At 63.9% G+C, this 55,022-nt stretch carries 54 protein-coding genes (2 of these 54 running past the window's edge); 29 read left to right on the top strand and 25 right to left on the bottom strand.

What is annotated here, in order from left to right; translation table 11 throughout:
• Positions 1 to 73 carry the 5' portion of an OmpA family protein gene (locus tag ACQ4WQ_RS24200; RefSeq protein WP_326455911.1) on the bottom strand. It extends 827 nt beyond the left edge of the window, so the window shows 73 of its 900 coding nt (coding positions 1–73); the start codon lies at positions 71 to 73; its stop codon lies beyond the left edge, outside the window.
• A 25-nt stretch (positions 74 to 98) separates the two neighbouring features.
• Complete coding sequence (locus ACQ4WQ_RS24195; RefSeq protein WP_070224911.1) at positions 99 to 503, bottom strand: DUF4398 domain-containing protein; 405 nt, start codon at positions 501 to 503, stop codon at positions 99 to 101.
• A 261-nt stretch (positions 504 to 764) separates the two neighbouring features.
• On the opposite strand from ACQ4WQ_RS24195, the gene ACQ4WQ_RS24190 reads away from it, so the two are divergent.
• Together ACQ4WQ_RS24190 and ACQ4WQ_RS24185 are read left to right on the top strand one after the other, a co-directional pair.
• Entirely contained in the window at positions 765 to 2,801 is a 2,037-nt protein-coding gene (locus ACQ4WQ_RS24190) for an AsmA family protein (protein ID WP_436500587.1), read from the top strand.
• A 192-nt stretch (positions 2,802 to 2,993) separates the two neighbouring features.
• Positions 2,994 to 3,212, top strand: coding sequence for a YMGG-like glycine zipper-containing protein (locus ACQ4WQ_RS24185; RefSeq protein ID WP_010396384.1), 219 nt, complete (start codon positions 2,994 to 2,996; stop codon positions 3,210 to 3,212).
• A 96-nt stretch (positions 3,213 to 3,308) separates the two neighbouring features.
• Here ACQ4WQ_RS24185 and ACQ4WQ_RS24180 read toward each other — a convergent pair whose 3' ends face one another.
• A complete protein-coding gene (locus ACQ4WQ_RS24180; RefSeq protein ID WP_436500585.1) occupies positions 3,309 to 4,085 on the bottom strand; it encodes a Crp/Fnr family transcriptional regulator in 777 nt (258 codons plus the stop codon).
• Positions 4,086 to 4,269: 184 nt separating this feature from the next.
• On the opposite strand from ACQ4WQ_RS24180, the gene ACQ4WQ_RS24175 reads away from it, so the two are divergent.
• From ACQ4WQ_RS24175 to ACQ4WQ_RS24160, 4 genes are all read left to right on the top strand, one after another.
• Positions 4,270 to 4,932, top strand: a complete 663-nt coding sequence (locus ACQ4WQ_RS24175; protein WP_436500583.1) for an outer membrane lipoprotein — start codon at positions 4,270 to 4,272, stop codon at positions 4,930 to 4,932.
• 163 nt (positions 4,933 to 5,095) lie between these two features.
• On the top strand, positions 5,096 to 5,371 hold the full coding sequence (locus ACQ4WQ_RS24170; RefSeq protein ID WP_436500581.1) for a hypothetical protein: 276 nt from the start codon (positions 5,096 to 5,098) through the stop codon (positions 5,369 to 5,371).
• Positions 5,372 to 5,558: 187 nt separating this feature from the next.
• Positions 5,559 to 5,705 carry a lmo0937 family membrane protein gene (locus ACQ4WQ_RS24165; RefSeq protein ID WP_121670992.1) on the top strand — a complete coding sequence of 49 codons (147 nt, stop codon included), beginning with the start codon at positions 5,559 to 5,561 and terminating at the stop codon, positions 5,703 to 5,705.
• Between the two features lie 210 nt (positions 5,706 to 5,915).
• Positions 5,916 to 6,551 carry a YiaD family glycine zipper/OmpA-like lipoprotein gene (locus ACQ4WQ_RS24160; protein ID WP_326455941.1) on the top strand — a complete coding sequence of 212 codons (636 nt, stop codon included), beginning with the start codon at positions 5,916 to 5,918 and terminating at the stop codon, positions 6,549 to 6,551.
• A gap of 70 nt (positions 6,552 to 6,621) precedes the next feature.
• Here ACQ4WQ_RS24160 and ACQ4WQ_RS24155 read toward each other — a convergent pair whose 3' ends face one another.
• Complete coding sequence (locus tag ACQ4WQ_RS24155; protein WP_436500578.1) at positions 6,622 to 9,468, bottom strand: M16 family metallopeptidase; 2,847 nt, start codon at positions 9,466 to 9,468, stop codon at positions 6,622 to 6,624.
• 297 nt (positions 9,469 to 9,765) lie between these two features.
• Between ACQ4WQ_RS24155 and ACQ4WQ_RS24150 the strand changes: the two genes are divergently transcribed.
• From ACQ4WQ_RS24150 to ACQ4WQ_RS24140, 3 genes are all read left to right on the top strand, one after another.
• On the top strand, positions 9,766 to 10,047 hold the full coding sequence (locus ACQ4WQ_RS24150) for a hypothetical protein (protein WP_326455917.1): 282 nt from the start codon (positions 9,766 to 9,768) through the stop codon (positions 10,045 to 10,047).
• A 69-nt stretch (positions 10,048 to 10,116) separates the two neighbouring features.
• Complete coding sequence (locus ACQ4WQ_RS24145) at positions 10,117 to 11,664, top strand: TerC family protein (protein ID WP_436500576.1); 1,548 nt, start codon at positions 10,117 to 10,119, stop codon at positions 11,662 to 11,664.
• 67 nt (positions 11,665 to 11,731) lie between these two features.
• Complete coding sequence (locus ACQ4WQ_RS24140; RefSeq protein WP_326455919.1) at positions 11,732 to 12,310, top strand: DUF3617 domain-containing protein; 579 nt, start codon at positions 11,732 to 11,734, stop codon at positions 12,308 to 12,310.
• On the opposite strand, the gene ACQ4WQ_RS24135 is transcribed toward ACQ4WQ_RS24140, so the two are convergent.
• Positions 12,298 to 13,407 (bottom strand): porin, encoded by a 1,110-nt coding sequence (locus ACQ4WQ_RS24135; protein WP_436500574.1) that lies wholly within the window; start codon positions 13,405 to 13,407, stop codon positions 12,298 to 12,300. The two genes, ACQ4WQ_RS24140 and ACQ4WQ_RS24135, sit on opposite strands and share 13 nt — an antisense overlap.
• Positions 13,408 to 13,727: 320 nt before the next feature.
• Between ACQ4WQ_RS24135 and ACQ4WQ_RS24130 the strand changes: the two genes are divergently transcribed.
• The 4 genes from ACQ4WQ_RS24130 to ACQ4WQ_RS24115 all read left to right on the top strand — a co-directional run bounded on the left by ACQ4WQ_RS24130 (position 13,728) and on the right by ACQ4WQ_RS24115 (position 17,852).
• On the top strand, positions 13,728 to 15,839 hold the full coding sequence (locus tag ACQ4WQ_RS24130; protein WP_436500572.1) for a site-specific recombinase: 2,112 nt from the start codon (positions 13,728 to 13,730) through the stop codon (positions 15,837 to 15,839).
• Between the two features lie 11 nt (positions 15,840 to 15,850).
• Complete coding sequence (gene cls / locus ACQ4WQ_RS24125) at positions 15,851 to 17,227, top strand: cardiolipin synthase (RefSeq protein WP_436500570.1); 1,377 nt, start codon at positions 15,851 to 15,853, stop codon at positions 17,225 to 17,227.
• A 96-nt stretch (positions 17,228 to 17,323) separates the two neighbouring features.
• Positions 17,324 to 17,569, top strand: a complete 246-nt coding sequence (locus tag ACQ4WQ_RS24120; RefSeq protein ID WP_326455923.1) for a type II toxin-antitoxin system ParD family antitoxin — start codon at positions 17,324 to 17,326, stop codon at positions 17,567 to 17,569.
• Positions 17,562 to 17,852: a type II toxin-antitoxin system RelE/ParE family toxin gene (locus tag ACQ4WQ_RS24115; protein WP_092800765.1), complete on the top strand. Its 291-nt coding sequence runs from the start codon at positions 17,562 to 17,564 to the stop codon at positions 17,850 to 17,852. Before ACQ4WQ_RS24120 ends, ACQ4WQ_RS24115 begins: the two co-directional genes overlap by 8 nt.
• 30 nt (positions 17,853 to 17,882) lie before the next feature.
• On the opposite strand, the gene ACQ4WQ_RS24110 is transcribed toward ACQ4WQ_RS24115, so the two are convergent.
• From ACQ4WQ_RS24110 to ACQ4WQ_RS24100, 3 genes are read right to left on the bottom strand one after another with little or no spacing between them, the layout of a single operon-like run.
• A complete protein-coding gene (locus ACQ4WQ_RS24110; RefSeq protein ID WP_436500567.1) occupies positions 17,883 to 18,701 on the bottom strand; it encodes a metallophosphoesterase family protein in 819 nt (272 codons plus the stop codon).
• 9 nt (positions 18,702 to 18,710) lie between these two features.
• Positions 18,711 to 19,619, bottom strand: a complete 909-nt coding sequence (locus tag ACQ4WQ_RS24105; RefSeq protein ID WP_436500765.1) for a diacylglycerol/lipid kinase family protein — start codon at positions 19,617 to 19,619, stop codon at positions 18,711 to 18,713.
• A gap of 11 nt (positions 19,620 to 19,630) precedes the next feature.
• Entirely contained in the window at positions 19,631 to 20,365 is a 735-nt protein-coding gene (locus ACQ4WQ_RS24100; RefSeq protein ID WP_436500565.1) for a phosphatase PAP2 family protein, read from the bottom strand.
• A gap of 165 nt (positions 20,366 to 20,530) precedes the next feature.
• Here ACQ4WQ_RS24100 and ACQ4WQ_RS24095 point away from each other — a divergent pair, with 165 nt between their 5' ends.
• Positions 20,531 to 20,755 (top strand): hypothetical protein, encoded by a 225-nt coding sequence (locus ACQ4WQ_RS24095; RefSeq protein WP_010396348.1) that lies wholly within the window; start codon positions 20,531 to 20,533, stop codon positions 20,753 to 20,755.
• A 93-nt stretch (positions 20,756 to 20,848) separates the two neighbouring features.
• Here the strand turns inward: ACQ4WQ_RS24095 and ACQ4WQ_RS24090 are convergent, their stop codons facing one another.
• From ACQ4WQ_RS24090 to ACQ4WQ_RS24080, 3 genes are all read right to left on the bottom strand, one after another.
• Positions 20,849 to 21,961, bottom strand: coding sequence for an AI-2E family transporter (locus ACQ4WQ_RS24090; RefSeq protein ID WP_436500563.1), 1,113 nt, complete (start codon positions 21,959 to 21,961; stop codon positions 20,849 to 20,851).
• A 216-nt stretch (positions 21,962 to 22,177) separates the two neighbouring features.
• Positions 22,178 to 23,362, bottom strand: a complete 1,185-nt coding sequence (locus ACQ4WQ_RS24085) for a DUF1501 domain-containing protein (protein WP_436500561.1) — start codon at positions 23,360 to 23,362, stop codon at positions 22,178 to 22,180.
• Between the two features lie 16 nt (positions 23,363 to 23,378).
• The gene (locus ACQ4WQ_RS24080) at positions 23,379 to 24,926 is read right to left on the bottom strand and encodes a DUF1800 domain-containing protein (RefSeq protein WP_436500559.1); all 1,548 of its coding nucleotides are present in this window, start codon (positions 24,924 to 24,926) and stop codon (positions 23,379 to 23,381) included.
• Between the two features lie 250 nt (positions 24,927 to 25,176).
• Here ACQ4WQ_RS24080 and ACQ4WQ_RS24075 point away from each other — a divergent pair, with 250 nt between their 5' ends.
• The gene (locus ACQ4WQ_RS24075; RefSeq protein WP_436500557.1) at positions 25,177 to 25,554 is read left to right on the top strand and encodes a c-type cytochrome; all 378 of its coding nucleotides are present in this window, start codon (positions 25,177 to 25,179) and stop codon (positions 25,552 to 25,554) included.
• A 44-nt stretch (positions 25,555 to 25,598) separates the two neighbouring features.
• Here the strand turns inward: ACQ4WQ_RS24075 and ACQ4WQ_RS24070 are convergent, their stop codons facing one another.
• Positions 25,599 to 26,513 (bottom strand): LysR family transcriptional regulator, encoded by a 915-nt coding sequence (locus ACQ4WQ_RS24070; RefSeq protein WP_436500555.1) that lies wholly within the window; start codon positions 26,511 to 26,513, stop codon positions 25,599 to 25,601.
• Between the two features lie 226 nt (positions 26,514 to 26,739).
• On the opposite strand from ACQ4WQ_RS24070, the gene ACQ4WQ_RS24065 reads away from it, so the two are divergent.
• A complete protein-coding gene (locus ACQ4WQ_RS24065; RefSeq protein ID WP_436500553.1) occupies positions 26,740 to 27,753 on the top strand; it encodes a zinc-binding alcohol dehydrogenase family protein in 1,014 nt (337 codons plus the stop codon).
• 2 nt (positions 27,754 to 27,755) lie between these two features.
• On the opposite strand, the gene ACQ4WQ_RS24060 is transcribed toward ACQ4WQ_RS24065, so the two are convergent.
• Both ACQ4WQ_RS24060 and ACQ4WQ_RS24055 read right to left on the bottom strand, forming a co-directional pair.
• Entirely contained in the window at positions 27,756 to 29,024 is a 1,269-nt protein-coding gene (locus ACQ4WQ_RS24060; protein ID WP_436500551.1) for a glycerate kinase type-2 family protein, read from the bottom strand.
• Between the two features lie 25 nt (positions 29,025 to 29,049).
• Entirely contained in the window at positions 29,050 to 29,937 is an 888-nt protein-coding gene (locus ACQ4WQ_RS24055; RefSeq protein ID WP_436500763.1) for an MFS transporter, read from the bottom strand.
• 151 nt (positions 29,938 to 30,088) lie between these two features.
• Between ACQ4WQ_RS24055 and ACQ4WQ_RS24050 the strand changes: the two genes are divergently transcribed.
• Positions 30,089 to 31,267 (top strand): sugar diacid recognition domain-containing protein, encoded by a 1,179-nt coding sequence (locus ACQ4WQ_RS24050; protein WP_436500549.1) that lies wholly within the window; start codon positions 30,089 to 30,091, stop codon positions 31,265 to 31,267.
• A 45-nt stretch (positions 31,268 to 31,312) separates the two neighbouring features.
• The gene (locus ACQ4WQ_RS24045) at positions 31,313 to 31,666 is read left to right on the top strand and encodes a YnfA family protein (protein ID WP_326455935.1); all 354 of its coding nucleotides are present in this window, start codon (positions 31,313 to 31,315) and stop codon (positions 31,664 to 31,666) included.
• On the opposite strand, the gene ACQ4WQ_RS24040 is transcribed toward ACQ4WQ_RS24045, so the two are convergent.
• Entirely contained in the window at positions 31,667 to 32,068 is a 402-nt protein-coding gene (locus ACQ4WQ_RS24040) for a TerB family tellurite resistance protein (protein ID WP_121668895.1), read from the bottom strand.
• Positions 32,069 to 32,136: 68 nt separating this feature from the next.
• Complete coding sequence (locus tag ACQ4WQ_RS24035; protein ID WP_328571087.1) at positions 32,137 to 33,099, bottom strand: TerC family protein; 963 nt, start codon at positions 33,097 to 33,099, stop codon at positions 32,137 to 32,139.
• 159 nt (positions 33,100 to 33,258) lie between these two features.
• Between ACQ4WQ_RS24035 and nhaR the strand changes: the two genes are divergently transcribed.
• Together nhaR and ACQ4WQ_RS24025 are read left to right on the top strand one after the other, a co-directional pair.
• A complete protein-coding gene (nhaR, locus tag ACQ4WQ_RS24030; protein ID WP_326455937.1) occupies positions 33,259 to 34,158 on the top strand; it encodes a transcriptional activator NhaR in 900 nt (299 codons plus the stop codon).
• Positions 34,159 to 34,342: 184 nt separating this feature from the next.
• On the top strand, positions 34,343 to 35,677 hold the full coding sequence (locus tag ACQ4WQ_RS24025) for a chloride channel protein (protein WP_436500546.1): 1,335 nt from the start codon (positions 34,343 to 34,345) through the stop codon (positions 35,675 to 35,677).
• Here the strand turns inward: ACQ4WQ_RS24025 and ACQ4WQ_RS24020 are convergent.
• From ACQ4WQ_RS24020 to ACQ4WQ_RS24010, 3 genes are all read right to left on the bottom strand, one after another.
• Positions 35,667 to 36,116 (bottom strand): MarR family winged helix-turn-helix transcriptional regulator, encoded by a 450-nt coding sequence (locus ACQ4WQ_RS24020; RefSeq protein WP_436500544.1) that lies wholly within the window; start codon positions 36,114 to 36,116, stop codon positions 35,667 to 35,669. The genes ACQ4WQ_RS24025 and ACQ4WQ_RS24020 overlap by 11 nt on opposite strands.
• Positions 36,117 to 36,239: 123 nt before the next feature.
• Complete coding sequence (locus ACQ4WQ_RS24015; protein WP_436500542.1) at positions 36,240 to 37,082, bottom strand: toxin-antitoxin system YwqK family antitoxin; 843 nt, start codon at positions 37,080 to 37,082, stop codon at positions 36,240 to 36,242.
• A gap of 8 nt (positions 37,083 to 37,090) precedes the next feature.
• Positions 37,091 to 38,218 (bottom strand): toxin-antitoxin system YwqK family antitoxin, encoded by a 1,128-nt coding sequence (locus ACQ4WQ_RS24010; RefSeq protein WP_436500540.1) that lies wholly within the window; start codon positions 38,216 to 38,218, stop codon positions 37,091 to 37,093.
• 77 nt (positions 38,219 to 38,295) lie between these two features.
• On the opposite strand from ACQ4WQ_RS24010, the gene ACQ4WQ_RS24005 reads away from it, so the two are divergent.
• Complete coding sequence (locus ACQ4WQ_RS24005; RefSeq protein WP_326458363.1) at positions 38,296 to 38,703, top strand: hypothetical protein; 408 nt, start codon at positions 38,296 to 38,298, stop codon at positions 38,701 to 38,703.
• Between the two features lie 4 nt (positions 38,704 to 38,707).
• Here the strand turns inward: ACQ4WQ_RS24005 and msbA are convergent, their stop codons facing one another.
• From msbA to ACQ4WQ_RS23990, 3 genes are all read right to left on the bottom strand, one after another.
• Positions 38,708 to 40,543, bottom strand: a complete 1,836-nt coding sequence (gene msbA / locus ACQ4WQ_RS24000; RefSeq protein ID WP_436500538.1) for a lipid A export permease/ATP-binding protein MsbA — start codon at positions 40,541 to 40,543, stop codon at positions 38,708 to 38,710.
• A gap of 108 nt (positions 40,544 to 40,651) precedes the next feature.
• Positions 40,652 to 41,035, bottom strand: a complete 384-nt coding sequence (locus ACQ4WQ_RS23995; RefSeq protein WP_326458365.1) for a hypothetical protein — start codon at positions 41,033 to 41,035, stop codon at positions 40,652 to 40,654.
• Positions 41,036 to 41,088: 53 nt separating this feature from the next.
• Positions 41,089 to 42,051 carry a Dyp-type peroxidase gene (locus tag ACQ4WQ_RS23990; protein WP_436500536.1) on the bottom strand — a complete coding sequence of 321 codons (963 nt, stop codon included), beginning with the start codon at positions 42,049 to 42,051 and terminating at the stop codon, positions 41,089 to 41,091.
• Between the two features lie 155 nt (positions 42,052 to 42,206).
• Here ACQ4WQ_RS23990 and ACQ4WQ_RS23985 point away from each other — a divergent pair, with 155 nt between their 5' ends.
• Positions 42,207 to 43,628, top strand: coding sequence for an aminotransferase-like domain-containing protein (locus ACQ4WQ_RS23985; protein WP_436500534.1), 1,422 nt, complete (start codon positions 42,207 to 42,209; stop codon positions 43,626 to 43,628).
• A gap of 5 nt (positions 43,629 to 43,633) precedes the next feature.
• Here ACQ4WQ_RS23985 and moaA read toward each other — a convergent pair whose 3' ends face one another.
• Positions 43,634 to 44,716 (bottom strand): GTP 3',8-cyclase MoaA, encoded by a 1,083-nt coding sequence (gene moaA, locus ACQ4WQ_RS23980; protein ID WP_436500532.1) that lies wholly within the window; start codon positions 44,714 to 44,716, stop codon positions 43,634 to 43,636.
• Between the two features lie 104 nt (positions 44,717 to 44,820).
• A complete protein-coding gene (locus tag ACQ4WQ_RS23975) occupies positions 44,821 to 45,105 on the bottom strand; it encodes an ArsR family transcriptional regulator (RefSeq protein ID WP_436500530.1) in 285 nt (94 codons plus the stop codon).
• Positions 45,106 to 45,271: 166 nt separating this feature from the next.
• On the opposite strand from ACQ4WQ_RS23975, the gene ACQ4WQ_RS23970 reads away from it, so the two are divergent.
• The 7 genes from ACQ4WQ_RS23970 (at position 45,272) to ACQ4WQ_RS23940 (ending at position 54,442) form a co-directional block, all read left to right on the top strand.
• The gene (locus ACQ4WQ_RS23970; protein ID WP_436500528.1) at positions 45,272 to 47,584 is read left to right on the top strand and encodes an FdhF/YdeP family oxidoreductase; all 2,313 of its coding nucleotides are present in this window, start codon (positions 45,272 to 45,274) and stop codon (positions 47,582 to 47,584) included.
• Positions 47,585 to 47,597: 13 nt separating this feature from the next.
• The gene (locus ACQ4WQ_RS23965) at positions 47,598 to 48,977 is read left to right on the top strand and encodes a cytochrome ubiquinol oxidase subunit I (RefSeq protein ID WP_326458371.1); all 1,380 of its coding nucleotides are present in this window, start codon (positions 47,598 to 47,600) and stop codon (positions 48,975 to 48,977) included.
• A gap of 30 nt (positions 48,978 to 49,007) precedes the next feature.
• Positions 49,008 to 49,988 (top strand): cytochrome d ubiquinol oxidase subunit II, encoded by a 981-nt coding sequence (locus ACQ4WQ_RS23960; protein ID WP_326458372.1) that lies wholly within the window; start codon positions 49,008 to 49,010, stop codon positions 49,986 to 49,988.
• A 12-nt stretch (positions 49,989 to 50,000) separates the two neighbouring features.
• The gene (locus ACQ4WQ_RS23955; protein WP_436500525.1) at positions 50,001 to 50,921 is read left to right on the top strand and encodes a bestrophin family protein; all 921 of its coding nucleotides are present in this window, start codon (positions 50,001 to 50,003) and stop codon (positions 50,919 to 50,921) included.
• 16 nt (positions 50,922 to 50,937) lie between these two features.
• Positions 50,938 to 51,783: a formate dehydrogenase accessory sulfurtransferase FdhD gene (gene fdhD, locus ACQ4WQ_RS23950; protein WP_436500523.1), complete on the top strand. Its 846-nt coding sequence runs from the start codon at positions 50,938 to 50,940 to the stop codon at positions 51,781 to 51,783.
• Positions 51,784 to 51,924: 141 nt separating this feature from the next.
• Entirely contained in the window at positions 51,925 to 53,418 is a 1,494-nt protein-coding gene (locus tag ACQ4WQ_RS23945) for a metal-dependent hydrolase family protein (protein ID WP_436500521.1), read from the top strand.
• Between the two features lie 46 nt (positions 53,419 to 53,464).
• A complete protein-coding gene (locus tag ACQ4WQ_RS23940) occupies positions 53,465 to 54,442 on the top strand; it encodes a ribonuclease Z (RefSeq protein ID WP_436500519.1) in 978 nt (325 codons plus the stop codon).
• On the opposite strand, the gene ACQ4WQ_RS23935 is transcribed toward ACQ4WQ_RS23940, so the two are convergent.
• A protein-coding gene (locus tag ACQ4WQ_RS23935) for a tetratricopeptide repeat protein (protein ID WP_436500517.1) crosses the window boundary here: on the bottom strand, positions 54,429 to 55,022 show its 3' portion. Its footprint extends 63 nt past the window's final position; the window shows 594 of its 657 coding nt (coding positions 64–657); its start codon lies off the right edge, out of view; the stop codon is at positions 54,429 to 54,431. The two genes, ACQ4WQ_RS23940 and ACQ4WQ_RS23935, sit on opposite strands and share 14 nt — an antisense overlap.

The following is a 55,022-nucleotide window of genomic DNA, read 5'->3' as shown; positions in this document are numbered from 1 at the left end:
CGGAGCTGCAGGCGGCAACGAGGGCGGCCATGGCCAGCAGGCCGGGAATGGTGGTGTAGGTAGCTTTTTTCATGATGGGGTCCTGTTATTGTTGTTAGTTATTGTTTTGGGGCTTGCTGATTGGCACGGTCGAGTTCTTCGCGCATGACGCGGATGTTCTCGTTGATTTCATCGGCGGCGCTGGTGGCCTTGGCCGAGTTGGCCTTGCTTTGCGCCAGCTTGGCATCGGCTTGCGCCTGGTCGGCCAGGTCGCGCGCCGTCTTGTAGTCGCGGTCTTTCAGGGCCTGGTTAGCCATGCGCATTTTTTCGCGGGCCGAACGCATTTCATCGGGTGCCAGGTCGGCGGCGCCGGCGCTGGCGGCGTTATCGACAGCGGCGCGCGACACGGCGACATCGGCCGTGGCTGGCGTTTTCAGGCTGGAGCAGCCCGTCATCAGGACAACGGCCGTGGCGCAGGCGGCCAGGGCGGCCAGTGGGGAAATCTTGAAATCTCGGTTTGTCATTTTTTTTCTCCTGGAGAATTGTTAAGCGGTAGGTATCAACGTCGGCACATCTGGAATCAGGAACTGCGTTTGATGTATGACGTTATAGGCTCCGGTTCCCCGCATATCCGTTCGGTGCCGCACATAGAGTAAGAAATCGACAATACTTGCATCGGCAACGTGCGCCAGCGCACGTGCCGGACCGCAAAAGCGAGAAACGGGCCCTGCTTTGGAGCGATTCCTGTAGCATCGTGAATACTTGTCCAGAAAGAATCGTCCACCATGCAACTGTCCCGCCGCCAGAAAATCGCCCTCGCCAGCACTGCCGTGCTCATCGCCCTGCCCGTCACGGCCGCCGTCGTCCTGCTCAATATGGACTGGAACCGCGCCAAGCCCTGGCTCAACGCGCGCGCCAGCGAAGCGCTGGGGCGGCCCTTCGCCATTGCGGGCGACCTGTCGCTGACGTGGCAGCAGCCAACGGCGGCGGGGCAACAAAGCTGGCGCGCCTACCTGCCGTGGCCGCACTTGCAGGCAAAGGACGTGCGCCTGGGCAACCCGAGCGCCATGGCCGGGACGGGTGAGCAGGCGCAGCTGGCCAGCGTCAGCCAGCTGGCATTTTCGCTCAATCCTTTGGCCCTGCTGGACAAAAAGATCGTCATCCCCGAATTGCGTTTCGACACGCCGCAGGTGAATTTGCTGCGCAACAAGGACGGCAAGAACAACTGGACCTTCGACAAGCAGGAGCAGCCGTCGCCGTGGCAGCTGGAACTGCAAAGCGTGGTCTTCAGCAAGGGCACGGTGATGCTCGACGATGACGTGACGGGCACGGCCATGCGCGCCGATGTCGACACCATCGCCGGCGATACGCGCTACGGCATCGCCTGGACGCTATCGGGCAAATACCATGGCGAAACCATCAAGGGCGGCGGCAAGGCGGGCGGCGTGCTGTCGCTGCAGCAGCAAGGCACGCCCTTCCCCATCCAGGCCGACATGCGCGCGGGCGGCAGCAGCGTGGCCATCGAAGGCACCCTGACGCGTCCGGCGGACCTGGCCGCGCTCGACGTGCGCCTGAAGCTATCGGGGCCCAGCATGGCTCGGCTGTATCCCTTGACGGGCGTGTTGCTGCCGGAAACGCCGCACTTCAGCACGGAAGGCCATTTGACGGGCACGCTGGCACCGCGCGGCGGCGAATGGGTGTATGACAAGTTCAGCGGCAAGGTGGGTTCGAGCGACATCAGCGGCAAGCTGGCCTTTTCCGCCAGCAAGCCGCGCAAGCGCCTGACGGGCGAAGTCCACTCGCGCCTGCTGCAATTTTCCGACCTGGGCCCGCTGGTGGGCGCCGATTCCAGCGCCAGCAAGAAGGAGCGTGGCGTGCCGTCGACGCAGCCGGCCGGCCGCGTGCTGCCCGTGGAAACGTTCAAGACGGAGCGCTGGACCAGCCTGGACGCCGACGTGCGCTACACGGCTGACAAGATCACGCGCGACGCCGAGCTGCCGATCAGCAAGCTCGACACGCATGTGGTGCTGATGGACGGCGTGCTGTCATTGACGCCGCTCAATTTCAATGTAGCGGGCGGCACCCTGAGCTCGCAGATCAAGCTCGACGGCAGCGGCAAGGTCATCGCCAACGGCATCGCCGCCGAACTCAAGGCCAGCGCCCGCCATCTGCACATCCAGCAACTGTTCCCCCGCCTGCCAGCCCTGCAAGCGAGCGTGGGCGAAATCAATGGCGACGCTTCGCTGTCGGCCACGGGCAATTCCGTCGCCAGCCTGCTGGGCAGCTCGAACGGCGAAGTGCGCGCGCTGATCAACCGGGGCAGCATCAGCAAGCTGCTGCTGGAAGAAATGGGCTTGAATATCGGCAGTGTCGTGCTGGCCAAGCTGGCCGGCGACAAGCAGGTCAAGCTCAATTGCCTGGCCGCCGACTTCGCCGTCACCAAGGGATTGATGCAGACGCGCCAGTTCATCGTCGACACGGATGATGCCGTCCTGCATATCGATGGCACGGTGAACCTGGCCGATGAACGGCTGGACCTGACCTTGCGGCCGGACAGCAAGGGCTTGCGCATCTTCTCGCTGCGCTCGCCCCTGTACGTGCATGGCACTTTCAGCAAGCCCGACGTGAGCGTCGACAAGGGCGTGCTGGCCTTGCGCGCCGGCGGCGCGCTGGCGCTGGCCGTGGTGGCGCCCGTGGCGGCACTGCTGCCGCTGGTCAATACCGGCCCCGTCGAAGACAGCGAATGCGCGGCGCTGCTGGCCCAGGCGCGCGTCAAGCCGGTAGCGCCGAAGCCGGGCAAGACCGCGCGCAAACACCGCTGAACAAGAGGGAAAGAGACGGCAGCCGTGCACGATTACAATTGTTACACCCCTATGTGCGTTGCCGAACAGACCCTGCCTTGTCACAATCCTATTCTGTGATCGTGCCTGAAACACCCAAGACGTGGCGATACGAAGTCCCACCGGCTCATACCAAGCCGGCGCCACGAGGTCCGAATTCATAGGAGAACTATCATGCAAATCATTAAAAAAATCGCCGCTACCACTTCCGTTGCCGCTCTGCTGCTGAGCTTGACTGCTTGCGCCAACATGTCCGGCCAGGATAAAAACACGGCCATCGGCGCTGGTATCGGCGCCGTTGCCGGTTCCGTGCTGACGGGCGGCAGCGCAGTCGGCGCAGTCGGCGGCGCCGCCGTCGGCGGCGTAATCGGCAATCAGGTCAAGCCGAAGTAATCGGCCATCCGAAAAGCGGGGTGGGTGCCCAGGCGCCTGCCCCGCTTTTTTGCGTCCGGCTTCCGTTAAGGAAATTGAAAAGTTATTCTGAGGAAATTAGACGAAGACGTTGGCCATGCCGATCGCGCCGCTATCCTTGACCAGTTCGTAGCAGCGGCAAGAGACGGCTTCCAGGCCGGCGGAATCGAGAATTTCGATATTGCCGCGGCTGTAAGTAATCAGTTTTTGCTGTTGCAGCGCGCTGGCCGCCTTGGTCACGCCGACGCGCCGCACGCCCAGGGTATGGGCGAGGAATTCATGCGTCAGGTGAAATTTTTCGGACTGCAGGCGGTCGCGCGTGATCAGCAGCGAACGGGCCAGGCGCGCCTCGAGCACGTGGAAACGGCTGCACACGGCTATCTGGATGGCTTGCGCCAGCAAAGTGTCCGTGTAGCGGTACAGCAAGCGCTGCAGGGACTCGAGCTGGGCGAACTCGGCGCAAAAATCGGCCCGCGCGATGCGGCTGGCCGTGCCGGAACGTTGCACCACGGCCCGGACTTGCGCCAGGTCGTGGCCCAGCGCGACGGACGCGCCCAGCACGCCTTCGCGGCCGACGGAGCCCACTTCCAGCGTCATGCGGCCTTCCGCCACGGCCAGCAGCGAGATCAGGCAGTCGCCGGGGAAGTAGATGTGGCCGATAGGCTGGCCCGGTTCGTACAGCACCTCGCCCACCTCGACCGTGACGGTATCGAACAGCGCCGTCAGGTGCCGCAAGTCGTGCTCGGGCAGGCTGGCCAGCAGGCGGTTGCTGGCGTCAAGCGCGCCCGCAGGCGTGCCCAGGCCGGATCGGCCTGCATCGCGGGACAGGGTCATGCTGGCATTCGTTAGTGGCATTGCTTTTCCTTGGTGTCGTTACAACTCGACATAATTTTTACTTAGCCTACGGCGCCCTACCGTCCATGTATGTACGGTGACGCACGGAAGCGCGGCAAGCGGTACAGCACACTGGCAATACACGCGAATCGCACGGATAACACGCACTACCCATTTCATTATTTTAAAAAACAAGGAGCTCTCCATGACTACCACCACCAAATCCCTCCATCCGCTGGTACTGGCCGCCGCCGTCGCCGTCCTGCTGTTTTGCGGCGTGGGCACGGCGGCCCTGATGGGCTGGCTGCCCTCGTCGCAGGGCGATAGCCAGCCACTGGCGGCCAGCACTTCCGCCGAACAGATGGCCAACCTGCAGGCGAACCAGCCGCAAACGAACCTGCAGCCCGCCGGCGCACAGCCGCTGGCTGCCCTGCCGCCACAACAACAGCCACAGCAGCAGCAACCCGTGCGCCAGCCGCAGCAGCAACCGCAACAGCAGTACGCGGCCGCCCCGGCGCCGGCACCGCAGGTATGCGGCAATTGCGGCGTGATCGAAGCCATCCATGAAGTCAATACGCGCGCCGAAGGCAGCGGCGTGGGCGCGGCCGGCGGCGCCGTCGTCGGCGGCTTGCTGGGCAACCAGGTCGGCGGCGGCCACGGCAGGCAGCTGGCTACCGTGCTGGGCGCCGTTGGCGGCGCCGTGGCCGGCAACCAGATCGAAGGCAGCGTGCGCGCCACGCGCAGCTACAACATCGTCGTGCGCCTCGATAACGGCAAGACGCGCACCGTGCACCAGAGCGCCGCGCCGAACTGGCGCCAGGGCGACCGCGTGCGCGTCGTCAACGGCGGCTTGCGCGCCATCGGCTAAGTTCTTGGCGGCCAGCGCGCCGCCCGCCCGCGCAGCAAATCACACACGCCCGGCCTGTCCGGGCGTTTTCTTTTTGGCAATGTTCGTTGGCGTACAGATGAGCTTGCCGTCCCGCGAGATGATGCATTCAAGAAAGTTCAACGAATGCCTTCAAGGAGATGCGATGGAAAACGACAAGACAGGCAGTCGCCGGATCTGGCTCGGCTTTATCGGCGGCGGCATACTGGCTACCGCGCTGGGCTTCTGCGCGCTGGACCTGGCGCCCGCGGCCAGCAGCGCCCCCGTGTTTGGCGTCATGCTGCTGCTGACGGGCGGCATGGTCAGCTGCCTGGCCGGCGCCGTCGGCATGGCCGGCATGCTGGCCTGGATACCGGGCATGGATGGCGAGCAGGAACGCCGGCCTATGCGCGAGAGCAATATGGCCAAATACAGCAAATAAGTTGGGTAATCAGTCAGCTAAATAAGGCTTGTGTACGGCACCGTACAGAAAGTTTCAGAAACAAAGTAGACAATAAGTCATGGCATCAGCGTTCAGCGACCCAGTCGCCGCGCAATGACAAAAACCGATGACAGCACAAGGCCAAGGCAGTCGCCGTCATCCACACATTACTCTCGGAGGACACATCATGCTGTATACAATCGCCGTCGTACTCATTATTCTTTGGCTGCTGGGCCTGGTAACTTCTTATACCATTGGCGGCTTCATCCACATCCTGCTGGTCGTCGCGGTCATCATGATCCTGCTGCGCTTGATCAGCGGGCGCGGTTTATAGAGGCTGGCGCACTGGCCAGACAGGGCGGCGCGCGTGCAAACGGGCGCCGCTTTTTTGTCGCCTTGTGCGTCCATGTGCGCGCACTGGCACGCCGCCGCATTTTGCAGTAACGTGTGCAGGTAGTTCTGGGTATGTCCCAATAACAAAACTAGGAGAAAATCCATGAAAGAAGCATTCAAAAAAGGCCCTGGCGCCAAATCCCTGATCGGCATGCTGGTGATCGCGCTGGCCGCTACCGGCTGCGCGGACATGTCCTCGACACAACGCGGCACGGCCACGGGCGCCGGCATCGGCGCAGGCCTCGGTGCCTTGATCGGCGGCACCACCGGTGGCGGCAGCAGCGGCCGCACGGCCGGCGGCGCCCTGCTGGGTGCGGCCGCTGGCGCCGTAGTCGGCAATATCTGGTCGAACCGCATGGAAAACCAGAAGCGCGCGATGGAGCAAGCGACACAGGGTACTGGTGTGCAAGTGTCGCAGACGGCCGATAACCGCCTGAAAATGGAAATCCCGAGCGACATTTCCTTCGATACCAACCGCGCCGACATCAAGGGCAACTTCCGCCCCATCCTCGACCGCTTTGCCGCCACCCTGAACGAAAACACGAACACCACGGTCAGCATCATCGGCCATACGGACAGCACGGGCAGCGATTCCATCAACGAACCGCTGTCGGTGGAACGCGCCGCCCACACGCGCGACTACCTGGCCATGCGCGGCGTCTCGCCGACCCGCATCGTCACGGAAGGCCGCGGCGCCCGCGAACCGATCGCCTCGAATGCGGATGCAGCGGGACGCGCACGCAATCGCCGCGTGGAAATCTACGTAGCCGAAATGGCACCGCGCTAAGTTGATACGCATCAATAAAAAACCCGCTGGCAAGTGACCTTGCCAGCGGGTTTTTTCTATGTAAAACGGATTATTTCGACGTCGTTGCCTTGGCGCCGCTGTCGCCCTCTTTCGCCACCTTGGCAAAGTCGCCCGCCACCACCACCGACACGGCCGCCGGCTTCAGGTATTCGCGCAGGCCCTGGTTCACTTGCGTCAGGGTCAAGGCGGACACTTTCGCTTCCAGGTCCTTGTCGTAAGCCATGGTGCGGTCCTGCGCCAGGTAGCCGGCCAGTTCGCGCGCCAGGCCCGCGTCCTGCGTGCGGCCCACTTCTTCCGATTGCAGCCAGCCTTTCTTCGCTTCGGCCAGTTCCGCTTCCGTGAAGCCGTCGGCCAGCACCTTGGCGATTTCCTCGCGCAGGGCCGCTTCCACCTTGACCGTGTTTTGCGGCGCGCTGATGGCGTAGGCCATCCAGTAGCCGGCCGGTTCGCGCGACGGCACGGACACTTGCGAACCGACGCCGTACGACAGGCCTTCCTTCTGGCGGATGCGGTCGGCCAGGCGGCTGCGCAAGGCGCCGCCGCCGAGCATGTGGTTGGCGATCAGCAAGGCCGGATAGCTGGCCGCGTCATCCTTGAGGGGGATAGGCTGGATCGCGAACAGCACGCTGTTGGCCTTGTCCGGCGTTTCCAGCGTGACTTTCTCGCCGCTGACGGGCTTGACGGCATCAGGAATGCGCACATACGGCTGCTGCGCCTTCCAGCTGCCGTACAGGCTGGCCACTTGCGCCTTCAGCGCGGCCGGATCGAAGTCGCCCACGGCGGCAAAGGTGGCGTTCGAGGCGCCATAGTAGGCGCCGTGGAAGGCTTTCACATCGGCAACCTTGATGGCTTTCCATTGCGCCAGCTCGGCCGGCAAGGTGGCCACGTGGCGCACATGGCCTTCCGGCGTGGCGTCGAGCAGGCGGCGGAAGGCGTTCACGGCCAGCGGCTGCGGCTCAGGTAATTCCTGCTCCGCGCGGCCCACGCGCTCGCGCTGCAATTCCAGGAATTCCGTTTCGCTCAGGGCCGGCTTTTGCAGCACTTGCGCCAGCAGGTCCATGGCGGCCGGCAAGTTCTCGCGCTTGCCCGTCAGCATGGCGGTCACGCCCTCGGCGCCGCCCGTGATGGCCACTTGCGTGCCCAGCTGGTCGAACTTGTCCTTCACTTCCTGGCGCGACAGCTTATCCGTGCCGCGCGACAGCAGATTGGCCGTGTAGCTGCCCACTTGCGCCTTGCCGCGCAAGCTCTCTTCGCTGCCGGTCTGCAATTTCAATACGACGCTGACGGTATTGCCCTTGGTTTTCTTCGGCAGCAAGGCACCCTTCAAGCCGTTCGGCAAGGTGAAGCGCGTGGTGCGCGCCTCGATATTGTCGGGGCTGGGGTCGAACGCCTCGCCCTGCGCCACCACGGCGCGGCCCGTGTAGCCGGCCAGTTGCGGCGCCACGTCGGCGTAGGCCGGCACGACCGTGCGGTCCGGCGCATCGGTGGGGATGAAGCGGCCCAGGGTACGGTTCGAGCTCTTCAGGTATTTCTCGGCGGCCGCCTGCACCTGCGCCGTCGTCAGCTTGTCGAGCTGGTCGCGCTGCAGGAAGAACAAACGCCAGTCGCCGGCCGCCAGCGATTCCGTCAGGGCGATCGTCATGCGCGCCGTGTTCGAGGTGATCAGTTCCACCTGCTTGTTCAGCTGCTGTTTCACGCGCGCCACTTCCGCATCCGTGACCGGCTGCGACTTCAAGTCTTCCAGCACTTTCAGCATGGCCGCTTGCGCCGCGTCAAGGTTGCCATCGACGGGCACCAGCGCGCCGAACAGGTTGTAGCCCGGCTCCAGGTTGCTCACGGAGTTGTATTCGATCTTGCTGGCCAGCTTGGTTTCCACCAGCGCCTTGTGCAGGCGGCCGGCCGGGGCGTCCGTCAGCACGTGACCGAGCACTTCGAGGGCGACGGCGTCCGGGTTGCCGGACGGCGCCACGTGGTAGCCGGCGCCGACGAACTGCGTACCGCCGCTGCGGCGCACCGTCACGGCGCGCTCGCCATCCTGCACCGGCTCGGCCGTGTAGGTCGGTTCGATCACGCGGGTGGGTTTCGGAATCTTGCCGAACAGCTCATTGATCTGTGCCAGGACCTTCGCTTCATCGAAGCGGCCCGCCACCATCAGCACGGCATTATCCGGCTGATAGTATTTATGATAGAACGCGCGCAGGCGGGGGATGTTCACCTGTTCGATGTCGGAGCGGGCGCCGATGGTCGACTTGCCGTAGTTGTGCCAGTCGTAGGCGATGGCCTGGATGCGTTCGCTGGTCACGCCGATCGGATCGCTCTCGCCCATCTCGAACTCGTTGCGCACGACGGTCATTTCGCCCTTCTGCGTCTTCGGGTTCCACAGATCGTTCTGGTCGATGGCCGCGTTGACCATGCGGTCCGCTTCCATGGCCAGCATCTGGCGCAGGTTGTCGTCGTTGGCGGGGAAGGTCGCGTAGTAATTGGTGCGGTCGTACCAGGTGGTGCCGTTGAACTGCGCACCCGTCGAGTTCAGGATCTCGACGGGGGTCTTGGTTCCCTTCTTGACGCCGAAGTTGGCGCTGGGCTTGAACAGCAAGTGCTCGAGCAAGTGGGCCATGCCCGTTTCGCCGTAGTTTTCATGGCGCGAGCCGACCAGGTAGACGATGTTGGTGGTCAGGGTCGGCTTGCTGGCGTCCGGGAACAGCAGCACGCGCAAGCCGTTGGCCAGGCGGTATTCGGTGATGCCTTCGACGGACGTGACCTTGACGGCGGCGCCGCGGTTCGGCGCGGCCTTGCCGGCTTTCTGGGCCGGCGCGGCGTCGACCGGGGTGGCGGCCAGGATGAACGACGGCGAGAGGATGCCGGCGGCAAGCAGGAGGGCGGTAATTGGTTTCAAGTCGGAGTCCTGGTAGCACTGCGTTTAAAGATGCGCCAGCGCAGTGAAAGATACGCAAGCGCAATACGATACGAACGCAAGAATTGCCATGGACCCGCGCTGCGTCTTCGCCGCCCAGGGAAATCATTGCTCTCGTAATTTACGGCATACTTATCAGTTACGCAAGTGCCTGTCATCGAGCTGTTATGTGCCCGTGTTATACTCCACGGTTCCAGAACTATCTGCCTGTATATGAGACGAGCTCTCGTCCTGCTCTGCCTTTTTGTTTTCATCGCGTTACCCCAGGCGTTCGCCAGCATGGCTGACGCCAGCCCTTCCCCATTCCAGCACCTTGATGTGGCCGGCGTTGCCGCCACGCCTGCCGCCGATTGCCTTGAGCCCGGCGCCCATGCAGGCTTGCCCGGCGACAGCTGCGACACCGACGAATGCGACAACGACCCCATCACGCTATACCCGACCTCGCGCCAGGGCGCGCCGTTTTGCGCCATCATTTGGCAAGCGGGACCGGGGGCACTTGCCGAAGCGGACGCGCGGCAGGCCACCCGGCCGCCGCGCGTCCGCCGCCACATCACGCAATAGCAACACGATTCCCTGGGGCACTGGCCGCCAGGCAAGCTTGATACTTACTGACTTTACAAGGTTACACACATGGAATGGTTATTTGACCCGACAATCTGGGTCGGCCTGCTGACGCTGGTCGTACTGGAAATCGTACTGGGTATCGACAACCTGATCTTCATCGCCATCCTGGCCGAAAAGCTGCCGCCGCACCAGCGCGACAAGGCGAGGGTCCTGGGCCTGACCCTGGCCCTCGTCATGCGCCTGGGCCTGCTTTCGCTGATTTCCTGGCTGGTCACCCTGACGACGCCCTTGTTTTCCATACTGACCTTCTCGTTTTCGGGGCGCGACCTGATCCTGCTCGTCGGCGGCCTGTTCCTGCTGTTCAAGGCCACCAGCGAGCTGCACGAGCGCCTCGAAGGGGTAACCCACGCCCAGACGGGGCCGAAAGTCTACGCCGGCTTCGGCCTCGTGGTGGCGCAGATCGTCGTGCTCGACGCCGTCTTCTCGCTCGACGCCGTCATCACGGCCGTCGGCATGGTGGAAAACCTGTACGTGATGATGGCGGCCGTCGTCATTTCCATCGTCGTCATGATGCTCGCCTCGAAGGTGCTGACGCGCTTCGTCAACGCCCACCCCACCGTGGTCGTGCTGTGCCTGAGCTTTTTGCTGATGATCGGCCTCTCCCTGGTGGCGGAAGGCCTGGGCTTCCACATTCCGAAGGGCTATCTGTACGCCGCCATCGGTTTCTCGATCGTCATCGAGTTCTTCAACCAACTGGCGCGCCGCAACTTCCTCAAGCTGCAATCGAATGCGCCGCTGCGCGACCGCACGGCGCAAGCCGTGCTGAGCCTGCTGGGCGGGCGCAAGGGCCGCGAAGCCGTCGAAGAGCACGAAGTCAAGGAATTGCCCGACGTCTCCGCCTTCGGCGTGGAAGAGCGCAACATGGTCAGCGGCGTGCTGACCCTGGCCGAACGCTCGATCCGCTCCGTGATGACGCCGCGCGGCGACGTCTCGTGGGTCAACCTGAACGACAGCAGCGAGAAAATGCTGCAACTGCTGCGCGAGACGCCGCACAGCATGATTCCTGTCTGCAATGACGACCTCGACAATGTAGTCGGCATCGCGCGCAGCAAGGACCTCATCGAAGACCTCGTCTCGCATGGCAAGATCGATCCGGCCAGCATGCGCGAAGCCGTCGTCGTGCCGGAAGCGGCCGGCGTGCTGAAAGCCATGGAAACCCTGAAACGCTCGCGCGGCCAGCTGGTGCTGGTGGTCGACGAGTTCGGCACCGTGCAAGGCGTGCTCACGCCGATCGACATCCTGGAAGCCATCGCTGGCGAATTCCCCGACGAGGACGAGCAGCCCGACGTGGAAGTGCTGGGTCCCGGCCACTGGCGCATCGATGGCGCGACGGACCTGCATTACCTGGAGCAAGTATTCGAGACGGAAACGCTGGTCAGCGAAGACGGCGAGTACAACTCGCTGGCCGGCTTCCTGCTGGCGCATTTCGAAAACATGCCGGCCGTGGGCGAGGTGCTGGAACTCGATGGCTTGCGCTATGAAATCATCGAGGCCGACGAGCGCCGCATCGCCTGCGTGGACGTGCGCCGCATCGAGCCCGATCACAGTTTGTAACACAATGGCAAGCGTGCCCCGCTTGCCATGCCGTATGCTGGGGTCTGCCTTTTTTGGAGACGCCAACATGAAACACTCCCTGCTACGCCTGACCCTGCTCGCTTGCGCCGCCCTGGGTGCCCAAGCCAATGTCATGGCCGCCGCGCCATCCCCCTCCATCAAGCCGGGCCTGTGGCAAGTCGACAGCAAGATGGCGTCGCCGGACGCCGCCACCGACAACGCCATGTCCATGGTGCTGCAGCAGCTGGGCAACCTTCCTCCCGATCAACGCAAGCAGCTGGAAAGCATGGCCGCCAGCCGCGGCATGGCCATGCCCACCGTGGGTGCCGATGGCGCCGTGCGCGTGACGGCCTGCGTGACGCCGGACATGGCGGCGCGCAAGCAAATTCCCACGGGCCAGCCCGGCGACTGCAAGTCGAAGAACACCGACACCGCCGGCGGCATGAACGTGTCGTTCACGTGCGCGAATCCGAAATCGAGCGGCGAAGGCAAGGTGATGTTTACGGGCGACCAGGCGTTCAGCATGCAGCTGGCGGTGACGACCAGCGCGCGCGGCGCGCCGGAACAGGTGAATGTGACGAGCAACGGCAAGTGGCTGGGAGCAACGTGCCCGGCCCCATCGGCGGCCGCTGCTCAGAAGCCGTGACGGAAACCCATATTAAAAGCCGCGTCGCCGCGTCCCGCGTCGCTGGCATTGCCCACCGTGTAGCGGGCGCCGTTCTTGTTGTGGATCTTCGCGTAGGACGCGTAGAAATCGCTGCGTTTTGACAGGGAATACGTGAGGCCGACGGCCACCTGATTGGCGTCGCGGTTGGCCAGGTCGCGGTCATCCTTGCGCACGTACGAGGCCAGCAGCTTGAAGCCGCCTGCGGGCACGGACACGCCCAGCAAGGTGTCGCGGCTGTCCGACGACGACATCGACAGGGCCAGCGAGCTGTAGGCATTGTTCGGGTCCCACGGCGAGCTGCCGTAGCCCTTGTTCACGCCCACGGCGGCAAAGGCGGTGACCACTTTCAGGTCGATGTTCGCCGCGATCAGGGTGTTGCGCGACGACATGTCGATGGCGGGCAAGGTGCCAGAGGCGAGGATGAAGTTGTTCTTGCGCTGGTGCGACACGCTGACATTCACGGCGCCGGCCGAATAGCCGAGGGTGGCGCCATATGCGCGGTTGTTGGCGCTGCTGTACGGCGACTCGCCGAAGCTGTAGATGGCGCTGGCCGTCACGCCGCGCAAGGCGGGCGTCACGTATTTGACGGTATTGTCGTAGCGTTTCACGCTATAGCCGGCCAGGTTGCTGGCGCTGCCGGCCATGCCGCCCTTGAACGGGTCGGCCACGTCGGTCAGGGCCAGGTATTGCAGGTTGTACTGGCGCCCCAGGGTCAGCGCGCCCAGGCGGCTGTCCAGGCCCACGTAGGCTTGCCGGCCGAACAAGCGGCCCTCGTCCGACTGGCCCGTGTCGTTCTGGATGCCCGCTTCCAGGGTAAACACGGCCGAGACGTCGTTGCCCAGCGCTTCGCGGCCCTGCACGCCCAGGCGCGAGCCGGAGGCGACGCCGCCGGACACCTTGGTGCCGGCGCAACCGGCGGCACAGCCCCGTTCGGCAACGATACCCGCGTCGAGCACGCCGTACACGGCAACGTTGGTGGATGCGGCATTGCCCGCGCCATCGGCAGCCTGGGCCGTCGCGCCCAGCGCGAAAGGCCCCATCCCTATCACAGCAAGCGCAAAATACGAGGTCTTCATGATAAATATCTCGGTGACGTGAACAGTAAACTACCCGGTATTGATCAGGACATGCGCTGTGTGTCTGATCCAAGTGTTACCTTATCCTCGCTTTTTGTCCAGCCATCCGTGCGTTGTACAACAGAAACTTCAGCTTAGCCTCAAGAAACACGTCGCGCACTGACAACACGCAAGATTGACCATGTTTGTGCCAATATGCGGCAAAATGGCGTGAATTGCAGGCCCTGCCGTAAAGCAATGTTCGGTGGCGAACGTTGCGCGATCTGACGCAGGCGGTACACTACTGGTTTTACCGACAGCGGCTCGCCCGTTTTTTCTGCATGCTAGCTATCCTCGAACGCATTGACCCCAACTCCAGCAATATCGACTTGCTGGTGGAATTATTCAACTCACTGCGTCCCAAGCGCCCTCACGACAGCGCTACCGCGATTGCCAACGTGCGCACCCTGCGCCAGCTTCTCAAAGGTAACCCCGCGCAAGCGCGCGCCCTGCACGAATACGTGCTGCGCGTGCTGGCCGCGCGCCGCCACGCCAGCCTGTACACCGACATCGGCGTGCTGTCGAACAGCGGTTTCTTTACAGAATTAAAACGCCGCATCGCCTACCGCATGCTGCCGCCCGCCCTCGGCGACGAATACCTGAACGACGCGCTCGACCAGGTGCTGTACCTGAAGACTGATTATTTGTGGATCAGCAACGTGCCCGCCACGGACTGGCTGGAATTGTTCGACGTACTGACCAGCGACGAGGTCGAACTGGCCGTGGGCGACGGCAATATCATGTTGCCAGGCATGCTCGACGCCATCCGCACCCTGTCCTACCGCGTCTGCGCCATGGGCCTGGAACCGGAACTGACGCGTTTCCACAGCGAAATTGAAGTGTTCCAGTCGCCGTTCATGGTGCAGAACACGGAAGTGAACGCCTACCTGGACGCCTACACGAGCCTGCTGCAGGGCGATATCGAGCACATCGAGGATGCGCGCCATTTGCTGGTGATGCTGGACCAGTGCGACGCCGTCATCGCCAAGATCCGCAAGAAGGCGCTGTACCAGGGCACCAGCATTCCCCTCACGTATTTATTGGTGGCGCTGGCGCAAAGCATCGAGCGCCTGCGCAAGCTGCTGTTCCTCGTCGATACGAGCGGCGAGCTGCCCCCATCGAACAACGTGGACATCGCCGCCATCACGGTCGACGCCACGCAGGACTTGCTGCACCCGCAACCCGTCAGCCGCCGCCGCGCGGGCGCCGTCGGGCTGGCGCTGGAATTGATACGCGCGCACAACCACAAATACAAGGTCAGCGACCTGTTTTCCGACAATATCAACTTGCTGGCGCGCAATGTGACGGAAAACGCCAGCCGCACGGGCGAGCACTACATCGCGGAAAACCGCCGCGAAATGGGCGCCATGTTCCTCTCGTCCGCGGGCGCGGGCGTGATCATCGGCTTCATGGCCCTGTTCAAGATATTGATGTCGTATTTGCGCTCGGCGCCGCTGGTCGAAGCGTTCATGTTCAGCATGAATTACTCGATCGGTTTCATGTTCATCCACTTGCTGCACTTTACGGTGGCCACCAAGCAGCCGGCCATGACGGCTTCGCGCATCGCCGCCGGCCTGCACAGCAAGGATGGCCGGAATATCGACCTCGACAGCATGGCCGAACTGATCAACAAGGTCTTCCGCACGCAAAACATGGCCGTGCTGGGCAACCTGGCGACGGCCATCCCCACGGCGTGGCTGATCGCGCTCGGCTACAAGGCGATCACGGGGCACAACCTGGTATCGCCGGAAAAAGCCATGCATCTGCTGCACGATATCGACCCCATCGGCAGCCCCGCCATCTTCTACGCCATGATCGCCGGCGTGTGCCTGTTCGTGGCCGGCCTGATTTCCGGCTATTACGACAACCAGGCCCTCTACACGCGCTGGGCGCAGCGCATCGCGCAATTGCGCGGCCTGGGCCGCGTGATCGGCCAGGACCGCTTGCAGCGGCTTGGCCTGTACCTGGAAAACAATCTGGGCGGGCTGATGGGTAACTTCTATTTCGGTATCCTGCTCGGTTCCATCGGCACCCTGGGTTTCCTGATCGGCTTGCCCATCGATATCCGCCACATCACCTTCTCGGCCGCCAACTTTGCGACGGCCCTGGTGGGACTCGACCACAATATGAGCTGGCAGCTGGCCGTCAAGTCGCTGTCGGGCATCTTCGCCATCGGCACGGCCAACCTGCTGGTCAGCTTCGGCCTGGCCCTGTGGGTGGCCCTGCGTTCGCGCCAGGTGCGCTTCAAGCACGGCATGCAGTTGCTGAAGATTCTGGGCAAGCGTTTCCTGCGCTCGCCCATCGTCTTCTTCTTCGGTTCGAAAAACCCGCCGCCACTGGCACTGGCCGATGATACGGCAAACCTGTCACTGACAAACAAGGCTCAAAAATGACCGCTAGTCGCATGCAACCCTGTCTCACCGCCCTCCTGCTGTGCTGGACCCTGGCTGCATGCGCCTCGCTGCCCAATGTCAAGAACCTCAACACCACCTTGGCCCCCGTGGCCAAGCCCAATGTCATCACGGGCAAGGGCGCCATGCTGAACGTCAACAGCCGGGCCGCCCTGCTCAACAAGCGCTGGGCCAAGTCCGGCATGGACTTGAAGACCCAGGCCGCGCTGGAAGAGGCGGCCACGGGTGTGCCTCTGATCAAGGGCAACAAGGTGACCCTGCTGTTCGACGGCCCGCAAACCATGGCCGCCATGTTCCAGGCCATCAGCGAAGCGAAGAACAGTATCAACCTCGAAACGTATATCTTCGACCAGGATCCGCTGGGCCTGAAGTTTGCCGACATGCTGATCGAAAAGCAGCAATCGGGCGTGACGGTCAACGTCATCTACGACAGCGTGGGCACCATCGGCGTGCCGCAGGCGTTTTTTGACCGCATGCGCGCGGCCGGCGTGCACCTGGTGGCGTTCAATCCCGTCAATCCGGCCAAGCTCAAGGGCGACGACTGGAAGATCAACAACCGCGACCACCGCAAGGTGCTGATCGTCGATGGCACAATGGCGTTTACGGGCGGTGTCAACATCAGCGACACCTATGCCAAGAGCTCGCTGTTCCGCTCGAAATCGAAACCGACCGACAAGAAGGACGTGGGCTGGCGCGACACCCACGTGAAAGTGGAAGGCCCGGCCGTGGCCGCCTTCCAGTGGCTGTTCATCCGCACCTGGGCCCAGCAAGACCAGGCCGACTTGCCAGATGCCAATTATTTCCCCGTGCTTTCCGAAGTGGGCGACAAGCTGGTGCGCGTGGTGGCCAGCGAGCCGGACGGCGGCTTCGAAATCTACAAGGCGTATATCCTGGCCATCCAGGAAGCGAAGAAATCGATCCACATCACGTCCGCCTATTTCGTGCCCGACCAGCAGACGGTGGACGCGCTGGTCGCGGCCGCCAAGCGGGGCGTGGACGTCACCGTGGTGCTGCCCGGCGTGTCCGACAGCGGCCTCGTGTTCCATGCGGGACACGCGCTGTACGACCAGCTGCTGGCCGGCGGCATCCGCATCTTCCATCTGAAACTGGCCGTGCTGCACGCCAAGACGGCCGTCATCGACGGCGCCTGGTCGACCGTCGGCTCGACGAATATCGACATGCGCAGCTTCCTGCACAACAGCGAGCTGAACGTGATCGTGCTGGGAGACAGTTTCGGCCGGGAAATGGAAAACGCCTTCCAGGAAGACTTGCGCGACTCGCAAGAGATCACCAAGGCGAAATGGGAAACGCGGCCCATCTCCGACCGCATGAAGGAATGGGCGGCCCGTTTCATGAATTACTGGCTGTAAGCACCGATCAGGCGGCTGGATATTTGCACAAATATGCACTATATTGCACCAATAGTATGACGATCGTCGTACTGCTCATATCTGGAGTGGACCACCATGGGAACCGTGCGCAAGACCATTACCTTGACGGACCAGCAGGACGACTGGATCAAAGCGCAAATTGACGCGGGGCGCTATACGAACGACAGCGAATACATCCGCGACCTGATCCGGCGTGAACAGGAACGCAGCGCCGAACTCGATGCGATCCGCGCGGCGTTGGTGGAAGGCGAGGCAAGCGGCGAACCCCAGCCTTTCGACGCCAGGGCTTTCAAGCAGAGAATGCTGGCAACGCATGGCTGAATACCGGCTGACGCCCGCCGCCGAACGTGATCTTGAGGCGATCTGGGCGTATACGTCGCAGCGGTGGAGCGTGCAGCAGGCCAGTCTTTATCTTGACACCATGACGGCAGCCTTCGATGACCTGGCACGCGCGCCCGAGACGGCACCGGCATGCGAGCAGATTCGGCCCGGCTACCGGCGCCGCAAAGTCGGACGGCACATGATTTATTTCCGCATCACTCACTATGGCATTGCCATCGTCCGCATTTTGCATGACCGCATGGATGCGGCACGCCATCTGTAATTAAAACATCATCGGGCAAGACGCGGCGCCTCACAACGGCCGCAAGCTGGCCCACACGCCGCCCTGGCGTTCGAACGCTTCCGTGCTGACCTTTTCAAACTCGGCGCTGTCTTCATTCCAGCTGTAGCGCTCGACCCGGATGCAGCTGTTTTCCACGCGTAGCACATTGAAGGAGTTCGACTCGCCCCTGCCCCGCGTGGACGTGGCCGTGCCCGCCTGCACCATCAGGGCCGCGTAGCCGGCGATCTTGTAGCGCTCGGCCGTGTTGCCCGCCACGCTGGCATGCAAGTGTCCCGCCAGCAGCAAATCCACGCCGCATTCCGAAAACATCTGCAGCGCCAGCGGCGCACGGTCCACCAGGTCATCCTCGTCGAAGTGCTCGGGCAAGTCGAATGGATGGTGCGTGACGATGATGCGCGTCAAGCCGGGCGGCAAACGGCCCAGGCGTTCACGCAGGAAATCGATCTGCTCGTGGCTGATGCGCCCATCCTTGAACGTCAATGAGCGGGCCGTGTTGATGCCCAGCACGGCGATTTCCTCGTCCACGTATTCGGGCGACAAATCGTCCGTCACGTGGCGCCGGTATTTCACCAGCGGCGTCAGGAAACGGGAAAAGACGTTGTACAGCGGCACGTCATGGTTGCCTGGCACCACGATCTGCGGCCCCGGCAAGCTGTCGAGAAAGGCCCGCGCCGCCTGGAACTGGGCGCTGCGGGCCCGCTGGGTGAGGTCGCCGGAGACCACCACCACGTCCGGTTCCAGGCGCTCGACCAGCGCGCGCAAGGGCGCCAGCAAGTCCCCGTCGACCCGGCCGAAATGCAAATCCGATAAATGCACGATGGTACGCATGGCGCTCTCCTAGCTGGCTGCGGGCACGGGCGCCGGCACGATCACCGCGAGCGCGGCCGTGCGGATGCGGTAGCGCAGCGGCGTATTCATGACGGTCACTTCGCCATCGGTGGCCACGCGCAGGCGGCGGTGTCGCGTGGCGATCTCCAGGTCGGTGGCCGTCAGCACATCGAAATCCTTGGCCTGCGACAACTTGCCGAACAGCGCGTGCAGGGCCAGGCGCACGAGGCCCAGGCGGCCCGGACGCTGCGCCACGTACAGACTCAGCTGGCCGCCATCGAGCCGTTCGCGCTCGCCGATATTCAAGCCTTCCATCAGATATTCATTATTGCCGATGAAGACGAAAGGCGTGCGCCGCGCATGCACGGCGTCGTTGAGCTTCAGCTGCACGCTGAGAAAGGGATAGCGGCGCAAGGCGGCCAGCAGCGCCCAACTGAAGGCCAGCCACTTGCCCCGTCCCAGCCGGCGCTGCTGCTTTTCGCGGTCGCGCACGATATCGGGATACAGGCCCAGGCTGGAATTGTTCAGGAAGATGCGGCCATTGACTTCGCCCACGTCGACCTGGTGCTGCACGCCCTGCGCCACGTTGGCAATCGCCGCCTCCAGCGTGAGGGGAATGTTCAAATCCTTGGCGAAATGGTTCAAGGTGCCCAGCGGCAAGACGCCAAACGGCGTGCCGCTGCCCACGACGACGGAGGCGACGGCATTGATGGTGCCGTCGCCTCCGCCGGCCACGACGATGGGGGCGCCATCGCGCAAGGCTTGCTCGGCCGTGGCGATCATCTCGGCCCCGCTTTGCGCCAGGGTGATGGCGGCGTCGAGACCCACGGCCAGGAATTGTGCTTCAAGCTGCTGCGCCCAGTCCGGCGCATAGCCGCAGCCTGCGCCCGCATTGATGATGACGGCGATTTTGCTCAGGATCGTTCCCCTTATTTCGTTTGCCGGATATGCCGGCGGCGGCGCAGGGTCGACACGCCGGCGATACAGATGGCCAGCCAGCCATAGCTTTCCGCCATGGCCGCCAGCACATCGCTCAGGTAATGCGCGCCCAAATAAATGCGGCTGAAGCCGACGAGCGACGCCATCAGGAATGCGCCCAGCGCGATGGCGATGCGCTTGCCCCAGGCGCCGGGCGCCGTCTGGCAAATCAGGTAGGCGGCCAGCAAGCCGTACAGTGCTGTCGACGTGGCCGTATGGCCGCTGGGAAAGCTGTACGTGCTCAAGGCCGTCTGCAGGATGGGCTCGTCAAAGCTGGGCCGCGCGCGCACAAAAATGTACTTTAACAGCAGGTTCAAAAACATGACGCCCGGCATGGTGATGACCAGGGTAAACAGCCAGTAATCGGCGCCCTTGCGGTGCAGATACCAGCCCAGCAAGACGGCCAGGGTAATGGCGCCGATCACCCCATGCATATGCGTGACGACCAGCAGGCAACTGGTGATCCACGGCACGGCATGCTGGTTGAACCACTGCGCCACCTGCAGGTCGATCACGGTGATGTGGGCCATGCCCATCACGGCTTCGGCGATCTCGTGGAAGACCACGATGGCCACCAGCATCAGGGCCACGCCCACCGTCATATGCAGGCCCAGTTCGCCTTCGGGCGACAGGCGCGCCTCGACGAAGCGGCGCAGTTTCATGGTCCAGCCCGTTGTCATCTCCATGTCATTTTTCTCTTGCAAACTGATCTCTCTTTCATGTTCCTGGCGATGATCAAAAAAACCACACCAGAAAAATAATACTGTTTATTCATACAGTAGCTGTGTATTCATACAGTAGTTATGCTATTCTGATGACTCGTTCAACACATCTCCCTCAAAGGAATTGTCATGGCAACATTGAATAGCGGTTTTGGCTCACGGTTCGGCCTGGAATACGCCCCAAGCTCTTTCCTCGTCCGCATGGGCAAGCGCGAAATCCTCGTCTGCCGCGACTTCCGCAAGCGCTACTACACCGTCAATCCCCTGATCGAGTGCGGTACGGGCATCGAGCCGGGCTATGTTGAAGTGCTGCTGATGCGCCGTTGGTTGTTGATCTTATCTAAAGCGCATTAAGTCCACCTTAACCGCGTAGCGGTCAAGGAGCTCCGTCCGGCCACGCCGGGAGCGCGCCAGTACCGGCCAGCGGCAACGCTGGCCGACCCCTCATTACTGCGTGCGTTCCGGTGCGGCCGGGCTGGCAGGTGTGTTCGCGCCTGCCTTGACAGGCACCACCTTGTCGAACACATTCGCCTCGTACCATAGGGTAACGAACAGCACCATCACGACGGGGCCGATGAACAGGCCCACGAGGCCCAGGGTTTCCACGCCGCCCAGGATGCCGAACAGCACGGCCAGGAAAGGCAAGCGGGTAGCGTTGCCGATCATGCCGGGACGCACGAAGTGGTCGGCCACGAACAACACCACGGTGCCCCACGCGGCCACGCCGATGGCGGCGCCCACATTGCCCTGGAACACCAGCAAAGCGGCCGCGCACAGGTAAGCGAGCGGCGCGCCGAACGGGATGATGGCCAGGATGCCGGTGGCGAACGCCCACAGGGCCGGCGACGGCAAGCCGGCAATCGCGTAGGCGAAGCCGATCAGCACGCCCTCGGCCAGGCCCACGAGCACCAGGCCGTTGACGGTGGCGCGGATGGCCGTGGGGATCTTTTGCGCATAGCGGCCCCAGCGTTCAGGGCGCAAGAAATGGCTGCCGACGGCCGTGATCTGGCGCGTCAGCGCTTCGCCATCCTTGTAGAAGAAAAACAGGCATAAGAAGGCCAGGCCGAAGTCGACCAGGCGGTGAAAGACGTCCGCGCCCAGCACCTTGAGCATGTCGCGCGCGGAGTGAAAGCCGCCCACGGCGCTGCCCGCAAAGAAGTGGCCGAGGCCGTGGGGCTGGCTCAGGGTGGCTTGCCACCAGTCGCCGATGGCGCTGCCGGCCAGGGGAATATGCGCCACCCAGTCCGGCACGGGCAAGCCGTCCGTATTCGCATGGACGACGAAATTGGCCAGCACGGGCACTTCGCGCGCCGCCTGCGCCACGCCGAACAGCACGGGGATGATGAAGATGCAGGCGAACGCCAGGGTCAGCACGGCCGCCGCGATGATGGTGCGCTGGCCCAGCGCCGCGCGCACGCGCAGGTACAGGGGCCAGGTGGCCACGCACAGGATGCCGGCCCATACGAGCGGCAAAAAGAAACGCTGCATGACGAAGGCCGTCACGGCGATCAGGGCCAGGGAAAAGCCTGCGCTGACGATGTCGCGCTGGGTATCGGTCATACCACTCCATTCGTGCCCCGCACACTTTAAAGGTGTACGGGCTTATAGCGCCTAACAAAACCGTAGCGAGCGGAAGGAAGTTGTGGCTGAGAAGCGCAACTGTACGAAGGTACAGTGAGCATCGCAGGCCGCAAATTACGACGCGCAGTAGGTTTTGATAGGTGCTAGGCTACGCGCCAGTTGCGCAGGCGTAGCGTAACACGGAGCCATGGAGATTTATACGAGCCCCAGCTCCACCGGTTTGACGCCGGCAAACACATGATCGAGTTGCGCCGGTGTCAAACCAAAGGTGCGGCGCAGCAAGCCGCCCAGCACGGCGCGGTATTCATTGAGCACGGGCATGTCGCGGTTCTGGAACAGCGTCGCCTGCGAAATCGCCACCTGCTCGCCCGCCACCTGCTTGCCCTTGATCCCGCCGCCGAGCACCCAGAAGACGCTGCCGTGGCCATGGTCCGTGCCGCGGTTGCCGTTTTCGCGGAAGGTACGGCCAAATTCGCTGACCACGACAACGACGGTATTGCGCCATTCGCTGCCCATTTCCTGCGAAAACGCGGCCAAGCCCCGCCCCAGTTCGTCGAAACGCCCCGCCAGGTAGCCGCTGGCGCCGCCCTGCCCCACGTGCGTATCCCAGCCGCCCACGTCGACGAAACCGAGGTTGTATTTGTCCTTCATCAAGCGGGCGATGCGCTGCGCTTCCAGTTCAAAGCCCTTGGTACTGATGGCGTTGCGGTTGGCCGCCTGCATTTCTCCCGTCAATTCCCGGCTCACGTCCTCGCGCACGGCAAAGCCCGCGCTGACCGGTTGCTGCAAGGGCGTGCCCTTGTACATGGCGGCAATGAGCTGGCTTTGACGCGCATCAATACCGGACTTGCCCACGGAGCGCAGCCCCATGTTCGGCACTTGCACGCCGCCCTGGAAGATCAGGGGCAGCTGGTCCGTGAAGGAAATGGCGTGATTGCCGCTGTTGAGGCTTTGCGCCAGCCGGTTCAAAAAGCCCGAGCGGAAATCGCGCCGGCCGCCCAGTTCCTGTCCCAGTTCGATGCTGTCCTGGGTTTCAAAATGGCTGCGCGTCAAATCCGTCGTGCCCGCAAACGGGATGAAGGCCGCCTCGCCGCCGGTAAACATGGGATAGATGGTCTCGCGCAAGGCCGGATGCAGGGCCCAGTCGGCGTTCAAGGCCAGCGCGCCGTTGTCCGCCCCCGGTTTCGCGATGGCGATATTCGGCCGCGATGCATAATAAAAATCGCTGCCGACCGGCACCAGCAGGTTGTTCGCGTCATAGCCGCCTCGCAAAAAGACGAACAGCAGCTTCGCATTCGTGGCAGGCGCGGCCAGCAAGCTGCCCGCGTGCGACAACAGGGGCGCGGCGGCCAGGGCTTTCAACAGGTCACGACGGTGCATGGCAGTTCCTTTCAATCTAACGGTGCATCATTTCCGGCGAAGACAACAGGAATGTGTTCCACTCCTGCGACGAGGCGGCCTGCTCCAGGGCCTGGCGCGTGGCGGGACTCAAGGTTGGCTGCAGCGACTGGTAGTACAGGGCGCTGGCCAGCTGGGGAAACGCGACCTTTTCCTGCGGCTGCGGCCCATCCGTCTTGAACAGGCCGGCACTGCCCGAACCGATGGTGCGGGCGATATCGAAGCGCGTCGTCATCTGGCCGGGGCTGGCCCAGGAGGCGTCCGTCAGCGGATAGCCATCGGGCGTCTGGCGTCCGTACAGGGGCTGGCCCATGCGCGCGAGCCAGCTCAGCATGGGACCCGCGTTCAGGATGGGCTTGTCGTCATAGCTGAGGCGCACGGCCGACACCACATAATGCATGGGGTCCTTGAATTTCTTGCCCAGCGACTGCCTGAACTCCGGGCTGGCAAACATGGTCTGCAGCACGTCGGCGATCATGCCGTCGCTGTGCCGGAAGGTGGCCTCCATGCGTGCCACCAGGGATTCGGGTGGATTGTCGCCGACGAAATACTGGGCCAGCTTGCCGCTGATAAAGTGCGCGGTGGCAGGACTGCGGCTCAGGCGGTCCAGCGCTTCGTCGAGTTCGGCCAGTCCCCTGCCCTTCACCGTTTGCCCCAGAAATTGTTTATCGCCGTAATCGTGGCGGTTCGGATTGAATTCGAACATGCCCTGGCGCACGTATTGCGATTGCAGCGCCGGTTTCACCTTCGGCGTATCCGGCCCCAGGTTGACGCCCACGCCCGTGAGGATGCGCGCCAGTTCCTGCACATCGGTCTGGCTGTAGCCGCCGTTCACGCCCAGGGTGTGCAGCTCCATCAGCTCGCGCGCATAGTTTTCATTGATGCGCTTGACGGCATTGGCTTCATTATCGAGGTAGCGCAGCATGGCCGGATGGTGGACCGTGGCGCCCAGCAAGTCGCGGAATTTTCCCAAGGCATGCGGCGCGATGGCGTTCGCCTCGTAATCGCCGACCATGGCGCGCAAGTTGTGCTTGCCCTGGTGCACGCTGAAATGGTTAAGCCAGAACCAGCTCAGCTGCTGCTGCAACTGGTTCGGCGAATACACATCGAGCAACAGCGAGCGCGTGGCCGCCTCGCGCGCCAGGCGGTTCAATTCCTGCTGGTACTCCTTTTGCGCCTGCTGCTTTGCCATATCGTCCATGACACCGGCCGATTCCTTGCGCTTTTGCTCCACGGACATGACGAGCTGATCGAGCGGCACCTGGCTGATAGTCATGGCGTCGATCTGCGCCTGCACGGCGGGCGGCAGGCGGGCTTTGCCGGGATGCAATTGCGCCTGCAGGTAAGCGTTCCAGCCTTCCTTTTGCAATTGGCGCACGCTGCCCTCGTTCACGCCCCAGCTGACGCGCTCGAGCATCGCGACGCCTTGTGCGGCATTGTCGGGCGCGGCGACGGCATGCTGCGCGGCCGGCGGCGCCGTCGCGGCACAGCCGGCCAGCAACAGCAGGGACATCAAGGTCGTCGGCAATAATCGGTTCGGGGTCATGGCGGTCCTTCAAGCGGTTTCATGCATAATGCCTGAGAGTACGCTCAGGTTGACCTGCGCATGATTGCCATTTGCAACGAGTTGTAATCAAGCATGGCTGCTCATTAGACAACTTCTCTCGGGTACGGGCACATGACTGATGAATAATCTCGGATAAAATGTTATCGAGAGAATTGCGTACTGCAATGGCAGCTCCGTATTTTCTCTTGAACCAGACATTATCCATACAATACGTCCACATTAAAAAGAAATGAAAATATTATTTATCGCTGCATTGGGAATGTTATCGCTCATACAAACGCCGTCAGCCTACGCGGAGAATCTGAATGGAAAAACGCTGTATGTCCAGCGATGTGCCGTGTGCCATGGAGCAGAGATCAAGGGCACAGGGCCGTTGGCGAATAAAAGCACGCCTCCCACGCCGGACCTGACAACGGCCGCTTTCAAGAAACGCCTGAAGGATTATCCGGGCGTGATCGTATCCTCGGTCATACTTCGTCCGAATGGCGATTTGATTCCAAAGACCTTGAAAGAGAATGGCGTCAAGATCGCGCCATACGCCTGGCGGGTAAAGGATTTTCGCGATTTGAATCAATACATGAGCGATGTGATTTTAAAGAATCGATGATATCAAGAGCCATGGCGGGCAACTCGCGCAGGCATAATCGTCACTCAATCATGCTGTTTCAATAACTCATCACACTTGTCACGCAGGAAATCGCGCAGCTGCAGCACCAGCGGCGTCACCTGCGCCCGGTGCATGCAGACCAGGTGCAGGGGCGTGGCCTCGCCCGCCACTTCGGGCAGCAGCACGTGCAGGCGGCCGGCGGCCACGTCGCCAGCCACGTCCAGCCGCGATTTACAGGCGATGCCCAGGCCCGCCACGGCCCAGCGCCGCACGAGTTCGGCATCGTCGGCGCTACGGTTGCCGCTGACGGCAATCGTCACTTGCTCGCGCTGGGGCAGGCGGTAAAAAGTCCAGCGGTCGTGCAAGCCGTCTTCCAGCGCGAAGCGCAGGCAATTGTGCTGCGGCAAGTCTTCCAGCGCCAGCAAGGGGCCATGTTCGCGCAGGTAGCCGGGCGACGCCACCAGCACTCTGTCGTTGGCCGGCGCGATGGGCATGGCGACCATGCTCGAATCGTCTTGCTGGCCATAGCGGATGGCCACGTCGACTTGCTGGCGCACCATGTCGGCCACCCGGTCGCTGACGCTGAGCTGGTATTGCAGCTTCGGGTGGCGCAGCTGGAACTCGTCCAGCCAGCCCAGCATCAGGTTGCGGCCCAGGTCGGAAGGCATGGCAATTTTCAAGGTTCCGCCGAAACTGTCCTTGCCGGCCAGCAGTGCGTCATGGCCCGCGCGCAGCAGGCGCAAGGCCTCGCGCGCATGCTCGAGGTATTGCGTGCCTTCCGGCGTCAGGCTCAGCGAACGGGTCGTGCGGGCCAGCAGGCGCAAGCCCAATTCCCCTTCCAGGCGCTTGACGGCGGCGCTGGCCAGCGCGGGCGAGATGCCGATCTCGCGCGCGGCCGCCGACAGGCTGCCCCGGTCGGCCGTGCGGACAAATACCTGCAAGTCATCGAGTCGCAGCAATTTTCAGCATTCCTTTGAAAGTGTTTCGGTACGCGCCCTCTTTTTCCCTGGCGAGAAAATGGCCATGATACGTCATCAAGCCTGTATGGCGTAGGTCGGATCAGGTCCGAAGGACCGTAATCCGACAACATTGTTGGCGTGGCCGATGGTGGTGTCGGATGACGCGCGGTACAGCCGCGCTAATCCGACCTACCCGACTCCATCACTGTTTTACCAAAGGAAGAATATGAAAGCCATCGCCTACCACCACAGCCTGCCCATCACCGATGCCGACGCCCTGCTCGACATCGAGCTGCCCACGCCCGTCGCCACGGGGCGCGACCTGCTCGTCGCCGTCAAGGCCATTTCCGTCAACCCCGTCGACACCAAGGTGCGCAAGAACCGCGCGCCGAAAGACGGCCAGCCGGAAGTGCTGGGCTGGGATGCGGCCGGCGTCGTCACGGCCGTCGGTCCCGACGTCACCCTGTTCCAGGTGGGCGATAAGGTCTGGTACGCGGGCGCCATCAACCGCCCCGGCAGCAACAGCGAATTCCAGCTCGTCGACGAGCGCATCGTCAGTCACATGCCGGCCAGCCTCGATTTCGCCCCTGCCGCCGCCCTGCCGCTCACGGCGATCACGGCCTGGGAATTGCTGTTCGACCGCCTGCAGATCAGCCGCGACAAGAATCTGACCGGCAAGTCGCTGCTGGTGATCGGCGCGGCCGGCGGCGTCGGTTCCGTGCTGGTGCAGCTGGCCCGTCAATTGACAGGCGTCACCATCATCGGCACGGCCTCGCGCGCGGAAACGGCCGATTGGGTCAAGGAACTGGGCGCCCACCACGTGATCGACCACAGCCTGCCGCTGGCCGCCGAAATCACGCGCCTCGGTTTACCGCCCGTCGATTACGTGATCAGCCTGAACCAGACCGACAGGCATTTCGAGCAAATCGTCGAACTGATCGCGCCGCAAGGCAAGTTCGCCCTGATCGACGACCCCGAGCACATCGACGTGCGCAAGTTCAAGGGCAAGAGCGTGTCGCTGCACTGGGAACTGATGTTTACCCGTTCGCTGTTCCAGACGGCGGACATGATCCAGCAGCACGCCTTGCTCGAGGAACTGGCGCAACTGGTGGACGCGGGCGTGATCAAGACGACCCTGGCCGAGCGCTTCGGCACGATCAATGCGGCGAATCTGAAACGCGCGCATGCCCTGTTGGAAAGCAATACGGCAAAAGGCAAGATCGTGCTGGAAGGGTTCTAAATTCAGGTAATCAAAATAGCCCGGAAATCATTGACATTCGTCAATGTCGGGCCCGTGATCACGGCGTCTCCCAGCGCCTGGAAGAAGCCGTGGCCATCGTTGTTGTCGAGGCTGTCGCGGGGCTTGATGCCCAGCGCCCAGGCGCGTTGCAGGGTGTCGGGCGCCAGACAAGCGCCGGCGATCTCTTCCTGGCCGTCGACGCCATCCGTGTCGCCGGCCAGCGCATGGATGCCCGCGTGTCCGTCCAGCGCGATGCCCAGCGCCAGCAAAAATTCCACGTTGCGCCCGCCGCGGCCGTTGCCGCGCACGGTGACCGTCGTTTCGCCGCCCGACAGCAGCACGCACGGGGCGGGAAACGGCTGGCCCCGCATCGCCGTTTGCAGCGCGATGCCGGCCATGACTTTCCCAACGTCGCGCGCCTCGCCTTCCAGGCTGTCGCCCAATATATACGGCGTGACGCCGGCCGCGCGCGCCACGGCGGCGGCCGCTTCCAGGGCCATCTGCGGCGTGGCGACCAGGGTCGTGCGCGTGTGCGCCAGCCGCGGGTCATCGGGTTTCACGGATTCGCCGCGCCCGCTTTCCAGCGCGGCGCGCAGGCTGCCCGGCAATGCGATCCCATAGCGGCGCACGATGGCCAGCGCGTCCTCGCACGTCGTCGCGTCGCCCACCGTGGGGCCGGAGGCGATATCGCCCAGCTTGTCGCCGGGCACGTCGGATATCGCCAACGTCACCACCTGCGCCGGATGGCAGGCGGCCGCCAGCCGGCCGCCCTTGATGGCGGACAAATGGCGGCGCACGCAATTCATTTCGCCGATGGTGGCGCCCGACGCCAGCAGCGCGCGGTTCAAGGCTTGCTTGTCGGCCAAAGTGATGCCATCCAAAGGCAGGGCCAGCAGCGACGAGCCGCCGCCCGAGATCAGGCACAGCACCGTGTCGTCCGCCTGCAAGTTGCCCACCAGGTCCAGCATGCGGCGCGCCGCCTGCATGCCGGCCGCATCCGGCACGGGATGCGACGCTTCCACGATCTCGATGCGCTCGCACGGCACGGCATAGCCGTAGCGCGTGACGACGAGCCCCGACAACGGCCCCGGCCAGTGCCGTTCCACGGCTTGCGCCATGGCGGCCGACGCCTTGCCGGCGCCGATGACGATCAGCCGTCCCTTGGGCGCGGGCGGCAGATGGGGCGGGATGCAATGCGATGGCTGCGCCGCCTCGATGGCGGCGTGGAACATGGCTTGCAGCAAGGCGCGCGGCGCCGCGGTGGTCGTCATTGTCAATTCCTCCGGTTCGATGGCATCAGCGGTTCACGATGCGCGCGGGAACGCGCAGCACCAGTATGGCGCCCAGCAGCATGACTGCGGAAAGAATATACAGGGCCACGTCGGTGCCGCCCGTCGCATCCTTGATCCAGCCGACGAGGAAGGGGCTGACGAAGCCCGCCACCTGGCCCAGCGAATTGATCAGCGCCAGGCCGCCGGCCGCCGCCGCGCTGTCCAGGAAGGCCGTGGGCAGGGGCCAGAACATGGGCAGACCGGACAGCGCGCCCATGGTCGCCAGCGACAGGCCGATGATGGCGATGAATACGGTGGGGATGCCTTGCAGCAAAAACATCCATTGCCAGCCGGCCAGGCCGCCGTGGCCCGCGAACGATTGCATCATCCAGCCCGACAAGGGGCTGCCCAGCAAGCCGGAAATGGGAATGGCCGACATGAACAGGCCCATGATGCGGCCCCGGCGCGAAGCGGGATACCAGTTCGTAAAGTACAGCACGATGCCGGGGAAGAAGCCCGCCTCGAACACGCCCGTGATGAAGCGCAGCGAGTAAAACGCGGCCGGCGTGGTGACGAACATCAGGCAGGCCGAAGCGATGCCCCAGGCGATCATCAGGGTGCCGATGACCTTGCGCGCGCCCAGGCGGTGCAGCAGCAGGTTGCTGGGCACGCCGCTGGCCACGTAGCCGATGAAGAAAATGCCCGCGCCCAGGCCGTACACGCTTTCGCTCCATTGCAGCGCATCGAGCATTTGCAGCTTGGCAAAGCCGACATTCACGCGGTCCAGGTAATTGAACAGGTAGCAAATGAAGATGAAAGGGATCAGATGCAAGGTGACCTTGCGGTAGGCGCCTTCGCGCACGCGGTCCTGCGCGGACGCGCCGGCGGGCAGGCTGGCGCCTGGTTGGGTGATCATGGTTGTCTCCTGAGTATTTTTTTATGGGATACGAGCAGCCCATCGTACAATCGCCGGCAGAAACAGTCATCGTGCGGATGCATGAAGAAATATAGCGTTTAATCCGATGATTCCATGCAAATGCACAAAACCATAAGGCGCACCATTCATGCCGAGCATCGATTTCCCCCTGGCGCAAGACATCGTCCGGCGCACCATGGCCATCATCCCGTTCAGCGTCAACGTCATCGATGCGCGCGGCGTGATCCTGGCCAGCGGCGACCCGCAGCGCGTGGGCGATCTGCATCCGGGCGCGCAACTGGCGCTGACGCGGCGCAGCGGCGTGGAAATCGGCACGGCCGACATGGCCAGGCTGCCCGGTACGCGGGCCGGCATCAACCTGCCCCTGACGGTGCGCGGCGAGATTTGCGGCGTGCTGGGCATCACGGGCGAGCCCGATGCCGTGCGCCAGTTCGGCGAGCTGGTGCGCGCCATGGCGGAAATGATGCTGGAGCAGGCGCGGCTGCTCAGCGAGTTGCAGCACGAAAAGCGCTACCGCGAGGAATTCGTGTTCCAGCTCGTCTACCGCACGGGCATTTCGGATGCCAGCATGCAGGCGTGGGCGGCGCGCCTGGCGCTGGACTTGCGCGTGCCGCGTGCCATGTTCGTGCTGGAAATACCCGATGCGGGAGAAGGCCCGGGCGAACGGCTGGACCAGGTGCTGACGCAGCTGCAGCAAGTGCAGTCCGACCTGTCGGCGCGCTGGCCTGCCCTGCTGATGGCCGTCGTCTCGCCGGGCGAACTGGTGCTGCTCGACGCCTTTCCCGCCAGCGGCCCCCAGCAGGCGCGCGCGGCGCAAGCCAGGCAGCGCCTGCTCGAACTGCACCAGGTGGCGCAGCAAGCCCTCGCGCCGGCCGCCACCCTGTCGATGGGCGTGGCCTTGCCCGGTCTCGATGGGGCGACGGCCTCGTATGAATCGGCGAAGCAGACGGCGCGCGTGGGGCGCGTCCGCGATGGCGCGCAAGCTACTTTTTCCTATCTGGAGCTGAGCTTGCCCGTGCTGCTGTCCGGCCTGCAGGACGGTTGGCAGGCGGAACAATTGCGCCAGACCCTGGCCCGCCTGCAGGTGCACGACCGCAAGTCGGGCACCCTGATGCGCACCCTGGCCGCCTGGTTCCGCCATCACAGCCACCCGATGGCCACGGCCAGGTCACTGCATATCCACCGCAACACGCTCGATTACCGGCTGCAGAAAATCGCCGAACTGACGGGGCTGGACCTGGACGACACGGATGACCGCCTGCTGCTGTATGTCGCCCTGCAACTCGATGCGCCGCAGCTTCATTAACAGATGCCCGTCTACAATGGCGGCTGACCGCACAACAGGAACACCATGAACGACGCCATCGAATGGACCAGTCTTGCCCGCACTTTCGGGCTGTTTACCGTCACGGCCGTGGCCGAACTGCTGGGCTGCTACCTGCCCATGCTATGGCTGAGCAACAAGGGCAGCGCCTGGCTGCTGTTGCCGGCCGCCCTCAGCCTCTTGATCTTCGTGTGGCTGCTGACCTTGCATCCGGCCGCCAGCGGCCGGGTCTACGCCACGTATGGCGCCATCTATATCGCCACGGCGCTGGGATGGCTGTGGCTGGTGGACGGTATCACGCCCGCCTGGACGGATGTGACGGGCGTGGGCCTGGCCCTGGCCGGCGCCGCCGTGATTGCCATGGGACACAAGGCAGCGTAATTACGCCGCGTGCTGGCGGAAATTCGTTTCCGCCGACCAGGCCGCGCTGGCGCGGGCCAGCAATACGGCTTCGCCATCGGCCAGCCAGTCGTCCGCGTCGGCAATCTTCCACATGGCTTGCAGCAGCTTGCGGCGCAAGTCCGGGTCCGTGATTTCATCGAGCAGGCTGTCGATCACGCCATGGGCCAGCTGCACGGCGCCATGCACGGTCGAGGTCAGCATGTCGTCGCACAGGTCTTGCAACAGCTGTTGAAAAGCGGCCGGCGCCAGGTCGATATGTTCGAGGATCTTGCTGCGGTGCATGGCTTGCAGCTCGGCGCTGGCCAGGTTGCCGTCGACCACCATCATCAGGGCCAGAATACGTCCCGCCGCCTGGGGACTGTTCGTTTCATAGGTACGCATAGTTTTTACTTTCCATTGTTGGTTTAAAAAGCGCGCCACCGCCGTGCGGGGCGCGCCGTACTGCAGTCTTACTTTTTGTCGCTGCGGGTGATGAACACGCTCGCCACGCAGCTCGACACGATCAGCACCGCCACCACCAGCAGCGAGGCTTCGACGGGCACGTGGTACCACGGCATGATCAGCATCTTGGCGCCGATGAACACCAGCACCATCGCCAGGCCATACTTGAGCATGTGGAAGCGGTCAGCCACGTCCACCAGCAGGAAATACAGGGCGCGCAAGCCCATGATGGCGAACAGGTTCGACGTGAAGACGATGAACGGGTCCGTCGTGATGGCGAAGATCGCCGGGATCGAGTCGACCGCAAACACCAGGTCCGTCACCTCGATCAGGATCAGCACCAGGAACAGCGGCGTGACATAGCGCAAACCGCCCTTGGCTACGAAGAAACGCTCGCCGTGGTCGCCGTCCGCTACCCGCAAGTGGCGGCGGGCAAAGCGCAGCACGGGATTGTTCGCCACATCCGGTTCCGCATCGGCCGCCACCAGCATGCGCATGCCGGTAATCAACAGGAAAGCGCCGAACAGGTACAGCACCCAGCTGAACTCGCTCACCACCCAGGCGCCGGCCATGATCATCACGGCGCGCATGACGATCGCGCCCAGCACGCCGTAGATCAGCACGCGGCGCTGGTACTGGATCGGCACCTGGAAGGCGCTGAAGATCAGCAGGAAGACGAAGACGTTATCGACCGACAGCGCTTTCTCGATCAGGTAGCCGGAGAAAAACTCCAGCGCCTTCTGGTTGGCGATCTCGGGACCGGCCGTGCCGTTCAGATACCACCACAGGCCGCCGTTGAACAGCAGGGCCAGGCTGACCCACACGAGCGACCACGTCGCCGCTTCCTTGACGCCGACCTTGTGCGCCTTGTTGCCGCCGAAGACGAACAGGTCCAGCGCCAGCATGAACAGGACGAATACGATGAAGCCGGCCCACATGGGTGCCGTTGCAATACTCTCCAGGCCATTCATCGGCGGCCTCCGCAACTGTCTGTCTGTCTCCTGATGCCCATGGCACTCTCCTTGCATGAATTGAGCAGTCATCATAGGCTGAATATAAACATCGAACAAATCGAATATAATTTATTAATACATCGAAAAACTCGATGTATTAATTTGCCGGGAACAAACATGTCCACACTCAACTTCAAGCACTTGCGCTATTTCTGGATGGTGGCCAAGACGGGCAGCATCGCCCGCGCGGCCGAGCAGCTGCACCTGACGCCGCAATCGATTTCGGGCCAGCTCAGCGACTTTGCCGACACCCTGGGCGTGGAACTGTTCCGCCGCAGCGGGCGCAAGCTGGAATTGACGGAGACGGGCAGGCGCATCCTCAGCCATGCGGAAGAGATTTTCAGCACGGGCGACGAATTGCTGGAAATCGTGCGCGACCAGTCGCGCACGGCGACGACCACGTTTCGCGTGGGCTGCGCCGATTCCGTGTCGAAACTGATCGCCTGCCGCCTGGTCGAACCGGCGCTGGGCCTGGCCGAACCGCTGCGCATGATCTGCCGCGAAGGCCGGCTGGCCAGCCTGCTGGCGGACCTGGCCGTGCACCGGCTGGACCTGATCATCGCCGACCGCCCCATGCCGTCGCACTTGAGCGTGCGCGGCTACAACCACCTGCTGGGCGAAAGCGGCATGACCCTGTTCGGCACGCCGGCGCTGGCCGCCACCCTGGAAGGCGGCTTTCCGCTATGCCTCGATGGCGCGCCGCTGCTGCTGCCGGGCGAGGACTTCGCCATCTATGGCCGCTTGCTGCAATGGCTGGGCGACAACCACCTGCACCCGCGCATCGTGGGCGAGTTCGACGACAGCGCCATGATGCAGGCCTTCGGCCAGTCCGGCGCCGGCCTGTTCTTCGCCCCCACCGTGATCGCGCCCCAGGTGTGCGAACAGCATGGCGTGGTGGCGCTGGGCCGGGTCGACAGCCTCGTCGAGCAGGTGTATGCGATCACTACGGAACGCCGCCTGAGCCACCCCGCCACCGTCGCCATCAGCCAGAGCGCGCGGCGCGAACTGTTCGTGTAAGCCCGTGGCCGTCCGGGCCGCAGCTGGCGCCGCAAGGGCGGGCGCTCGCCGATTTCCCGGCCGGAACAGACCTTCTGTTGCCAGCCGCCCACAGATAAATCAGATGAAATACATTTGGACAAATATAGCTTTATAATGGCACTCCTCCCCGACGCCCTGCGCGCCCCTTCCTGGACTTGCCGCAATGAAGCACTTGCACGACATCCCCTCTGCCTTCAAGCATGAATTTGCCAACCCGCGCCTGTGGTGGTCGCGCGCCGTCGTCGTCGGCATGGCCGCCATCGCGGGGCTCGTCGTCGTGGGCTTTACGTGGCTGGCGGAAACAGCGCTCGATTGTTTTCTCTTTTTTAACGGCAAGGCCTGGTGGTTCGCCCTGCTGTGGACTCCGGCTTGCGCCGCCCTGCTCGTCTGGCTGACGCGCCGCTATGCCGTGGGCGCGGCCGGCTCCGGCATCCCGCAAGTGATGGCCACGCTGGACCCGGCCGTGGCGCCGGAACAGCGCTCCTTGTTTGTCTCGTTGAAACTCAGCGCCGCGAAGATAGTCCTGACGGCGGGCGGCTTGCTGGGCGGCTTGTCGCTGGGACGCGAAGGGCCGTCCGTGCAGATCGCCGCCGGCGTGATGCTGGCCGCGCGCCGCTGGCTGCCACGCCATTCGCAGGTGAGCGCCCATTCGCTGCTGGTGGCGGGCGGCGCGGCCGGCATCGCGGCCGCCTTCAACACGCCGCTGGCGGGCGTCATGTTTGCCATCGAAGAATTGTCGCGCTCGCCCGAGCAGCGCAACAGCGGCCTCATCGTCGCCGGTATCGTGCTGGCCGGCATGATGGCCGTCTCGATCCACGGCAACGCCACGCACTTCGGCATCATCCATCCCGGCCCCATCGGCCTGGCGCTGGCGCTGCCAGGTTTATTGGTCACGTTGGTGGCGGGGGTGGCCGGCGGCCTGTTCGCCCGGCTGCTATTGGCGTCCGCCCGGGGCAATCCGCTGGGGAAATTATCTGCATGGAGAACAGGCCGGCCCGTGCTGTTCGCCGCCGTCTGCGGTGTGCTGGTGGCGGCCATCGGCATCGCCAGCCACGGCGCCACGTTCGGCAGCGGCACCGTGGCCACGCGCGCCATGCTCGAAGGCGCGTCCGAGACGACGCCCGCCTTTGTGGCCTTCAAATATGTGGCGACGTGGCTGACCGTCTGGTCGGGCGTGCCGGCCGGCATCTTCGCCCCGTCCCTGGCCATCGGCGCCGGCATCGGCCACGATATCGCCGTGCTGCTGCACTACCCGCACGCGCCGGCCCTGATCGCGCTGGGCATGGTGGGCTTCCTGGCCGCCGCCACGCAGGCGCCGCTGACGGCTTTTATTATTGTCATGGAAATGGTCGACGGCCACGGCATGGTGCTGAGCCTGATGGCCTGCGCCGTGGTGGCCAGCACCGTGTCGCGCGTGCTCAGCGAGCCGCTGTACGGGGCACTGGCGCAGCTGCAGCTGCAACGGCTGCCGCAGGCCAGCCGGGACACTACATCGTAAACGGAAACGGCTGCATGCCCGCCTGCCTGTCATCGGGGGCGACGACGGCCAGCAAGGCGTTCAAGCCCTGGTTCAGGTGCGCCAGGCTGTCAGGATCCAGCTGGGCCAGCGCGCTGGGCAGCAAGCCGCGCGCCGGCTGCGGCGCGCTGGCGATCACGGCTTGCCCTTCCGCCGTCAGGGTCAGGGTGACCACGCGCTGGTCGGGCTGGTCGCGCGCCTTGCGCACATAGGCTTTTTTTACCAGCGCCTCGACCAGGTTGCTGGCCGTCGTCTGGTGTATCGACATCTTGCCGGCCAGCTCGCCCATGCGCAGGCCCGGCCGCTCCAGCAATTCCTGCATCACCCACAGTTGCGCGCCAGACACGCCGCATTGCTTCTCGATCTGCGCCGAGTGCCGCTGCGCTGCGCGCATGACGACGCGCATGTTTTGCAAGGCCATACCTTGCGCCCTGGCCATTGCCGAAACGTCCGCTTCCACCACCATTGCCTCCATTATCCTGCCGGCTTCGCGCCTGCTGGCGGGCCGGAATCCCTGCATGATACCTGCAATGGCGGTCCGCTACTAACTGCCTGTTACTGGCAGCCCATCGCGCCAAGCCTGCTCCAGCACCAGCTTGCCGGCCTGGTCCCACTCGCGCTCGATGCCGTGCTTCTTGCCGTGCTCATACGGCACGATTTGCCGCAGGCTGCCATCGCTGTACCAGCTTTGCACCAAGCCGTGGCGCTGGCCGTCGCGCATGGGCGTGACACTGGCGCGCGCGCCGTTATCATGCCACTCCATCAGGTCGCCCTGCTCGCGCCCTTGGGCATCCTGCTGCCAGGCAACGGTCGGCTGGCCATTGCTGCCCCACTTTTGCATGCTCAGCAGCTTGCCCTTGCGGTACAGCGCTCTCTGCGCCAGCTGGCCATTGTCATGGCTATCGAACGACCAGCCGTCGGGCTCGCCATGGCGCCACGTCATGCTGGCGAGTACCTTGCCGTCCGGCGCCAGGGTGACGGCCTCGCCATCCTGCTGGTCATGGATGAAATGGCTGCGCTGGAACAGCTTGCCGTCGGCGTAAAACAATTGCTGCAGCCCATGCATCCTGCCGCCTTTCAGGAAGGCGCGGCTGCTCACCTTGCCATTCGGCCCGTACGACACATACTCGCCATCGGCCATTTGCTGGCCGTGGTAGCGGATGCGGTTCATCAGCTGGCCATTCTCATGGTAAGACTCGACAATACGGTCGCGTCCGTTCGGCAGCAGGGTCACCTTTTGCTTGAGCTGGCCGTTGTCATAGAACGATGTGCCGCCAGCCGGCGCCGGCGCCGGCGCCTGCGCCTGCGCCTGCGCCTGCGCCGCCAGCGGCAGCACCGTCATGAGCATTGCCAGCAGCGCCAGGCGCATTTTCTGTGCATACCGCATGCGCCCCCCTACTGCGCCGCCACGGGCTGGCCATCGTGCCACGTCTGTTCCAGCACCAGCTTGCCGGCCTTGTCCCACTGGCGCTCGATGCCGTGCTTCTTGCCATGCTCATACGGCACGATCTGCCGCAGGCTGCCATCGCTGTACCAGGTCTGCAGCAAGCCGTGGCGCTGGCCTTCGACAAACGGGGTCACGCTGGCGCGCACGCCGTTGGCATGCCAATCCGTCGTGTCGCCGTGGTCGCGCCCCTGCGCGTCTTTCTGCCACGCAAACTTGGGCTGGCCATTCGCCCCCCACGTTTGCAAGCTGAGCACGGCACCTTTCTGGTACAGCGTCTTGTTCGACACGACGCCATTGCCATGGCTTTCAAACGACCAGCCGTCGGGCTGGCCGTGCACCCAGACGGTCCTGGCCAGCACCTTGCCATCCTCGGCATACATGACAAACTCGCCCTCGCGCTGGCCATCGACGTGCCGTCCCCTTCGGAACAGCTTGCCATCCGGATAAAACGATTCCTCCAGGCCATCCATCTGGCCATGGCGTCGATACGAGCGGTTGCTGACGGCCCCGTTCGCGCCATACGACACTTGCTCGCCATCGGCCATCTCGTCGCCGTGGTACAGCGTGCGGCTCATCAATTGGCCGTTCTCGTGATACGTTTCCGAGATGCTGTCGCGCCCGTTCGCCAGCGGCGTGACCTTCTGCTTGACCTGGCCATTCTCGAAGTACACACTGCCGCCGAGCAGCTCCTCGCCCTGGGCATTGAAATAGGTTTCGCGCAGCAGCTGGCCATTTTCGTAGTAGTACTTGCGAAAACGCACGAACTTGATCTGGCTCAGGTCCAGGTCGGTGGCATAGGTTTCAAAGGCCGGCACGCCCGGCGTGTCGGGAAATTCGAGCCGCACATGCCAGGCGCCCAGCGCCTCGTCGCGCACGGGCGGCGTACGCAGCGCATACACGGCGCGGCGCTGATTGCTGGGCATGAAATTTTCATCCAAATACATGGTCCGGTCTTCCTCCTGTAAAGTTGGCGTCGGCGTTTTCCCTGCGGGCTGTGCCTGTGCCGCCAGCGGCGAGGCCAGGACCGCGCCCAGCAAGGCGGCCAGGGCCACGCGTGTCTTCTGTCGTGTGTGCATTGTGTTCCGTTGCAATGTTATCGTGCGGCGGCCATCATAATGGAAAGCAACGTTTTCCCCTGTCACGAAAGAAATCCATGCACTTGCCCTCCGCCCCCAGCGACACACAGATACTGGACATCATCGACGCCTGGATCGCCGACCTGGCGCGCGGCGATTACGCGTGCGCCCATGCGCGCACGGCGCACGACGCGTATTACGGCTGGACGCCGGCGCTGCTGCGCGCCGTGATCGAAGGGTATGGTTCGCCGCAGCCGTATGCGGATGGCAGCGTGTATCGCGTCACGCCGGCGGCGCTGGCCAGCGGCGCGCCGCACGAACGCTGCGTCGAGCGCCCGGCAAGCGAGGATGGCGGCGTGGCGATCGCCGAAGCGCGCCACGCCCTGCCACTGAACGGCGCCTGGTCGGACCTGACCGCCACGTTCCGCGTGGAAGGCACGGCGCTGGGCGCCACGCTGGTATTACAGGAAATTCACGTGTTCTAAGGCTCTAGCCCGCGCCATCCTTGACGGGCGACAACTGGCTCGCATGCAGCCGTGCATACGCGCCGCCCTGCCGCAGCAAGTCACCGTGGCTGCCCGACTCGACCAGGCGGCCGCCCTGCATGACGACGATACGGTCGGCGCTTTCGATGGTGGATAATCTGTGGGCGATGACGATGGTGGTGCGGTTGCGCATCAGCACTTCCAGCGCCGCCTGCACGGAGCGCTCCGACTCCGTATCCAGCGCGCTGGTCGCTTCATCGAGCAGCAGAATTGGCGCATCCTTGTACAGCGCGCGCGCGATGGCCAGGCGCTGGCGTTGTCCGCCCGACAGGCGCGAACCGTTCTGGCCCGCCTGGGTCGCATAGCCTTGCGGCAACTGCATGATGAAGTCGTGGGCGTAGGCGGCGCGCGCCGACGCTTCGATGCGAGCCATGTCCGGGGCCGGGTCGCCGTACGCGATATTCGCCGCCATCGTGTCATTGAACAAGATCACATCCTGGCTGACGAGGGCGAACTGGCGCCGCAGGGCCAGCAAGGCGTAATCGCGCACGTCGACGCCGTCGAGCAGGATCTGCCCGCCGCTGACGTCATAGAAGCGCGGCAGCAAGCCCAGCAAGGTCGTCTTGCCGCCGCCGGAGCCGCCCACCAGGGCCACCGTTTCGCCGGCGCGGATGTCGAGCGTGATATCGCTCAAGGCCGTGGGCGCATCGGGATCGTCGCTGTTGTAGCGGAAATGCACGTTCTGCAAGGACAGATTGCCCTGCACGGTGGCCGGGGCGATGGTGCCCGGGTCCGGTTCCAGCGGCGTGTCGATCAGGCCGAAGACGGATTCGGCCGCCGCCAGGCCCCGCTGCAGCGGCTCATTGATCTTGGTCAGATTCTTGATCGGCGACTGCATGGCCATCAGCGCGCCCATGAAGGCGACGAAGGCGCCCGGCGTGATGGCGCCGCTTTGCGCGCGCAGCATGGCGAAATAGATCACGGACGACAGGGTGATGCCGACGAGCATCATGATGAAGCCGGAATTCATGGCCGACGTGGCCGCATGCTTGACGGCCAGCTGGCGGTTGCGCTTGACGACGTCGACGAAGCGCGCCTGCTCGTAATCTTGCCCGCCGAAGATTTTCACCACGCGCTGGCCGCCGATGCTTTCGTCCAGCACGGACGTCAGCTCGCCCACCGCTTGCTGCGAACTCTTGCTCAGATGGCGCATGCGCCGGCCCGCCAGGGTCACGACGATGGCGACGATGGGCATCGAGGCCATGCAGAACAGGGCCAGCTTCACGTCGATGCTGAACAGCAGGATCAGATAGCCGATGGTGGCGACGGAATCGCGCACCATCACGTTGAGCACGTTCAAGCCCGCCTGCGACACCTGGCTGGCGTCGAAGGCCACGCGCGATTGCGTCAAGCTGGTGGTGGTGGTATCGAAAAAGCGGCTGGGCAAGCGCATGATGGTGGCGAACATCTTTTCGCGCAAATCGGCCTGCACGCGGCTCGATAGCCATACGGAGCCGTAATCGCCGGCAAAACTGGAGACCATGCGCAGCACGGCCAGGCCCAGGATGGTGGCGGGAATCACCCACAAGTCCACCTGCCCTGCCTGTGCTGGCAAGAAACGGTCGACCCAGCCCTGCAGCATGCCCATCACGCCGGACACGGGCGCGACTTGCGTGCTGGCCGTCGTGCGCATGGCGTCGACGACGTTTTGCAACTGGCGGATTAACAACACATCGGTGGCGGACGCCACGCCGACGGCCAGCAAGGTGGCGGCAACGATGGCGCCATAGCGGCGAAACTGGCCGGCCAGGCGGAAGAACAGGAGGCGACTTTGCTGCATGCAGGTGACAAAAGTGAGGGTAAAGCGTGATTCTAACCGCTGCCAGACTTACCTATGAGAAAGTCGTCACCTTGCCGGCGCAGGACCGGCAAGGGAAAGCACGGACGATCAGCTCTTCGCCACTTTCCACGCGGCCGTGCCGGCCTTGCAGACTTTCAGCTTCAGGGTCTGTTCCTGGCCCTTGGCGTTCAAGCCCACCTGCACCTTGCGGCACGTTTGCGCATCCGTCTTTTCCGTGTCGCTGGCCGTGATGTCGGCGGCGATGCGCACGGAATTGCGCAAGCCTTCATTGCTCCATTGCACGGTTTCGCCATCCTTCTTGTCGTTGAGCACGTCGGTGACGGCTTTCACGAAGACGGGCTTGTCGTTCTTGTTCAGGTAAGCCATCGGCGTATCGGCCAGGAAACCCAGGCCGACGGCGGAAGCGGAAGCGCTGAAGACGACGCTGCCCAGTATCAAGGTGGACAACAGTGTGGCGGGACGAATACGCATGGAAAACTCCTGGTAAAGTAAAAAATAGGGACCGGGGACCGCCGGGGCGGCCCTTAGCCGGGATCCGCCGGCGAAATACCCACGGCCAGCAAGGCGTCGATGCTGGGCACGAAATAGATCGCCGACGACAGCGCCGTGGAAAAATCCAGCAGCCGGTCCGTCTGAGTGACGCCATCATAGCCTACGCCGTACATTTGCCGCAGCATGCCCATGGTCACCGTGATGTCCTTGCAGAAACCGACAAACATGACGCCCGCCTCGGTCGCATTGGCGTAATTGGCATTGCGGCGCACGATATCGACTTCCTCGCCATCGCGGATGAACTGGTTGCGGCCCACGTGGGAATCGACGGGCAACGGCGACAATTCATGGCTGCCGGCCTTGGTGCGGCCCCACACCTGCTCCGCCGCGTGCACGGGCAAGGCGCGCAGGCGCTCCACGTCCATGCGCCATTTCTGCAGCAGCACGGTGGAGCCGCCCGCGCCCGCCTCGCCATCGGGAATGATGGCCACGCCATTCGCGCGAAACGGATTCGGGTTGGCGACGCCGTCGGCAAAGCCGTCGAAGGTCACGTTATTGTGATACGGAAAACACACCTGCTCGCTGGCCAATTCGGCAAAGGGGCTCAGCAAGGTGAGCGTCGTGCGCATGCTGTCGTACAGGGTGGCCGCGTTCGACTGCGTGATCCAGACCCAGAAATCGTGCTGGCTGGCGGGCGCCGTCTTGCCGTTGGCGCCCACGAGGTCGTGCGCGAACGATGCCATGTTGTCCGGCACGCAGCCGGGGCAGGCCGCGCGCCACAGCTCGGGCTTGAATCCCAGCACGACGTTGGCCGTGCCGCCCGTCAACTGATGGTGGCGGTTCAGGGTGGGGTCGAGGATGCCCGTGACTTCGGATTCCCACAGCTTGCCCAGCACCCTGAACAGCTGCTCCGGTTCGACGCCGGCCTTCACATTGAACTGCAAATGCACTTCGTCGCGCGCGACGACAGACAGCATGCTTTGTGGAATTGCCATGACAGATGTTCCTTTTTTAGTTTTCTCTATGGATATTAAACCAGAAGTGCCGGATGGCAGTTTCATTTAGGCAACATGCGATATTTGTAACTATAGGTCGTCATGAATTGGACGATAATGCAATGACGTAGAGCAAGAATCAAGAATGGATACCAATGAAATTGTATGAAAAGCTCGTCGGCGACATCGAGCAACTGGTGGCCCAGGGCGTGCTCTTGCCCGGGGAACGCATCCCGTCCGTACGTCAGACCAGCCAGCAGCACAAGCTGAGCATCACCACGGTGCTGCGCGCCTATGTCAAGCTGGAAGGCATGGGCGTGATCGAAAGCCGCCCCCAGTCCGGCTACTTCGTGCGGCCCCGCGCCGGCGATGCGCAGCCGGCCGACCTGTGCATGCAGGCCTCCCAGCCGAGCACCGTGCCGGCCGAAGTGCACGTCAGCCGCCTGGTGCTGTCGACCCTGCGCTCGATCGGCTTGCACGACGCCATCCCGCTGGGCTCGCCCTACCCCGATCCCGCGCTGTTTCCGTGGGAACGCATCAACCAGTACGCGAGCGCCGTGGCGCGCCGCAATCGCGACTGGAGCGTGACGGACGACCTGCCGCCGGGCAACCCGCAACTGATACGCGAAATCGCCCGCCGCTACCTGGAGAACGGCCTGGCCGTCGATCCCGACGAAATCATCGTCACCGTGGGCGCCACGGAAGCGATCAACCTGTGCCTGCAAGCGGTGGCCAGGCCGGGCGACACCATCGCCGTCGAATCGCCCACCTTCTATGCCATGCTGCTGGCCGTCGAACGGCTGGGCATGAAGGTGGTGGAAGTGTCCACCGATCCGTACGACGGCATCAGCATCGAAGCGCTGGCCGACATCATGGCGCGCCAGCCCATCGCCGCCGTCATGGTGATGCCGAACTTCCAGAATCCGCTGGGCTTCCAGATGTCGGACCAGCGCAAGCGGGCCCTGTATCAGCTGCTGGAGCAGCACGACGTGCCCGCCATCGAAAACGGCGTCTACAACGAACTGTATTACGGCGACGCCCACCCGTCCTCGCTCAAGTCCTGCGACCGCAAGGGCCTGGTGCTGCACTGTTCCTCGTTTTCCAAGAGCCTCAGCGCCGCGCAGCGCGTGGGCTGGGCCCTGGCCGGACGCTACCGGGGCAAGGTGGAGGAACTCAAATTCCTCAACACGCTGACCACCTCGTCGTTCCCGCAACTGGCCATCGCCGAGTACCTGCAGAACGACGGCTACGAACAGCATCTGCGCCGCACCCGCAAGGCCTACGCCCAGCAGGCGCGCATCATGGCGGCCGCCGTGCTGCGCTTCTTTCCCGCCGGCACCAAAGTCTCGCAACCGCAGGGCGGCTACGTGCTGTGGGTGGAGTTGCCGGGTGACATAGACTCCATGCAACTGTACCGGCGCGCGCTGGAATGCAAGATCACGGTGGGGCCGGGGCGCATGTTTTCCGTCAGCCAGGCCTACAAGCACTGCATCCGCCTCAACTACAGCTATCCGTGGAACGCGGACGTGGAACAGGCGATCATCCTGCTCGGTAAACTTATCACCGAATTCCTGTAGACCATTCACCCGCCCACCAGCGACATGCGCACGGTGGGATATTGCTTGCGCCCACCCACCTGGGCCAGCGCGCCGCGCACTTCCGAGTAGCGGTCGCCACGGCGTTGCCAGTGCTGGCGCAGCTGGGCTTCCAGACCTGGCTCGGAATCCAGCTGGGGCCGCAGGTCGAGGCCGTCCTGGGCGAACAAACAAGTAAACAGCTTGCCATCGGACGAGACGCGCACGCGGCTGCAGTCGCCGCAGAACGGCTGCGACACGCTGGAAATGAAACCCACTTCGCCGCCGCCATCGAGATAACTGTAGCGGCTGGCCGTCTCGTGCAAGATCGGCTTGCCTTCGCCCAGCGACACGAGGGGAAATTCTGCCGCGATCAGCGCGCGCGCCGCGTCCGACGTGACGACGTGCGTGCGCGACCAGGCGCCGATGCCGCCCACGTCCATGAATTCGATCAGGCGCAGGATCACGCCCGTGTGGCGGAAATGGCGCGCCAGCGGCACGATCTGGCTATCGTTGACGCCTTTTTGCACGACCATGTTGACCTTCACGGGATGCAAGCCCACGGCTTGCGCCACCTCAATCCCGTGCAGCACTTTCTCGACGGGAAAGTCGACGCCATTCATGCGCTGGAAGATGCCGTTATCCAGGCTGTCGAGGCTGACGGTGACCCGGTCCAGGCCCGCCTCTTTCAGCGAGCGCGCCTTGGCCGCCAGCAAGCTGCCATTCGTTGTCAGCGCGATGCTCACGGCGCGCCCGTCCGGCGTGGTGAGCCGCGCCAGGCGCTCGATCAGCTGTTCCAGGTTCTTGCGCAGCAGCGGTTCGCCGCCCGTGATGCGGATTTTATCGACGCCCAGGCGCACGAAGGCGCGTGCCATCGTTTCGATCTGCTCGAAAGACAGGCGCTCGCTCGATGGCAGAAACGGGTAATCGCTGGGGTACAGCTCGGCCGGCATGCAATACGTGCAGCGGAAGTTGCACTGGTCGATGACGGAAATGCGCAAGTCCGTCAGGGGGCGGCCCAGCATGTCCACGCAGGGCGCGATATGGTCTGGCTGCCGGAGCGCCGGCTGCGGATACAGGATGGTATTCATTGTGCTTCCCCCTTGATGTGCATTCGTCAGGGTCCAGCATAAGCCCGAAGGCAGGTCGCAAGGAGGTACAGTCCGGCACCAGCCGATAGAGTACAGATGCGGCTTTACTGTGCCGGCGGCGGCGCGAACATGCTGGCGCACAGCTCGGCGCCCGCCGCGCTCAAGGATGCACTGCCGCCGCCGCTCTCCGCCGTCGTCACGCTCACCAATTGCGCGCTGGACAGCGCATTGAGCTGGCGCAGCAAGGTGCTCATCTGTACCCCTGCCCGCTTGGCCAGCTTGGCCAGCGACCACGGTTTCTCGGGCGCCTCCTGCCGCGCCTCCCACAGCAGCGCCAGCAGCGCTATCAGTGCCGCGTCGACTCCGTCTTCCTTGTCTTCCTTATGCATGTTTTTTCTCCTTGTCCACATCATAAATCAGCGCCGGCGCCGGCGCGACCGGCATCGTCTTCTTGCCATCTGTACTCTGTTTTTTTGTCCGGAACTGTGCGCCTACGGGACGGTCCGCCGACCCTACCATGTGATTGTCCCATCGCATATCACCAGGAGAGTCATCATGAGCAAGCCAAAGTCCGACGCGCGCATCGCGCCCTACACCCATGCCGCGGCCGGTTGGGGAGCACTCAAGTACGTGGCCATCAACCTGTTCAAGGAAAAAGTCAGCGCAGGCAATTACCGTTCGCTGTTCGAGCAAAACCAGCCCGACGGCTTCGACTGTCCCGGCTGCGCCTGGCCCGACCGCGAACACGCGTCGACGTTCGAATTCTGCGAAAACGGCGTCAAGGCCGTGGCCGCCGAATCGACGAGCAAGCGCGTGCGCCCCGAGTTTTTCCAGGAGCACACGGTCACGGAATTGATGGAGCAGTCGGACTATGATCTGGAACAACATGGCCGCTTGACGGACCCCATGGTGTACGACGCGGCCAGCGACAAATACCAGGCGATAGCCTGGGACGACGCGTTCGCCCTCGTGGCGCACCATTTGCACGCGCTGGACGACCCGAACCAGGCCGCCTTCTACACGTCGGGCCGCGCCAGCAACGAGGCGGCGTTTCTCTATCAACTGTTCGTGCGTGCCTATGGCACCAACAACTTCCCCGACTGTTCCAACCTGTGCCACGAAGCGACGAGCCGTGGCTTGCCGGAAACGGTGGGCATCGGCAAGGGCACCGTGCTGCTGGACGACTTCGAGCATGCTGACACCCTGCTGCTGTTCGGCCAGAACCCGGCCACCAATCACCCACGCATGCTGGGCGAATTGCGCGAAGCGTCGCGCCGCGGCGCCACCATCGTTTCCATCAATCCGCTGCACGAACGGGGCCTGGAACGCTTCACCAGCCCCCAGCATCCGCTGGAAATGCTGACGGGCGGCAGCACGAACATCTGTTCGCTGTTCATCTGCCCCACGCTGGGCGGCGACTTCGCGCTGATCAAGGCCATGGCCAAGCGCGTCGTCGAGCTCGATGATGACGCCATCGCCCACGGCCAGGAGCGCGTGCTCGACTGCGCCTTTATCGCCGAACACACGAGCGGCTTCGACGCCTTCGCCGCCGACCTGCGCGCGGAAAGCTGGGACTTGCTGATCGCCGAATCGGGCGTCGCACGCGACAAGATCGAGGAACTCACGCAGATCTATGTGAAGGGCAAGGCCGTCATCGCCACCTGGGGCATGGGCGTGACGCAGCACAAGAATTCGCTGGCCACCGTGCAGATCCTGTCGAACTTGATGATGATGCGCGGCAATATCGGCAAGCGCGGCGCGGGCCTGTGCCCCGTGCGCGGCCACTCGAACGTGCAGGGCGACCGCACCATGGGCATCGAGGAACAGCCGACCAAGGAATTCCTCGACCGCCTGGGCCTGGTCTTCAACTTCGAGCCGCCGCGCCACCACGGCTACGATGCCGTCGGCACGATCGAGGCCATGCTGAAAAAAAAGGTCAAAGTGTTTGTCGCGCTCGGTGGCAATTTCTCGATGGCCACGCCGGACACGCCGCGCACCTGGGACGCGCTGCGCTCGTGCGACCTGACGGTGCATATCGCCACCAAGCTCAACCGCAGCCACCTCGTGCACGGCAAGGATGCGCTGATTTTACCCACCCTGGGCCGCACGGAAATCGACGTGCAGGGCGGCGTGGCGCAAGGCGTGACGGTGGAAGACTCGATGAGCATGGTGCACATCTCGTTCGGCATGAACCAGCCCGCCTCGCCCAATCTGCGCTCGGAAATCGCCATCGTGGCCGGCATGGCGCAGGCGACCGTGGGCAGCGAGAAAATCGACTGGCTGCGCTATTCCGGCAACTATGCGCTGCTGCGCGACTCCATCGAGCAAGTATTCGATGACTTTTTCGACTACAACTTGCGCATAGCCAAGCCGGGCGGTTTCCACCTGAAAATCGCCTCGCGCGAACGGGTATGGAAGACGGCAAGCGGCAAGGCGCAATTCCTCGTCAACGCCGTCGAGCTCGACACGCCGATCCATCGCGCGCGCCAGCAATACGGCGAGCGCCTGATGGTGCTGATGACGACGCGTTCGCACGACCAGTACAACACGACGATCTACGCCATGGACGACCGCTACCGCGGCGTGTTCGGCCAGCGCCGCGTCGTCTTCATCAACAAGGACGATCTGGCCATGCTGGGCTTTGCGGCCGGCGACTGGGTCGACCTGATCGGCGTGTGGCATGACGGCATCGAACGCCGCGCCGACCGCTTCCTGCTGGTCGAGTACGACATTCCGCGCGGCTGCATCGGCGCCTACTACCCGGAAACCAATCCGCTGGTGCCGCTCGACAGCGTGGGCGAAGGTTCGCGCACGCCGACCTTCAAATCCATCCCCGTGCTGCTGGCGCCTTCGGCCGCCGCCAGCTGAACAGGAGAACGCCATGTTCGGTTTCGATACCCTGGACCTGTCGCGCGCGCAATTTGCGATGACGGCCATCTTCCACATCCTGTGGCCCATCTTGACGATCAGCCTGTCGCTGTTCCTGTTCGTCGTCGAGGCGCTGTGGCTGCGCACCAGCGACCCCGTCTACTACCGCCACGCGCGCTTCTGGAGCAAGCTGCTGGTGCTGAACTTTGCCGTCGGCGTCGTCAGCGGGATTCCCCTGGAATTCCAGTTCGGCACCAACTGGGCGCCGTTCTCGCACCATTCGGGCCAGTTCATCGGCAACATCCTCGGCTTCGAGGGTGCCATGGCCTTCATGCTGGAAGCGGGCTTCATCGGCGTCATGATGTTCGGCTGGGGCCGCGTACCGAAGGGCGTGCACCTGTTTGCCACCGGCATGGTGGCGCTCGGCTCCAGCATTTCCTCGTTCTGGATCATGGTCGCCAATTCCTGGATGCAGACACCGGCCGGCGTGCGCGTGGTCGACGGCAAGATCGTCGTCACCGATTATGTGGCCGCCATCTTCAATCCCGACATGGCCTGGGCCGTGGGCCACATGTGGGTGGCCGCCGTGGAAACGGGCTTGATCGTCATCGCCGGCATTTCCGCCTGGTATATGTTCAAGCGCCGCGAACCGGCCTTCTTCGCCCGCTCGTTCAAGCTGGCGCTGATGCTGCTGCTGGTCATCGCACCGTTGCAAGTGTGGCTGGGCGACTCGAGCGGCGTCGATGTCTTCAAGACCCAGCCCGCCAAGGGCGCGGCCATCGAAGGCCACTGGCACACGAACCGCGATGGCGAAGGCGCGGCCTGGTCCCTGCTGGCCTGGCCCAACCAGGCCGAACAGAAGAACGACTGGTCGCTAGAAGTGCCCGGCATGCTCAGCGTGATCGCCACGCATAGCGCCACGGGCAAGATCACGGGCCTGGCCGACATCGCCCGCGCAGACCAGCCGCCCATGCTGCCGCTGCTGTACTACGCGTTCCGTGCCATGGCCGGCATCGGCATGTGGTTCGTGCTGCTGGCGTTCTGGACCTTCGTGGCCTGGCGCAAGGTGGGCGGCCGGGTGCAGGAATTCGTGCGCAACCGCAAGCTGCTGCTGGCCTGGGTGCTGACGATACCGCTGCCCTACATCGCCGTCGAGTGCGGCTGGATCGTGCGCGAGGTGGGACGCCAGCCGTGGGTCGTGTACGGCTTGCTGCGCACGCGCGACGCCGTTTCCGACGTGGCGGCCCATGCCGTGGCCGGCAGCATGCTGATGTTCTGCGTGTTTTACATCGTGCTGTTCCTCACGTTCTTCGTGTTCGCCAAGAAATGGCTGCAACAAGGCCCGGATCTGGCGCTGCCCCTGCCGGACGCCGCACATGCCACGGGGTATTGAGATGCGCCCCCATCAATCAAGGAGTTTGTAATGGATATCAATTCGCATGCCATGCTGGGCAACGCCTGGTTCGGCCTGATCGGCCTGATGCTGGTGTTTTACGTGGTCACGGACGGCTTCGACCTGGGCGTGGGCATCCTCAGCCTGTTCACGCGCCGCGAGCAGGAACGCAACCTGATCTTCCAGTCGATCGAGCACGTGTGGGACGCCAATGAAACCTGGCTCGTGGTGGTGGGCGGCGCCCTGTTCGGCGCCTTTCCCAGCGCCTACGCCACCCTGCTGGAAGGGCTGTACATTCCCATCATGCTGCTGATCGCCAGCCTGATCATGCGCGGCGCGTCGATCGAGTTCCGCCATGCGGCCGGCAACAAGCGCCTGTGGGACCTGGTCTTCGGCGTGGGCAGCCTGCTGGCCGCCGTGGCGCAGGGGGTGGTGCTGGGCGAGGTCATCACGGGCTTGCAGCCGGGCCCGCTGAGTGCGGTCTTCACGGCGTGCACGGCGCTGGGCGTGGTGGCCGGCTATTGCCTGCTGGGCAGCACTTACCTGATCAAGAAGACGGGCGGCCAGCTGGAAGCGGCGGCGCGCCGCTACGCCACGGCCAGCGTGCTGGCGACGGTCGCGGCCGCCATCGTGCTGTCGGCCGGCACCATGGTCTTCAGCGCCATCGGCCACGACCGCTGGGCGCAGCCGGGCGTGTTCGGCGTGCTGCTGGCCCTGGCTGCCATCGCCGCCAGCGCCTTCATCTACATCCTGTGGGCCGTGCACGTGAATGGCGTGCGCGGCCCCTTCCGCGGCGCCATCGTGCTGTTCCTGGCCTCGTTCGCGGGCCTGGCCATCAGCTTCTTCCCGGACCTCGTGCCGGGCAAGCTGAGCATTGCAGCGGCCGCGTCCGATGAGCCGACGTTGATCTTCATGCTGATCGGCATGGGTTCCATGCTGCCAATCATGATCGGCTACAACCTGTTCCAATACTACGTCTTCGAGGGCAAAGTCGTGCCCCGCAAGCATTGAGCGGCATCCAATATGATCATTCGGCCTACCACCAACTGGTTCCGCATGCTGTTCGTCTGGAACGGCTCGGTGCTGCAAGCCATCATCCCGCAACTGCTGCTGATGCTGGTCGTCAGTTCGCTGGCCTTGCTGACGGATGGCCGCATCTTCGGCGTCAAGATTCCGCTCGATACGGCGCCGTTCCCCATGGTCGGCATCAGCCTGGCGATCTTCCTCGGCTTTCGCAACAACGCCAGCTATGCGCGCTTCGTCGAGGCGCGGCATATCTGGGGGCAATTGCTGATCGCCGCGCGGGCCCTCGCTTCGCAGGCGCTCACGTATCTGCCGCAGGAAACGAGCGGCCTGGACCACCAGTTGCTGCTGCGCCGCCTGATCGCCTTCGTCTACGCGCTCAAGCACCAGCTGCGCCAGACGGACCCGCAGCAAGACCTGGCGCGCTACCTGCCGGCCGACGACATGCAGCGCTTGCAGGGCGTCAACTTCAAGCCCGTCGCCGTGCTGCACACGGTGCGCGCCATGCTGTACGAGGCCGTGCAGCGCCAGCCGGGCCAGACGCAGTTGCTGTGGATGCTCGACACGCAGCTCAACGACCTGGCCGCCACCGTGGCCGGCTGCGAGCGCATCAAGAACACGCCGATCCCGTATCCATACGGCGTGCTGGTGCACCGCACCGTCTACATGTACTGTTTTTTACTGCCGCTGGGCCTGGTGGACGCCATCGGCGTGGCCACGCCCCTCATTTCCGTCTTCGTCGCCTATACCCTGTTTGCGCTGGAAGCCATCGCGCAGCAGATCGCCGAACCGTTCGGCCTGGCGCCCAATTGCCTGGCCCTCAACGCCATGACGCGCGAAACGGAACGCTCGCTGCTGGAATTGAACGGCGACCCGCTGCCGCCCTCGATACGGCCCTGCCCGCGCTATCAGATCGATTAACCGGAGGACACACAGCATGGAATGCGACATCACCACCATCGAACGCGATGGATTTCTGGAAGTGCCCATGGTGCGCCACCAGGGGGGCGTGGCCACGGCGGGCCACGACATGGTGGCCGAGGAGTATCCCGTGGCCCTCGTCTACAACGGCATCGCCCACGCCGTGATGATGGCCACGCCGCGCGACCTCGAGGAATTCGCCGTCGGTTTCACCTTGACGGAGGGCATCGTCGGCAGCGTGCGCGACATCTACGACCTCGACGTGTGTTGCGGCGAAGACAGCGCGGAAGTGCGGCTGACCATCGCGCAGCCCGATTTGATCAAGCTCAAGGCCCGCCGCCGCGCGCTGACGGGACGCACGGGCTGCGGCGTGTGCGGCATCGAAAGCCTGGCCCTGCTGGACCTGGTGCCGGAAAAGATCACGCGGCCCCTGCCGCCGCTGGTGGCCAGCAGCGCCATCCTCGGCCGGGCCGCGCGCGAACTGCTGCCGTACCAGGAGCTGATGCACAAGACGGGCGGCGTGCATGCGGCCGCCTGGTGCACGGCCGAGGGCGCCATCGTGAAAGTGTTCGAGGACGTGGGCCGGCATAACGGCCTCGACAAATTGATCGGCTACCTGGCGCTGCACCGCATCGCCATGCACGACGGCTTCGTCTTCCTGTCCAGCCGCGCCAGCTATGAACTGGTGCGCAAGTCGGCGCGCATGCATATCGGGCTCGTCGCCACCATCTCGGCGCCCACCTCGCTGGCGATTCGCATCGCGCGCCAGGCCGGCATGCAGCTGGCCAGCTTTTGCCGCCGCGACGGTTTTGTCGACTACACGGCGGGCGAAGGGGAAAATAGCGGCCAGCATGCACCGTGAACAGCCGATGCTACATTCTTTGCCGTAAAGCAAGTGCACGCTTGACTTGCCCCCGCTGGCGGCTTTCAATGGCAATAGTTTCTAATCATTAACTTGCCTGCTGCCACGCTTCTGGCGCGGCAGCGATGAAAGGATGGCGCGATGGCCCTGGCACAAGAACAGCATCTGGCGGACACCTGGCAGACGGGCGGCTTGAAGCCGCGCGCCTGCGACTGCGGCGGCACCGTCTTCACCATCCTGCACCAGCGGGTGATGGCGGACATGCGGCGCCGGCAATTTCTCGGCGGCACGGCCGCCATGCTGGCGCCCTTCATCGGTTTGTCCACCAGCAATGCCATTGCCCAGCAGCCGCAAGCAGCCGAACGCCCCCTATTGCTGACCAATCTGCGCCTGTTCGACGGCACGGGCAAGGCGCCCCGTTCCGGTATCCACGTGCTGGTGACGGGGCCGGTCATCACGGCCCTGCTGCCGGCCGGCGAGAAAGTCGAGGGTGCGCAAGTGATCGATTGCCAGGGCAAGCTGGTCATGCCGGGCCTGATCGACGCCCACTGGCACACCATGCTCGCCGCCATCAACCAGGTGACGGCCATGACGTCCGACGTCGGCTATTTATATCTGGTGGCGGCGCAGGAAGCGCGGCGCACCCTGCTGCGGGGGTTCACGTCCGTGCGCGATCCTGGCGGCCCCGCGTTTGCCTTACAACGCGCCATCGATGAAGGCATCGTCGACGGCCCGCGCATCTTCCCGTCCGGCGCCATGATTTCGCAAACCTCGGGCCATGGCGACTTCCGCCTGCGTTCCGATATTCCGCGCGCGGCCAATGCGCCGCTGGGCATGGCGGAAACAGCAGGCATGGCCATGATCGCCGACGGCGAGGCGGAAGTGCTGCGCCGCGTGCGCGAGCAGCTGATGCTGGGCGCGACGCAGATCAAGATGATGGCCGGCGGCGGCGTCGCCTCCATGTACGACCCGCTCGACAGCACGCAGTATTCGGAACGCGAACTGCGCGCCGGCGTGGAAGCGGCCGCCGACTGGGGCACGTATGTGATGGCCCACGTCTACACGCCGAAAGGCATACAGCGGGCCATCCGCGCGGGCGTGCGCAGCATCGAACACGGCCAGCTGGCCGACGACGAATCCGCGCGCATGATGCGCGACACGGGCACGTGGTGGAGCTTGCAGCCGTTCCTGCAAGACGCGGATGCGAATGTGTATCCCGACGCGGCGCGCAAGGCCAGCCAGGCCATCGTCTCGGAAGGCACGGTGAAGGCGTATGCGCTGGCGCAAAAGTACGGCATCAAAACGGGCTGGGGCACGGATATCCTGTTCAACGCGAAAAACACGCCGACCCAGGGCCGCCAGCTGGCCAAGCTCACGCGCTTTTACGATCCATTGACCCTGCTGGCGCAGGCGACGGGCCAGAATGGACAATTGCTGGCCCTGTCCGGCCAGCGCTCGCCCTACCCGGGCACCCTGGGCCGGCTGGCGGCAGGCGCCTTGGCCGACTTGCTGGTGGCCGAGGGCGATCCCACGAAAAACCTCGATTTCCTCGCGCATCCCGAGGAAAGCCTGTTCCTGATCATGAAGAACGGCCGCATCTACAAGGACAAACTGAGCGCGCCGCTGGCAGGCTGAGGCCAGCAGCGTTGGCAAGCGGGCACGCCTGCCGCATAATGCGGGCATGTTCAAACTGACTTTTCTCGGCACGTCTTCCGGCGTGCCCACGCGCCACCGCAACGTCACCTCGCTGGCCCTGCAAACCACGCACAACCGCGACTGGTGGATGATCGATTGCGGCGAAGCCACGCAGCACCGCTTGCAGCGCATTCCCCTGTCCGTGCACGACCTGGTGGGCATCTGCATCACCCACGTACATGGCGACCACAGCTATGGCCTGCCGGGCCTGCTGGCCAGCGCCGCGATGACGGGGCGCAAGAAGCCCTTGCTGCTGATCGCCCCGGCCGCCATCAAGGCGTGGATCGACGCGACCCTGCTGCACACGGAACTGTTTTTGACGTACCCATTGATCCACATCGACGTGGACAGCGCGCAAGTAGTTCACCAGGAAGCGGGCTTGACCGTCTCGCGCCATGCGCTGTCGCACCGCGCGCCGAGCGTCGCGTATCGTTTTGCGCTGGAAACGAACAGGTGGAAACTGGACAAGGCCGCCCTGCAGGCGGCCGGCGTGCCGCCCGGCCCCGCCTGGGGTTTATTGCAGGCGGGCCAGGATGCGATCCTGGACGATGGCACGGTCTTGCGCGCCGCCGCTTTCCGCCAGACGGAAACGCAGCGCGCCACCGTGGTGATCGGCGGCGACAACGACACGCCGTCCTTGCTGACGGACGCCTGTGCCGATGCGCAATTGCTCGTGCATGAAGCCACCTACACGGAAGCGATGCTGCAGAAGGTAGGCCCCGGCCCCACGCACAGTTCCGTACAGCGCGTGGCGCAGTTCGCCGAAACCGTGCGCTTGCCGAACCTGATCCTCACCCACTTCAGCGCCCGCTATCACCATGCGGAAGGCATGGCCGAGCTGGAAGCGGAAGCGCGGCTGCATTACTCGGGTGAACTGTTCCTCGCGCGCGATTTCGACAGCTATGAGCTCGACGCGGCCGGGGTGCTCAGCAAATTGCCGGCAAAGAAATCTAGTGGGGATTGACGCCGTACTGCGCCGCATACTCGGCCGCCAGCGCGCGCGCCGCGTCCTGCTGTGAGGGCGTGAGAATTTCCAGCAGCTGGTCGCGGTTCTTGATCGATTGCGCGCTGCCCGCCTCGGCCGGCATGGCGATCCATGCATACGCCTGCACGTAATCGAGCTCGACGCCCTGCCCTTGCGCATACAGCAAGCCGTATTCATTCTGCGCCGACAGGGAACCGGTCTCGGCCGCCTGCTTGTACCAGAACGCCGCCTCGGCGTAGTCTTGCGGCACATCAATCCCCTTGCGATAGGCCTGCGCCAGGTTGAATTGCGACTGGCCATCGCCCGCCTCGGCCGCCTGGCGTCCGTACGCCAGCGATTGCGCCATGTCTTGCGCGACGCCATCGCCGCTCGCATACATCAGTGCCAAATTGGCCAGCGACGGCGGAAAGCCCGCCTGCGCTGCGGCCGTGAACAGTTCCACCGCTTTCGGCAAGTCTTGCGTCACGCCATGGCCCTGGTAATACAGGCTGGCCAATAAATGCTGTCCCGCGGGATCGCCAGTGCGCGCCGCCGCGTCGAATTGCGCGTACGCCTCGGC

The sequence above is a fragment of the Janthinobacterium goodfellowi genome (assembly GCF_051380695.1).
Taxonomy (GTDB): domain Bacteria; phylum Pseudomonadota; class Gammaproteobacteria; order Burkholderiales; family Burkholderiaceae_D; genus Janthinobacterium.
This window is presented reverse-complemented; position numbering and strand designations above follow the sequence as displayed.

Bases quoted from the DNA above. Each gene is read 5' to 3' on its own strand.
- ACQ4WQ_RS24075 (WP_436500557.1), top strand. From the start codon at position 25,177: ATGAAAATATTATTTATCGCTGCATTGGGAATGTTATCGCTCATACAA.
- ACQ4WQ_RS23990 (WP_436500536.1), bottom strand. From the start codon at position 42,051: ATGGCAATTCCACAAAGCATGCTGTCTGTCGTCGCGCGCGACGAAGTG.
- ACQ4WQ_RS24180 (WP_436500585.1), bottom strand. From the start codon at position 4,085: ATGCCACTAACGAATGCCAGCATGACCCTGTCCCGCGATGCAGGCCGA.
- msbA (WP_436500538.1), bottom strand. From the start codon at position 40,543: ATGCAGCAAAGTCGCCTCCTGTTCTTCCGCCTGGCCGGCCAGTTTCGC.
- ACQ4WQ_RS24120 (WP_326455923.1), top strand. From the start codon at position 17,324: ATGGGAACCGTGCGCAAGACCATTACCTTGACGGACCAGCAGGACGAC.
- ACQ4WQ_RS23960 (WP_326458372.1), top strand. From the start codon at position 49,008: ATGGATATCAATTCGCATGCCATGCTGGGCAACGCCTGGTTCGGCCTG.
- ACQ4WQ_RS24100 (WP_436500565.1), bottom strand. From the start codon at position 20,365: ATGGAGATGACAACGGGCTGGACCATGAAACTGCGCCGCTTCGTCGAG.
- ACQ4WQ_RS24110 (WP_436500567.1), bottom strand. From the start codon at position 18,701: ATGCGTACCATCGTGCATTTATCGGATTTGCATTTCGGCCGGGTCGAC.
- ACQ4WQ_RS24190 (WP_436500587.1), top strand. From the start codon at position 765: ATGCAACTGTCCCGCCGCCAGAAAATCGCCCTCGCCAGCACTGCCGTG.
- cls (WP_436500570.1), top strand. From the start codon at position 15,851: ATGCAACCCTGTCTCACCGCCCTCCTGCTGTGCTGGACCCTGGCTGCA.
- ACQ4WQ_RS24115 (WP_092800765.1), top strand. From the start codon at position 17,562: ATGGCTGAATACCGGCTGACGCCCGCCGCCGAACGTGATCTTGAGGCG.
- ACQ4WQ_RS24135 (WP_436500574.1), bottom strand. From the start codon at position 13,407: ATGAAGACCTCGTATTTTGCGCTTGCTGTGATAGGGATGGGGCCTTTC.
- moaA (WP_436500532.1), bottom strand. From the start codon at position 44,716: ATGAATACCATCCTGTATCCGCAGCCGGCGCTCCGGCAGCCAGACCAT.
- ACQ4WQ_RS24185 (WP_010396384.1), top strand. From the start codon at position 2,994: ATGCAAATCATTAAAAAAATCGCCGCTACCACTTCCGTTGCCGCTCTG.
- ACQ4WQ_RS23995 (WP_326458365.1), bottom strand. From the start codon at position 41,035: ATGCGTATTCGTCCCGCCACACTGTTGTCCACCTTGATACTGGGCAGC.
- ACQ4WQ_RS24065 (WP_436500553.1), top strand. From the start codon at position 26,740: ATGAAAGCCATCGCCTACCACCACAGCCTGCCCATCACCGATGCCGAC.
- ACQ4WQ_RS23945 (WP_436500521.1), top strand. From the start codon at position 51,925: ATGGCCCTGGCACAAGAACAGCATCTGGCGGACACCTGGCAGACGGGC.
- ACQ4WQ_RS24195 (WP_070224911.1), bottom strand. From the start codon at position 503: ATGACAAACCGAGATTTCAAGATTTCCCCACTGGCCGCCCTGGCCGCC.
- ACQ4WQ_RS23985 (WP_436500534.1), top strand. From the start codon at position 42,207: ATGAAATTGTATGAAAAGCTCGTCGGCGACATCGAGCAACTGGTGGCC.
- ACQ4WQ_RS24170 (WP_436500581.1), top strand. From the start codon at position 5,096: ATGGAAAACGACAAGACAGGCAGTCGCCGGATCTGGCTCGGCTTTATC.
- nhaR (WP_326455937.1), top strand. From the start codon at position 33,259: ATGTCCACACTCAACTTCAAGCACTTGCGCTATTTCTGGATGGTGGCC.
- ACQ4WQ_RS24165 (WP_121670992.1), top strand. From the start codon at position 5,559: ATGCTGTATACAATCGCCGTCGTACTCATTATTCTTTGGCTGCTGGGC.
- ACQ4WQ_RS23940 (WP_436500519.1), top strand. From the start codon at position 53,465: ATGTTCAAACTGACTTTTCTCGGCACGTCTTCCGGCGTGCCCACGCGC.
- ACQ4WQ_RS24005 (WP_326458363.1), top strand. From the start codon at position 38,296: ATGCACTTGCCCTCCGCCCCCAGCGACACACAGATACTGGACATCATC.
- ACQ4WQ_RS23955 (WP_436500525.1), top strand. From the start codon at position 50,001: ATGATCATTCGGCCTACCACCAACTGGTTCCGCATGCTGTTCGTCTGG.
- ACQ4WQ_RS24035 (WP_328571087.1), bottom strand. From the start codon at position 33,099: ATGAATGGCCTGGAGAGTATTGCAACGGCACCCATGTGGGCCGGCTTC.
- ACQ4WQ_RS24130 (WP_436500572.1), top strand. From the start codon at position 13,728: ATGCTAGCTATCCTCGAACGCATTGACCCCAACTCCAGCAATATCGAC.
- ACQ4WQ_RS24060 (WP_436500551.1), bottom strand. From the start codon at position 29,024: ATGACGACCACCGCGGCGCCGCGCGCCTTGCTGCAAGCCATGTTCCAC.
- ACQ4WQ_RS24150 (WP_326455917.1), top strand. From the start codon at position 9,766: ATGGCTGACGCCAGCCCTTCCCCATTCCAGCACCTTGATGTGGCCGGC.
- fdhD (WP_436500523.1), top strand. From the start codon at position 50,938: ATGGAATGCGACATCACCACCATCGAACGCGATGGATTTCTGGAAGTG.
- ACQ4WQ_RS24080 (WP_436500559.1), bottom strand. From the start codon at position 24,926: ATGACCCCGAACCGATTATTGCCGACGACCTTGATGTCCCTGCTGTTG.
- ACQ4WQ_RS24095 (WP_010396348.1), top strand. From the start codon at position 20,531: ATGGCAACATTGAATAGCGGTTTTGGCTCACGGTTCGGCCTGGAATAC.
- ACQ4WQ_RS24050 (WP_436500549.1), top strand. From the start codon at position 30,089: ATGCCGAGCATCGATTTCCCCCTGGCGCAAGACATCGTCCGGCGCACC.
- ACQ4WQ_RS24010 (WP_436500540.1), bottom strand. From the start codon at position 38,218: ATGCACACACGACAGAAGACACGCGTGGCCCTGGCCGCCTTGCTGGGC.
- ACQ4WQ_RS24090 (WP_436500563.1), bottom strand. From the start codon at position 21,961: ATGACCGATACCCAGCGCGACATCGTCAGCGCAGGCTTTTCCCTGGCC.
- ACQ4WQ_RS24015 (WP_436500542.1), bottom strand. From the start codon at position 37,082: ATGCGGTATGCACAGAAAATGCGCCTGGCGCTGCTGGCAATGCTCATG.
- ACQ4WQ_RS23975 (WP_436500530.1), bottom strand. From the start codon at position 45,105: ATGCATAAGGAAGACAAGGAAGACGGAGTCGACGCGGCACTGATAGCG.
- ACQ4WQ_RS24145 (WP_436500576.1), top strand. From the start codon at position 10,117: ATGGAATGGTTATTTGACCCGACAATCTGGGTCGGCCTGCTGACGCTG.
- ACQ4WQ_RS24175 (WP_436500583.1), top strand. From the start codon at position 4,270: ATGACTACCACCACCAAATCCCTCCATCCGCTGGTACTGGCCGCCGCC.
- ACQ4WQ_RS24025 (WP_436500546.1), top strand. From the start codon at position 34,343: ATGAAGCACTTGCACGACATCCCCTCTGCCTTCAAGCATGAATTTGCC.
- ACQ4WQ_RS24040 (WP_121668895.1), bottom strand. From the start codon at position 32,068: ATGCGTACCTATGAAACGAACAGTCCCCAGGCGGCGGGACGTATTCTG.
- ACQ4WQ_RS24045 (WP_326455935.1), top strand. From the start codon at position 31,313: ATGAACGACGCCATCGAATGGACCAGTCTTGCCCGCACTTTCGGGCTG.
- ACQ4WQ_RS23970 (WP_436500528.1), top strand. From the start codon at position 45,272: ATGAGCAAGCCAAAGTCCGACGCGCGCATCGCGCCCTACACCCATGCC.
- ACQ4WQ_RS24140 (WP_326455919.1), top strand. From the start codon at position 11,732: ATGAAACACTCCCTGCTACGCCTGACCCTGCTCGCTTGCGCCGCCCTG.
- ACQ4WQ_RS24085 (WP_436500561.1), bottom strand. From the start codon at position 23,362: ATGCACCGTCGTGACCTGTTGAAAGCCCTGGCCGCCGCGCCCCTGTTG.
- ACQ4WQ_RS23965 (WP_326458371.1), top strand. From the start codon at position 47,598: ATGTTCGGTTTCGATACCCTGGACCTGTCGCGCGCGCAATTTGCGATG.
- ACQ4WQ_RS24020 (WP_436500544.1), bottom strand. From the start codon at position 36,116: ATGGCCTTGCAAAACATGCGCGTCGTCATGCGCGCAGCGCAGCGGCAC.
- ACQ4WQ_RS24160 (WP_326455941.1), top strand. From the start codon at position 5,916: ATGCTGGTGATCGCGCTGGCCGCTACCGGCTGCGCGGACATGTCCTCG.